Origin of the sequence: Ferrovibrio sp. (genome assembly GCF_035304305.1) — a bacterium.
In the GTDB taxonomy this organism is placed as follows: domain Bacteria; phylum Pseudomonadota; class Alphaproteobacteria; order Ferrovibrionales; family Ferrovibrionaceae; genus Ferrovibrio.
Genome location: NZ_DATGQG010000149.1, coordinates 1 through 45,104 on the forward strand (window position 1 = coordinate 1; position 45,104 = coordinate 45,104).

The following is a 45,104-nucleotide window of genomic DNA, read 5'->3' on the forward strand; positions in this document are numbered from 1 at the left end:
AAACCGAAGCGTCGAGACAGACCTGACGCGTTTTCCCGCATGACAGTGCGCGCAGGCGATGGAGTCGGCCATGATCTCGTCACGGGCGATCTCGTCAGATCTGTGCGGGAGAGCCGTTCGGAAGTGGCGACCCCTACGGGATTCGAACCCGTGTTCCCACCGTGAAAGGGTGGTGTCCTAGGCCTCTAGACGAAGGGGTCGGCCTGGCGGCGTCGGCAGCGGGCCGGCGCGGCGGAGGCTGTGTATAGGTTTCCCCCCAACAAATCAAGCGCCGCAGGCCGGCTCAACACAACATTCGCCTGTTAACTCAAAGTCATGCCAGGGCTTGGCCCGACCATGACATCATGAGGCTGAAGCGATCACCCGCCGCTGGGCTGCGCCGCGTCCTCGACCACGAATTGCACACGCTTCTCGCCGCGCCAGTGATCGGCGCGCAGATGGCCGCCGAGATGCAGCACGGCACCGGTCTGGCGCGCCTGCAGCAGGGCCGGACCGAGCTCGCCCTCGATGCTGCGAAAAGCCATGGCACGCAGGCGCGGCCCCTGCCCGTCGCCGGACGCCACGAGACAGCGCACATGCTTCTCGCCCACCACATCGGCCTGAATGACGCGGGCAGCGGTGAGCGCGAAACGCGGTTCGGGATTACCCGAACCATAGGGACCGAGCTGCTCCAGGCGGTCGCAGAGATCGGTGTTGCAGCCGCCGATGCCAAGCGCGCCGTCGAAGCCCAGGCTGGCCGAGGCGCCGGCCTTGATCACCGCCGGCTTCAGGCGCTCGTTGAGGAAGGCCTTAAGATCGTTCAGTTTCGCTGCTTCCACCGTCAGCCCCGCAGCCATGGCATGGCCGCCGCCATTGACCAGCAGGCCGGCCTGTCCGGCAGCCACCACCGCCGCGCCGAGATCGACGCCGGGGATCGAGCGGCCGGAGCCCTTGCCGATGCCGTTCCCGTCCAGCGCGATGACGAAGCTGGGCCGCCCCGCCGCCTCGCGGATACGGGCGGCCACGATGCCGATCACGCCGGGATGCCAGCCCTGCCGGGCGACCAGAGCCAGCGCGGCATCATCGGGCACCGTACCGAGTTCCTTCATCGCCTCGTCCAGCACCGCGGCCTCGATCTCCTGCCGCTCGCGGTTGTACTGGTTGAGCTGCTGCGCGATGGCCTGCGCCTCGCGCGGATCATCGGTGGAGAGCAGCCGCGCGCCGAGATCGGCCTGGCCGACGCGCCCGCCCGCATTGACGCGCGGGCCGAGCAGGAAGCCGAGATGATAGGCGGTCGGCGGCTCGGCGATGCCGGCAACATCGGCCAGCGCCGCCAGTCCCGGATTCTGCCGCGCGCGCAGAACCTTGAGGCCCTGGGTCACCAGCGCGCGGTTGAGGCCCGACAGCGGCACCACGTCGCAGACCGTGCCGAGCGCCACGAGATCGAGCCAGCGCAGCAGATCCGGCTCCGGCCGCGTGTCCCTGCTGTAGAAACCCTGCGCGCGCAGGCGGCGGTTTACCGCGACGACGAACAGGAAAGCGACGCCGACGGCCGCCAGCTGGCCGAAGCCGGGTATCTCGTCGAGACGGTTCGGGTTGACGACAGCGATGGCCCGGGGCAGTTCCGGCTCGGCCAGATGGTGATCGATCACGATCACCTCGATGCCCTGCGCGGCGGCATCTTCCAGCGGCGCGAAGGCGAGCGTGCCGCAATCGACCGTGATGACGACCTTCACGCCTTCGGCCGCGAGTCTGCGGAGCGCCGGCGCATTGGGGCCGTAGCCCTCCTTCAGGCGATCGGGAATGTAGACGCGTAACGTCTGCCCGATGGCGGCGAAGAAACGCGTCAGCAGCGCGCTGGAGGTAGCGCCGTCCACATCGTAGTCGCCGAAGACTGCGACCTTCTCGCCGCGGATGATGGCATCGGCCAGGCGTTCGGCGGCAGCATCCATGTCGCGAAAGCGCGATGGATCGGGCAGCAGGCGACGCAGCGAGGGATTGAGGTGATCCTCCAGCTCCTCGATGGTGATGCCGCGACCGGCCAGCACGCGGCCGAGGATTTCGGGCAGCCCGGCCTGCTGCGCGAGCGCCAGCGCCATGCGATCGTCGAGGCTGCGCAGGCGCCAGCGGCGACCCAGCACGGAGCGCGTGACGTTCAGGAAAGCCGGTGCGGGATCGATGGCGCCCATCGCGGCGCCCTCAGACCGCAGGCGGGCGGACCACCGCCTCGATGCGGCGGATGGTGCCGGTCTGCGACCGCATCACGATGGAACTGACCTTCACGCCGCCGCCCGGCAGGCGCTTCACACCCGCCAGCATCGAACCGTCGGTGACGCCGGTGGCGGCAAAGACGACATCGCCAGAGGCGAGATCGGCCAGAGCGTATTTCCGGTCGAGCTTCTCGATGCCAAGCCGGCGCGCGCGGCTGCGCTCGTCCTCGTTGCGGAACAGCAGCCGCCCCTGCATCTGGCCGCCGATGCAGCGCAGGGCCGCCGCGGCCAGCACGCCTTCCGGCGCGCCGCCCGAGCCCATGTAGATATCGATGCCGGTGGCGGGATCGGTGGTTTCGATGATGCCGGCAACGTCGCCGTCGGCGATCAGGGTGATGCGGGCGCCCGTGGCGCGCACCTGGCTGATCAGTTCGGCATGGCGCGGCCGGTCAAGGATGCAGACGGTCAGGTCGGCGACCTTCACGCCCTTGGCCTCGGCCAGACGGCTGAGATTCTCCGCCGGCGTGTAGTCGAGATCGACCACGCCTTCGGGCAGGCCGCCGCCGACCGCGATCTTCTCCATGTAGATGTCGGGCGCGTTAAGGAAGCAGCCGGAATTGGCGAAGGCGATGACGCAGAGCGCGTTGCTGCCGCCCTTGGCGGTGATCGAGGTGCCTTCCAGCGGATCCAGCGCAATGTCGATCCGCGGACCCTTCCCGGTGCCGACCTTCTCGCCGATATAGAGCATCGGCGCCTCGTCGCGCTCGCCCTCGCCGATCACGATAGTGCCGTCGATGTTGAGCGTATTGAGCGCGTTGCGCATGGCGTCGACCGCGGCCTGATCGGCCGCCATCTCGTCACCCAGACCGACCAGACGGGCCGCCGCAATCGCCGCAGCCTCGGTCACGCGCACGGCCTCGAGCGTCAGGTTGCGCTCGACCGCCATGGTTGCCGCTGCCGGAGTCTGTGCCGCTTCCCTGCTCTTCGCTGCCGCTTTCCGTGCCGCCATCTTCCGCTCCGCTCAGGGCGTCTCAATCCGGATCGGCGCCGGCGGCTGCAGCACGGGGCGCAGCTTCGCGATGCGCTTGAGCGCCCGCGCCATGTCCGCCTCGCGCGCTTCATGGGTGATGAAGACGACGGCGACAGGCTGGTTCTCGGCTTCCGAGCGGCCGCGCTGCACCAGGCTTTCGATCGAGATCTTATGGTCGCGCAGCACAGCCGAGACATCGGCCAGCACGCCGGGCTGGTCGCGCACGATCAGCCGGATGTAGTAGCGGCCGATATAGTCGGCCATGGCGGCCGCCTTGAGCGGCTGCAGCTTCACGGCAGGCACGCCGAAGGCCGGCGCACGGCGGCCGGCCGCCAGATCGGCGAGATCGGCAACCACGGCCGAGGCGGTGGGATTGCTGCCGGCGCCGCGGCCTTCGAACATCACGCGGCCGACGTAATCGCCGACGGCGGAAACCGCATTGAACACGCCATCGACATGGGCGATCGGCGTATCGGCCGGCACCATGCAGGGATGTACGCGCTGCTCGATCCCGCGCGGCGTGCGGCGTGCAATCGCCAGCAGCTTGATGCGGTAGCCGAATTCGCGGGCAAAGGCGATGTCGACCGCCGAGACATGGCGGATGCCCTCGACATGCACGGCCCTGAAATCGACCCTGGTGTTGAAGGCGAGCGAGGTCAGCACCGCCAGCTTGTGTGCGGCATCGACGCCGTCGATGTCGAAGCTGGGATCGGCCTCGGCATAACCGAGCTGCTGCGCTTCCTTCAGCACCTCGCCGAAATCGCGCCCGGTGTTGCGCATTTCGGTGAGGATATAGTTGCAGGTGCCGTTGAGGATGCCGGTGATCTGGTCGATGCGGTTGCCGATCAGGCCCTCGCGCAGCGCCTTCACGATCGGGATGCCGCCGGCGACCGCCGCCTCGAAAGCGAGCGGCGCGTCATGGGCTTCGGCCAGGGCTGCGATCTTCGCACCATGCACGGCCAGCATCGCCTTGTTAGCCGTGACCACGCCCTTGCCGGCCCTGAGCGCGGCCTCGACCAGCGCGCGCGCCTTGCCGTCGGCGCCGCCGATCAGTTCGACGACGACATCGACATCCGGATCACCGGCGAGATCGGCCGCATCGCCGTACCAGCGCCAGCTGCCCTTCGGCATGTCGCGCTTCTTGCGCCGGTCGCGCGCCGAGACCGCCACCACCTTGATCGGCCGGCCGGCCCGCGCGGCCAGCGTACCGGCATGCTGATCCAGCAGGCGCACGACGCCCGCGCCGACCACGCCCAGGCCCGCGATGCCGACTTTCAGCGGCGCGGGCGAATTCACGACGGCCTTAACCATTCGCCGCAGCCTTCACGCCCTCTGCGGGCAGGTTGGAGGGCGACGAGAGCAGCCGCTTGATGTTCTTCACCGCCTGGCGGGTGCGGTGCTCGTTCTCGACGAAAGCGAGGCGCACGAAATTGTCGCCGTGCTCGCCGAAGCCGATGCCCGGCGCGACGGCTACCTCGGCCTCGCGCAGCAGCAGCTTGGCGAATTCCACCGAGCCCAGATGCGCGTAGCGCTCCGGGATCGGCGCCCAGCAGAACATCGAGGCATTCGGCATCGGGATGTTCCAGCCGGCCGCCTGCAGTCCCTTCACCAGCACGTCGCGGCGCGACTTGTACATGGCGCGGATCTCGGCGACGCAGTCCTGCGGACCGTTCAGCGCCGCAGTCGCCGCCACCTGGATCGGGGTGAAGGCGCCGTAATCGAGATACGACTTCATCCGCGCCAGCGCGCTGACCAGGGTCGGGTTGCCGGCGCCGAAGCCGATGCGCCAGCCCGGCATGTTGTAGGTCTTCGACAGCGAGGTGAATTCGATGGCGACATCCTTCGCACCCTTCACCTGCAGGATCGAGGGCGGCGGATTGCCATCGAAATAGATCTCCGAATAGGCAAGGTCGGAGATCACCCACATGTCGCGCTTCTTCGCGTAGTCGACGATCGCCTCGTAGAAATCGAGGTCGACCGTCATCGCGGTGGGATTGGCCGGAAAGCTGACGATCAGGGCGATCGGCTTCGGGATGCTGTGCTGGTAAGCGCGCTCCAGCCCGGCGAAGAAGTCGATGCCCGGCCCGATCTGCACCGACCGCACATTGGCGCCGGCGATGATGAAGCCGAAGGCATGCATCGGATAGCTCGGGTTCGGCACCAGCACGGTGTCGCCCGGCGCCGAGATCGCCATGGCCAGATTGGCCAGACCTTCCTTGGAGCCCAGGGTGACGATCGCCTCCCGCTCGGGATCGAGCTCCACGCCGAAGCGTCGGCCGTAGTAATTGGCCAGTGCCTTGCGCAGGCCGGGCACGCCGCGACTGGAGGAATAGCGGTGCGCCCGCGGGTTCTGCGCCGCTTCCACCAGCTTGGCGACGATATGCGGCGGGGTCGGATTGTCCGGGTTGCCCATGCCGAAATCGATGATGTCCTCGCCGCGAGCTCGAGCGGCGGCCTTCATACGGTTCACTTCCTCGAACACGTAGGGCGGCAGTCGCTTGATGCGGTAGAACTCGGTATCCATGAGCCTCTGGTCCAGTACGGCAACAACTATGCTTCAGTTACGCGAAGGCGCGGCGGCTTTTCAGCCCCGCGCCCCCGCCGTTCTCTAGCCGAAATCCCGTCAGTTTACGAGGTAGATCTCAACCCGGCGGTTATAATCCTCGGCTCGGGGCATGGCCTCGTAGTAGACCGGAGCCGCGTCGGCCCGCGCCTCGGTCCGGATCCGGTCGGCGGCCACGCCGCGGCGGCGCAGTTCGGCGGCCACGGCTTCGGCCCGCTTCTGCGACAGGCTGTAATTCAGCTGGCGATGCGCGCTGGGCTCCATGTCGGAGGTGCGGCTGGAGGCAAAGCCCAGGACGGCAATGCTGCCCTTCCCGACGCCCTTGTAATACTCAGCCACCCGCCGGATCAGGTTGCGGTCGTCGCTGCCGAGGCTGGTTTCGCCGTTGCCGAAGCGCACGACGGCCAGCAGGGTGCGCTCGCCGGGCAGGCCCGCGGCTGCCATGCCACCGGGAGCTGTGGCCGCGCTGCTCGGCTGCATGGTGACCTGCGCGAGGTTGGGCGGCAGCGTCCTGGCCGAGGATTGCGCCAACGACTGCGAATAGGTGTCCACGACACCGGCCGAGGCGGCCGGCGCCCGGTTCTGGGCCGGCGCGGTCGGCGCCGGAGGCTGCAGGGTCACGGGCTGCTGGGCACCCGTCGGCTGGCCGTTGGCCGATTGCTGCGCCATCTGGACCGGCTGCGGCGCGGCGGGCGCCGGGGTCAGCTGCTGCCGGGTTTGCGCCGGCTGCGGTCCCGGATCGGCGGACGGCCCCGGCATCGGGGTCACCGGCGGACGCGGTGCCGGCGGCGGCGTGTTGCTGTCGGCCGGACGGGCACGCAGTTCCTGGTCGGTGTGGCGGGCGTTCTCGCGGTCGGCCGCCAGATTATCCAATGCCTTACGGCGCTCACCCTCGCTGGTGATCTCGACCGGGCGCGGCGGGACACGGCCCAGATTGGGGAAACGGTCGCTGGTCGCGGCCGGCGTATTGGCGCTGCCCGCCGGCGTCGGCGGCGGCAGCGGCTCGTCGTCGTCGAACCAGTTCAGCGGATTGACCGAGGAACAGGCGCCCAGGCTCAGGCCGGAAACCAGCAGCAATGCCAAGGCGGTCGTCCGGGCGCCCCTATGGACCCGCCCTGCGCCGCCGGCGCGCGCCGCGCTGTTGTCTGCCATAACCAACTTCCCCCTGAACTCTCTGCCCCTTGGAACCCGCAATACCGCCCCGGAACCGGCCCGAATCCATCGGCCTTGCAGGGCGATTCCCTATCCCGTAACCTCATTTTGCGGCAAGAAAATCCGGCCAGTAACCGGATTCGGACCACAAGGAAACGGGCCCCGAGAATAAGGACTGTCGGATGGCGAAGCAACCGGACAGTGGCACCCCCAAGAGCCCCTCCCCGGGCGACGCGGAGGCCTGGGCAAAGAACTGGGCGGCGATCGCCGAACAGAGCCAGAAACTGCTCGCCGAATTCGCCAAGCGCCAGGGCACGGCTCCCGGACAGGCGCTCTTCGATCCGCTGAACCTGAGCGGCGCCTTCATGGCCCATATGAGCAAGTTGCTGTCGGAGCCGGAAAAGCTGGCCGAGGCGCAGGTGAAGCTGTGGCAGGACTACGCCCGGCTCTGGGCCAATACGGCAGACCGCTTTCTCGGCCGCGAGACCCAGCCGCTGGTGCAGCCCGAGAAGGGCGACAAGCGCTTCAAGGATCCCGCCTGGCAGGAAAACGCGATCTTCGACTTCCTGAAACAGTCCTATCTGCTGACGGCCCGCTGGATGCAGAACACCGTGCAGGATGTCGAGGGGGTCGATCCGAAGGTGGCGAAAAAGGTCGACTTCTATACCCGCCAGTTCATCGACGCGCTCTCGCCGTCCAACTTCCTGCTGACCAATCCCGAAGTGCTGCGCGCCACTGTGGAGAGCAAGGGCGAAAACCTCGTGAAGGGCCTGCAGAACCTGCTGGAGGACCTCGAGCGCGGAAAGGGCAAGCTGAATATCCGGATGGTGGACGACAAGGCCTTTACGGTCGGCGGCAACATCGCCGTGACGCCGGGCAAGGTCATCTACCAGAACGACCTGATGCAGCTGATCCAGTACGAGCCGGCGACGAAGGAAGTCTACAAGCGGCCGCTCTACATCGTGCCGCCCTGGATCAACAAATACTACATCCTCGACCTGAAGCCGGAGAACTCGTTCATCAAATGGATGACCGAGAAAGGCTACACGGTCTTCGTCGTGTCATGGAACCAACCCGACGAGACGCTGGCCGACAAGACCTTCGAAGACTACATGCAGGAAGGCATCTACGACGGCCTCGATGCGGTGAAGCAGGCGACCGGCGAGGACGAGGTCACGGCGATCGGCTACTGCATCGGCGGCACCCTGATGGCGGCGACGCTGGCCCGCATGGCGGCGCAGAAGGACAACCGCATCAAGGCCGTGACCTTCTTCGCGGCGCAGGTGGATTTCTCCGAGGCCGGCGAGCTCACCGTCTTCACCGACGAAGACACGCTGAAATATCTCGACAGCCTGATGGAGGAGAAGGGCTATCTCGACGGTGGCGAGATGGCGACCACCTTCAACATGCTGCGCGCCAACGACCTGATCTGGTCGTTCGTCGTCAACAACTACCTGCTGGGCAAGGAGCCCTTCCCCTTCGACCTGCTCTACTGGAATTCCGACTGCACGCGCATGCCGGCGAAGATGCACGGCTTCTACCTGCGCAATATGTACCAGAAGAACCTGCTGTCGAAGCCGGGCGCGCTGGAGCTCGGAGGCGTCAAGCTGGACCTGGGCAAGATCAAGATCCCGGTCTACCTGCAGGCCAGCCGCGAGGACCATATCGCGCCGTACAGGTCGGTCTACAAGGCGACGCAACTGTTCGGCGGACCGGTGCGCTTCGTCATGGCGGGATCCGGCCATATCGCCGGCGTGATCAATCACCCGAACGCGAAGAAATACCAGCACTGGCTCAACGAGACGAAGACCAATCCGCCCGACGTGGAGGACTGGATCAAAGGCGCAAAGGAATATCCCGGCTCGTGGTGGAACGACTGGGACAAGTGGCTGTCGGAGAAATCGGGCCCCAAGGTTCCGGCGCGCAAGCCCGGCGACGGCAAGCTGAAACCGATCGAGGATGCACCCGGCTCCTACGTGAAGAAGCGGGTCGTGGAGTGATCCGCGCCAATCCAGCCCCCCCAAGCGTCATGGCCGGGCTTGTCCCGGCCATCCACGTCTTGGGTTCGCATTGGCCATTCAGGTATGATTAAAAAACGTGGATGCCCGGGCCAAGCCCGGGCACGACAAATTAGGGAATGAGAAAATGCTCTTCCTGATCGACGTCACGTTCAATTTCACGACGCTGGGCGACAAGGCGCAGCAACTGGTCCGCGCGGAGTGGGATGAGGAAGAGCGCCTGCTCGCCCAGGGCCAGTTCGTCGGCATCTGGCGCAAGGCCAACAGCATGGGGACGATGTTCATCCTCGACATGCCGAACCACGAAGCGCTGGCGAGCCAGCTGCGCGCCATGCCGCTCTATCCCTATTTCACCCGGATCGAGGCGACGCCGCTGATCGCGCATCCGAATTTCCCGCAATTCGCCCGCGGCGCGACTTTCCACGAAAAGCCGGATTCGAAGCCGAAGCCCGACAGCAACCTGTTCCTGCTGGATGTGCGGATCGAATATCTGCGCGCCGGCGACAAAATGAACGACTGGGTGAAGGCCGAATGGCGCGTCTCGGAGGAGATGATCGAGAAACGCCAGCTGGTCGGTATCTGGCGCCGCGCCAATGCGCTCGGCACCTTCGTGCTGTGGAACCTGCCTAACGCGGAAGCGGTCGGCAACCAGATCCGCGCCATGCCACTCTATCCCACCTTCACCGATGTGACCGTCACGCCGCTGGTGATGCATCCGAACTTCCCGCAATTCGCGCGGCCGGCCGAGCATCACGAGAAACCGGCAGCGTAAGTTGCCTCCCGCGTTGTGACATCCTGCTCCTGCCAGTCCGGTCTGTCCTTCGGGGATTGCTGCGGCCCGATCCTGGCCGGCCAGCCCGCCCCCACCGCACTGGCACTGATGCGCTCGCGCTACACGGCCTATGCGCGCGGCGACGCAGCGCATCTGGCGCACACGCTTGCAGCTGAACATCGCGCCGGCTTCGATGCGGCCGAGGTCAGCGCCGGCATGCGCGACACGCAATGGCTGGGTCTGGAGATTGTCGACACCAGGGATGGCGGCGCGGAGGACAGCACCGGCATTGTGGAATTCATCGCCCGCTTCCGTTCGCAGGGCCGGATCGGCGCCCTGCATGAGCGTTCGCGCTTCCGCCGCGACGAAGCGGATGGCCGCTGGGTCTATGTCGATGGCGAGACGCGCGTGCAGCCGGTGAAGAAACCCGGCCGCAACGATCCCTGCTCCTGCGGCTCAGGGAAGAAGTTCAAGCAATGCTGCGGACGGGCGTGAAACCGTCATGCCGAGCTTGCCTCGGCACCCCGTCTCCGGAATGGCCATTTACAATATCCGCTCAGCTGTTCCGCCGCTGCCCACGCAGGGTCGGCAACCCGATGCCGGTTGAGTCGAACCCGCCATCGACGCAGAGCACCTGTCCGGTGATGTAGTCGGCCTGCTCGCCGCACAGGAAGAAGATCGCGTTGGCGAGCTCGCTTTCCAGCCCGTAGCGGTTGAGCGGGATATGGTCGTGATAGTCGGCACGGATCTCGGGCGTATGAACCGCCTTCGCCATCGCAGTATCGACAGGCCCCGGCGCCACAGCGTTGACCCGGATGCCATAATCGCCCAGTTCGGCCGCCTGCTGCTTGGTCAGATGCGCCAGCCCCGCCTTGCTGGTGCCATAGGCAACGCGAAGCGTGGAGGCCCGCAGGCCGGAGATCGAGGTGATGTTGACAATGGCGCCGCCACCCTGGTCGCGCATCAGTGGCGCCACGGCCTGCACCATGAGGAAGGGCCCCGTCAGGTTCACCGCCATGACGCGCTGCCATTCTTCCAGGCTCACCTCAAGAATGGGCTTGAAGATGGCAATGCCGGCATTGTTGACCAGCGCATGGATGCGGCCGAAACGGGCATGGGCCTTCTGAACCGCTGCCTGCACGGCAGCCGGATCGGAAACATCAGCCTCCAGCGCCAGCGTGGCATCCGGCCTGTCCAGTTCCCTCACGGCTTCCAGCAGCGTGTCGCTCAGGACGTCGAGCATCGCCACGCGCCAGCCTTCGGCAAGAAACTTCCGCGCCGCCGCGAGCCCGATCCCGCGGGCCGCTCCTGTGATCAGTGCCGTTTTGCCGGTCATCGCTTCCTCCCCCTGCATGTCGTCCGCGGGCATTGTGCCGGAGCAGCGGCCTCCTCCGCCATCCATTGGCGGAAGGCGGCTATGGCGGATTCATCCGCTCTCGCCGGCGCGCAGACCAGCCAGTAGCCAACAGTGCTGGTCACCGCCGGCGGCCAGATCTCTTCCAGCCGTCCAGCCTCGATATCGGGATTGACCAGCGGCCGGCGGCCGATGGCGACGCCAAGCCCCTGGCAGGCCGCATCAAAAGCCATCTGGATGGTGTCGAAACGCAGGCCGCGCGCGGCTGCCGGAATTGCGCGGCCGGCGGCCTGCGCCCAGTAGGCCCAGTCTTCGCTGACCGTGGTAACATGGATCAGCATGACATCATCGATCGTGCCTGCCTTGCGCAGCCGGGCTGCGAGCGCCGGGGCGCAGACAGGCACGAGTTCTTCCGGAAACAGCCGGTCGGCCGTCAGGCCGTCCCAGTCGCCACGGCCCATCCGGATGGCGAGATCGGCCGCCGTGCCGGACAGATCGATCCTCTCCTGCGCGGTATCGATCATGACGTCGATATCCGGATGGCGCTCGCGGAAACGCGGCAGCCGTGGCAGCAGCCAGCGTGCGGCGAATGTCGGTGCGGTCGAGATCGCGAGCCTGCGGTTCCCGCGGCGCGCGGATGCCCGCTCGCTCGCCGATGCCAGTGCGGCCAGCGCATCGCGCACCACGGGGAAATACGCCTGCCCCGTGGGTGTGAGGACCAGGCCGCGCGAGGTCCGCTCGAACAGCGTCGTGCCGAGCCAGTCCTCGAGCGACTGGATGCCATGGCTCACCGCGCTGGGCGTCAGCAGGAGTTCATTCGCCGCGGCCTTGAAACTCAGCAGGCGTGCGGCGGCTTCGAAGAGGCGGAGGGAGTTGAGGGGCGGCAGACGGTAGCGCATGGAGGCAGAAGCTAGCAGAAATTCCGGCCGCTCCACATCCGGGTGAAACGAATTCACCGCCCGGTGAGAATTAGTCGTTTGCGCAGTTACCGCCCCCGGAGACAGCCTGTCCGCACACCCGACACGGAGGACAGCATGCTTGATACGGACAACCGGAACGAACGCCCGCTCCTGCAGGTCGAGGACGGGATTGCCACCATCACCCTGAACCGGCCGCACCAGCTCAATGCTCTGGACTATCCCACTATCGACGCGCTGATGCAGTATCTCGACCTGATCGAGGCCGAGGCGGATATCCGCTCGGTGATCCTGACCGGCGCCGGCGACCGCGCCTTCAGCGCCGGCGCCGACATCAAGGGCTTTGCGGCGTCCGTTCGCGCCGGCGTGGATGTTGCGCTGCGCGATTTCGTCTGCCGCGGCCAGGGCCTGACCAAGCGCATCGAAGCCTTCCCGAAGCCCGTCATCGCGGCCGTGAACGGACTGGCTTTCGGCGGCGGCTGCGAGGTCGTCGAGGCTTGCCCTCTTGCCGTCGCCGCCGAGACGGCGCGCTTCGCCAAGCCGGAGATCAACCTGGGCTTTCCGCCGCCCTTCGGCGGCACACAGCGTCTGCCGAGACTGGTCGGCCGCAAGCGCGCGCTGCATATGATCCTCACCGGCGAGAGCATTTCGGCGGCAGAGGCGCAGCAGATCGGGCTGATCAACCAGGTCGTGCCCCGCGACCAGCTGATGTCCGCAGCCCGGCAGCTCGCATCGACGATCGCCCGCAAGCCAGCAGTTGCTGTCACCGCCTGCCTCGCCAGCGTGACCCGCGGCATCAATCTGAGCATCGATGAAGGGCTCGCAGTTGAAGCAGGCCAGTTTGCCCGTACAGTACCGACCGAGGATATCCGCGAAGGCATCACCGCCTTCATCGAGCATCGGCCTGCCTGCTTCGTCGGCCGCTGAGAGGACCGCGATGACCAGGACCCATTCCTACGAAGCCGAGGTGATCTGGACCGGCAACCAGGGCTCCGGAACCTCCGGTTACAAGGCCTATTCGCGAGACCATGTCATCCGCGCCGGATCGAAGCCGGAGATTCCCGGCTCCTCCGATCCGGCCTTCCGCGGCGATCCGGCGCGCTACAACCCGGAAGACATGCTGGTCGCCTCGCTCTCGGCCTGTCACATGCTGTGGTACCTGCATCTGTGCGCCACCAATAAGATCGTGGTGGAAGATTACCGCGACCATGCGCAGGGCGTGATGGTCGAGACGGCCGATGGCGGCGGGCATTTCGAGAGCGTCACGCTGCGGCCCCGGGTGATCATTGCAGCGGGCGGCGACCTGGCGCTGGCGGAACGGCTGCATGCCGAGGCCCATGCCAAGTGCTTCATCGCCAATTCGGTGAATTTCCCCGTCCGGCATGAAGCTCTGGTCAGCTATTCCGCGGCGTCGTAAGCAGTCACAGCTTTGTTCAATACCCGGCGCTGACAATTCCTTTATTTTGCGTTAATGTGTGGCGAAACACACCGGATGTTGAGACGCATCCGGATTAATCGTCGGGAGTGATCGCGCGCAAATGGGCCGGATGCTGGAAGGAACGCCACAACTGACGCTGGAGACGCTGCAGGCGCTCTATGCCTACTGGGCGTCCAAGCGGCAGGGCCGGTCCATGCCCGACCGGGCCGACATCGACCCGATCGAAATGAAACCCTGGCTGGGCAACCTGATGCTGGTCGAGCGCCGCGACGACGGCGACTATGTCTACCGGCTCTACGGCTCGACCTTCGTCAACCAGTTCAAGGTCGACATGACGGGCAAGCGGGTCTCCGAACTGCCGCCGCAGCAGGCCGAGCTGCTGCGGACTGAATACGACGCGGTGATCCACAGCCGCATGCCGATGTCGCGGCGCTATACGGCAACCTTCGATTACACCTCACGCGACCGCCGCTCCTCCTGGCAGGTGGAGCGCAGCTGGGAGCGGCTGTCCTTGCCCCTGACCGCCGGCGGCGACGAGGTCCGCATGCTTCTGGTCGCAGCCTTCCCGCTGGAGCCGGCGCCGGAAGACCGGCTTTCCTGAGACGGGATTTTCCCCGGAAATCAGCCACTTTTAGGTGAGATCATTCCCCCCGGATTTGACAAGGGGGCATGAAACGCCCATGTTCGCCCCGCCGCGTCGGCAGCGTCGCCGCTGGATTTTTTCGCAATTTTTGTTGGAAAACCGCCCCGTATGAAAGTTGTTGTCGTCGAAAGCCCGGCGAAGGCCAAGACCATCGAGAAATATCTCGGTCCGGGCCACAAGGTGCTGGCCTCCTTCGGCCATGTGCGCGACCTGCCGGCCAAGGACGGTTCGGTGGAGCCCGACAAGGACTTCCGGATGCACTACGAGATGTCCGGGCGCGGTTCGGAATCGGTCCGGGCCATCGCCGGGGCCCTCAAGGACGCCGACACCTTAATTCTGGCAACCGACCCCGACCGCGAGGGTGAGGCCATCTCCTGGCATGTGCTCGAGGCCCTGAACAACCGCAAGGCCATCAAGGGCAAGACGGTCAAGCGCGTGGTGTTCAACGAAATCACCAAGTCGGCCGTGCTGGACGCCATGGCGCAGCCGCGCGACATCGACATGGATCTGGTGAATGCCCAGCAGGCGCGCCGCGCCCTGGACTACCTGGTCGGCTTCACCCTCTCCCCCGTGCTCTGGCGCAAGCTGCCCTCGGCCAAGTCGGCCGGGCGCGTGCAGTCGGTGGCCCTGCGGCTGATCTGCGAGCGCGAAACCGAAATTGAGGCGTTCAGGCCGCGCGAATACTGGACCATCGGCGCCGAGTTCCTGAACAGCGCCGGCCAGAAGGTCGTCGCCCGGCTGGCCGAACTGGGCGGGCGCAAGCTCGACAAGTTCGACATCGCCGACGAGGCCGCCGCGAGGGCCGCCGTGGCGAAGCTGCAGGACCTGCGTTACGCCGTCACTGACGTCCAGATCAAGCCGGCCAAGCGTCACCCCGCGCCGCCCTTCACCACTTCGACCCTGCAGCAGGAAGCCGCCCGCAAGCTCGGCTTCTCGGCGCAGATGACCATGCAGATCGCCCAGCGCCTTTATGAAGGCGTCAATATCGGCGGCGAGACCACAGGCCTGATCAGCTACATGCGTACCGACGGCGTCAGCATGGCGAACGAGGCCATCCGCGCCGCCCGCGACGTGATCGCCGAGGATTTCGGCCGCGAGGCGCTGCCGGAAAGCTGGCGCGTCTACAAGACGAAGCAGAAGAACGCCCAGGAAGCCCACGAGGCGATCCGCCCGACCGATTTCCGCCGCCGCCCGAAGGCGGTCGCCCGCTACCTCGACGACGCGCAGCTCAAGCTCTACGAGTTGATCTGGACCCGCGCGCTGGCCAGCCAGATGGAATCGGCCGAGCTGGAGCGCACCACCATCGACATCGCCGATCCGGCCGGTACCGGTACCTTCCGCGCCACCGGCACGGTCGTCCTCTCGCCCGGCTTCCTCAAGCTTTACGAGGAAGGCATCGACGACAAGACCGGCGACGAGGAGAGCGACAACCGCCTGCCGAAGCTGAAGGTCGGCGATCCGCTGAACAAGGACAGGATCACGCCGGAGCAGCATTTCACGGAGCCGCCGCCGCGCTATTCGGAAGCAAGCCTGGTGCGCAAGCTGGAAGAGCTCGGCATCGGCCGGCCGTCCACCTATGCCGCCATCCTCGAGGTGCTGAAGGCGCGCAACTACGTGAAGCTGGAGAACAAGCGGTTCCAGCCGGAAGACGCCGGCTGGCTCGCCTATGCCTTCCTGGTCTGCTTCTTCGAACAGTATTTCGCCTACGGCTTCACGGCCGCGCTGGAAGAGAAGCTCGACGAAATCGCCGAGCACAAGCTCGACTGGAAGCAGGTGCTGCAGGATTTCTGGCAGGACTTCAGCCTCGGCTCCTCCGACCTGCTGTCGGTGAAGGACGCCGTTGCCCGCATCGACGAGAAGATGGGCCGCCGCGGCGAGGTGCTGGACGCCATCAACGCGCTGCTCGAGAACCACTTCTTCCCGCCGCGCGAGGACGGCAAGCCCGCCCGCCTCTGCCCGGCCTGCAACAAGGGCCAGCTGGCGATCAAGGCCGGCCGCACCGGCGCCTTCATCGGCTGCTCGGATTATCCCGACTGCAGCTATACTCGCCCCCTGAGTGCCGGTGGCGGCCATGGCGATATCGCCATTTCCGGTCCGCAGGAGATCGGTACGGATCCCGCCACCGGACAGATGGTCACGCTGCGCCAGGGTCCCTTCGGCCCCTACGTCCAGCTCGGCGAGCCCGAGGGCAAGGAGAAGCCGCGTCGCGCCTCGCTGCCGCGCGGCGTCACGGTCGAGGATGTCACGCTTGAGCTGGCGCTGAAGCTGCTGTCGCTGCCGCGCGTCGTCGGCCTGCATCCGGATACGGGCAAGGAGATCGTCGCCGGCCTCGGCCGTTTCGGCCCCTACCTGCTGCATGACGGCGCCTACACGAAACTGAAAGATCCCATGGAGGCGATCGAGATCGGCATCAACCATGCCGTCGAGAAGATCGCCGAGGCGGACAGCCGCCGCAAAGGCCCGCGCCAGCGCGCCGAGCTGAAGGTGCTGCGCGAAGTCGGCAAACACCCCGATGACGGCGAGCCGATCAACGTCATCGAGGGCCGCTACGGTCCCTACCTGAAGCATAACGGCACCAACGCGCCCCTGCCGCGCGGTATCGAGCTGGACGACGTGACCCTGGAGCAGGCGATCAACGCCATTGCCGCGCGGGCCGGATCGGGCAAAGGCAAAGGCCGGAAGGTTGCGAAGAAGGCTGCGGCGCCGAAGGCGGCCAGGAAGAAGGCCGAGGCAACGGACGAACAGCCCAAGGCAAAGCCAAAGGCCAAGGCAAAGAAAAAAGCCGCCCCGAAGAAGAAGGCCGCGGCCAAGAAAGCCGCCGCGGCGTAACCGTGGCGAAGAAGAAGCAGCCGGCCGCGCTTCCGTCCAGACAGGACATCCTGAATTACATTGCCGAAAACCCGGGCAAGGTCGGCAAGCGGGAAATCGCGCGCGCCTTCAACGTCGGCGCCGAGCATCGCGTGGCGCTGAAGGGCCTGTTGCGGGAACTCAAGGCAGCCGGCGACATCAGTCAGACCCATGGCCGCAAGGTCACGCCGAAAGACCAGCTGCCCGAGGTGACTCTGGTCGACCTTGTGAAACTGGACCGCCATGGCGACCTGGTCGGTCGCCCCGTGGAATGGAAAGGCAGCGGCGAGTCGCCGCGCATCCTCTTCGAGGGCAGGCGGAAGAGCCGGCGCGAGACGAGCGAGGTCGGCGTTGGCGATCGCGTGCTGGCACGGCTGGAACGCGCCGGGCGCAACCGCTATCGCGGCCGCATCATCAAGAAGCTGGAGCAGGACGAACAGCCGGTGCTCGGACTGCTGTCGGTGACCGGGGATGGCGAAGCGCGCCTGCTGCCGACCGACAAGAAGGTCCGCCATGAATACGTGATCTCGCCGGAGCATCTCGGCGGCGCCGAGCCCGGGCAGTTCGTGGTGGCGCAGCCCCTGCCCGGCCGCCGCTTCGGCCTCCGTCCGGCAAGGATTACGGAAGTCATCGGCAACGCCACAGACCCGAAGGCGCTGAGCCTGATCCCGATCCATACGTTCGGCATTCCGACGCGTTTCACCGAAGCGGCCATCCGCGAGGCGGAGAACGCCAAACCCGTCAGCCTCGGCTCACGTGAGGACCTGCGCGGGATTCCGCTGGTCACCATCGATCCGGAAGATGCCCGGGATCACGACGACGCCGTCTTCGCCGAGCCGGACGACGACCCGAACAACAAGGGCGGCTGGCATGCCATCGTGGCCATCGCCGATGTCGCCCATTACGTGCGGCCAAACAGCGCGCTCGACCATGATGCGCGCCTGCGCGGCAACTCGACCTATTTCCCCGACCGGGTCGTACCCATGCTGCCCGAGGCGCTGTCAGCGGACCTCTGCTCGCTGGTGGAAGGCAAGGACCGCGCCTGCCTCGCCGTGCATCTGTGGTTCGACAGGGACGGCAACAAGAGGCGGCACAAATTCGTCCGCGGCCTGATGCGCTGCGCGGCCGGCCTGAATTACCGCCAGGTTCAGGCCGCCATCGACGGCATGCCGGACAGGACGGCGGAAAAGTTTCTCGAGCCGGTACTGAAGCCGCTCTATGCCTGCCACGCCGCCCTCGATGCGGCCCGCACCGCCCGCCAGCCCCTGGCCGTGACCGCCACCGAACGCCGCGTGATCATGGGCAAGGACGGTCATATCGCCGCCATCAAGCCGCGCGAGCATCTGCACAGCCATCAGGTGATCGAGGATTTCATGATCGCGGCCAATGTTGCGGCGGCGGAAGAACTGGAGAAGCGGCGACAACCCTGCATGTACCGCGTGCACGAACAGCCTTCCGACGAGAAGATCGACAGCTTGCGGAAATTTCTCGCCACACTGGATTACCGGCTGGCGAAGGGCCAGGGTCTGCGGCCGATGCATTTCAACGCCGTGCTGGAGGCCGTGCGCGGCAGCGAGCATGAGCGGCTGGTGAACGAAGTCGTCCTGCGCACCCAGATGCAGGCCTATTACTCACCCGACAACCAGGGACATTTCGGGCTGAACCTCCCGCGCTACGCCCATTTCACCTCGCCGATCCGTCGCTATGCCGATGTGCTGGTGCATCGCGCACTGATCAGCGGATGCAGGCTGGGTGATGACGGCCTGCCGCAGGAGGATGTCGAGCAGTTCGAGCAGATCGCCGAACATATCTCGCTGACCGAGCGCCGCTCGATGCAGGCGGAGCGCGACGCCATGGACCGCTTCGTCGCTGCCTTCATGATGGAGCATGTCGGGGCCACCTTCAGCGGCCGCATCACCGGCGTGACACGGTTCGGCCTGTTCGTCGAGCTGGACGAAACCGGCGCCGATGGATTCGTGCCGATCTCCACGCTGTCGGACGATTTCTACGCCCATGACGAAGCGCATCGTGCCCTGGTCGGCCGGCGCACGCGCAGGCGCTACCGTCTCGGCGACGGCGTGACGGTGCGGCTGGAGGAAGCAACACCCGTCACGGGTGGCATGCGGTTCGAGATCGTCGGCAGCGCGGATGCCGCGCCACGCAGAGCACTTGGCCACAAGGGTCGCGTCGTGCCCAAAAAGCCGACCAACCGTCCGAGTTGGGCCAAGCACCGCAGCAGAAAGAGAAAACAGTGAAACGCCTCGTAGTCGCCGCCTCTCTTGTCCTCGCCGCCGGCACGGCATCCGCCATCGAGATCCAGGGCCATCGTGGCGCCCGCGGCCTGGCGCCGGAGAATACCCTGCCGGCTTTCGCCATCGCGCTGACCCACGGCGTCGACAATCTCGAGATCGACCTGCAGATGACGAAGGACGGTCACCTCATCATCGCCCATGATCCGGTACTGAAATCCTATATCGCCCGCGGTCCCGACGGGAACTGGGTCAGCGATCCCGGCCCGGTGATCCTGCAGATGACCCTGGACGAGACGCGCCGCTACGATGTCGGCCGGCTGAATCCGAAATCCAAATACGGGCAGACCTATCCCGAGCAGAAACCGGTCGACGGGACGCGCATGCCGACCTTCGACGAGTTCATGGCGCTGGTGCGTAAATCCGGAGCCGGTGACCGGATGCGCTTCAACATTGAGATCAAGCTCGATCCGCGCATGCCGGAACTGTCGGCGACCGCGGAGCAGTATGCCGAAGCGACGGTCAGGGCGATCCGGGATGCCGAAATCGCCGGCCGCAGCACAGTGATTTCCTTCAACTGGGCGACGACCGCGGCGGTCTCGAAACTGGCACCCGATATCGCCACCGGCCTGATCACCTTCGAGGCCAGTTCGCCCAACGAGAACATGCAGCGCGGCCAGCCCGGCGCCAGTCCCTGGCTCAATGGCCACGATGTCGACGCCTATGCCTCGGTCCCACAGATGGTGAAGGCGGCCGGCGGCAAGGTCTGGGTCCCCTTCTGGCGCAACGTCACCCCGGAGCTGGTGAAGGAAGCCCACGATCTGGGCCTGAAGGTCAATGTCTGGACCGTCAACGACAAGCCGACCATGGAAAAGATGATCGATTTCGGCGTCGACGGCATCACCACCGATTATCCCGACCGGCTGCGGGCGGTGATGCAGGCGCGCGGCCTTCCTCTGCCGCCACCCGCTCCGGTGGAGCCCTGACAGGGGTCGGCGACTCGGAGCAGGCCCGGATAGGGCTTCCATCCCCCGGTTTCCGGGGTTAAAACGGCGCCGCGCCGCCCCGCTGCGACCGGCGCCGAAACCCCAGGGACGGCCAGCATGATCACTGCCTATCTTCCGCAAGGCGGCCAGCTGCACCGCATCGAACTGACACCGGACTCCGTCCTGCCGGAGGGAACCGTCTGGGTGGATCTGCTCGAGCCGACTCCAGAGGAAGAGAAGGCCATCGAGCGCCTGCTCGAGATCGAGATGCCGACCCGCGAAGAGATGCAGGAGATCGAGATCTCCAGCCGTCTCTACCGCGAGGGCGATGCCAGCTACATGACGGCGAACATCCTCTATCACGCCGAGACGCCGGTGCCGCAGACCACGGCCGTCACCTTCATGCGCACGCCGCGCGCGGTCGTCACCCTGCGATTCGCCGACCCGCTCTCGTTCCGGCAGTTCGTCGCCCGCGCCCAGCGTCAGCCCAGCCTGTGCGCCACGGCCGACGCCGCCCTGTGCGGCATCCTCGATTCGATCATCGACCGCGCCGCGGACGTGCTGGAGGTCGCCGGCAAGGATCTCGACGGCGTGTCGCGCGCCATCTTCGGTTATGGCCGCAGGGAAGATTACGAATCCGCTGATGAAACCGATCTGGAAGACGCCGTCCGCAAACTGGGCCGTGTCGAGGACCTGACGTCCCGCATTCGCGACAGCCTCGTGTCGCTGACGCGTCTGACGGCCTTCCTCAACCTGACCATGGCCGAGCAGCGCGGCACCAAGGAGGCGCGGATCTGGCTCAAGACCCTGTCGCGCGACGTGCAGTCGCTGAGCGAACAGGCCGCCTTCCTGGCGCACAAGGGCAACTTCCTGCTCGATGCCACGCTCGGCCTGATCAACATCCAGCAGACCAAGATCATCAAGATCTTCTCGGTCGCGGCGACCGTTTTCCTGCCGCCGACGCTGATCGCCAGCATCTACGGCATGAATTTCGAGGTCATGCCGGAACTCAGCTGGTCCTTCGGCTATCCGCTGGCCATCCTGCTTATGATCGGTTCGGCCGTGCTGCCCTACTGGTGGTTCAAGCGGAAGGGCTGGCTGTAACATGATCGACGATCTGGCAGAGCGCCCCACCGACACCGCTATGCTGCGCGGCCTGCGCCGCCGCTGCCCGCGCTGCGGCGAGGGCCGCATCTACGGGCGCTACCTGAAGGTGGAACCGCACTGCGCGAGCTGCGGGCTCGAACTCTCCGGCCATCGCGCCGATGACGCCCCGCCCTATTTCACCATTCTGATCGTCGGCCATATCATCGTGCCGCTGATGCTGATGCTGGAACAGCATTTCCATCCCGCGGAATGGGTCCATATGGCGCTCTGGCTGCCGCTTACATTGCTGCTCTGCCTCTGGCTGCTGCCGCATATCAAGGGCGCGCTGATCGGGCTGCAATGGTCGCGGCGCATGCATGGCTTCGGCAGCGAACCGCACTGAGCGATGGCCGACGACCAGCCAAAGTCTCCGCCCCAGCCCGTCCGAGATGCCGCAACGCTGATCCTCTGGCGCCGCAGTGGCAGCCGGCTGGAAGTACTGATGGGCGAGCGCCACGGGGCCAGCGCCTTCATGCCGAACCGCTATGTCTTCCCGGGCGGTCGGCTTGACGCCGCCGATTACCGCATCCGCCCCGCCGCGCCGCTGAACCCGGTCAGCGCCCACCGGCTCGCCCGGTCTCGCGGCACCGGGCCGCGCAAGGCGGTCGCTCTGGCCCTGGCAGCCATCCGCGAGACCTTCGAGGAAACGGGACTGCGTCTGGCCGAAGCCGGACCGCCCCTCGCTTGCCCCTCGCCGAGCTGGCAGGCCTTCTTCGGCTCCGGATTCGCCCCGGCGCCCTCGACGCTGCTCTATCTCTGCCGGGCAATCACCCCGCCGGGCCGGCCGCGCCGCTTCGATGCCCGTTTCTTTGCCGCCCCGGCCGAGGCAGCCCAGGGAGTGTTGCGCCCCTCGGCGGAACTGGACAAGCTGAGCTGGATGACCCCAGAGGAAACCCGGGACCTGCTCCTGCCCAACATCACCCAGTATGTGCTGGCCAATCTGGAAGCCTGGCTGGAGCCGGCGGCCGCGGCCGATCCGGCCCGGCAGGTCCCCTTCCACCATTCACGCCACGGCAAGCGCCAGTTGGACTGGGAATGACCCGCCCGGTCACCCCCAAGCACGCCGCCAGCCTCATTCTCGTCCGCCGCGCCGCCGACGGGCCGGAGGTTCTGCTGGGCCGCCGCGCCGGCAGGCACCGATTCCTGCCGGATATGTATGCCTTCCCGGGCGGCCGGGTCGATGCGACTGATAGATCAGAGATTACTCTTAAGCCATTAACATTAAATAACAATATTTTTTCAGTTGATCCAATAGATGAGCATGATCTTCAGGCTCTCGCGGTCGCAGCCGTCCGCGAAACCTGGGAGGAAACCGGGATTGCTCTCGGCCCGGTGGAAAACGGCCGGCTGCGGCCGGACCTTTCGGGCCTGCGCTATTTCTGCCGGGCGATCACCCCGGCCGAGAGCCCGATCCGCTTCGACGCCCGCTTCTTCCTGCAGGATCTGACCGGCCGGGAGGTGGAACTGCGCGGCTCGGGTGAACTGCTGGACCTCGCCTTCCGGCCCGTGGAACAGGCCCTGCGCCTGCCACTGGCGGACATCACGGAATTCGTGCTGGGCCAGATCGCGCAGCTCGGACCGGACCTGACGCCGAAGCGGCTCGCCTTCTGGCGCTATCGCCGCGGTAAACCCATGATCCGCTGGGAAAACCCGGCTTAGTTGACATCCCGGTGCGAATCCCTATGCTGCGCCGCCAATCCGTTGCCGACCGAACCCGTGGATGTGAGTTATGGCCAAGCCGACCACCCTGAAGATCAAGCTGGTGAGCACTGCCGACACCGGCTACTACTACGTCACCAAGAAGAACCCGCGCACCAAGACCGAGAAGCTGTCGCTGAAGAAGTACGATCCGGTCGCGCGCAAGCATGTCGAATTCAAGGAAGCCAAGATCAAGTAAGGCCTGATTGGCGCCCCGCGCCGTCTTCGCCTTCGATGAAAGCCCCGCCCCTGGCGGGGCTTTTCATTTGGCCGGCACCGTTGTGGGCTACACCCGCCGGTAGATGATCCGGTTGCGGCCGCCGTTCTTCGCCTCGTACAAGGCGTCGTCCGCCCGCTTGAGGAGACTTTCCGCCGTGTCGCCGGGGGCGGAGGCGGTGCAGCCGATCGAGCAGGTCACCGTCAGTTCCCCCGCATCGCGGACCGGTACGGGTTTGCCGCCGATGGCCTGCAGCAGGCGATTGGCGACCACCTCGGCCGAATCGATATCCGTGTCGGGCATCAGCACCACGAATTCCTCGCCGCCATAGCGGCAGGCCATGTCGATTCCGCGGATGTTGCGGACGATGCGGTTGCCGATCTCGCGCAGCACTTCGTCGCCGGCCTGGTGACCATGGGTATCGTTGACCTGCTTGAAGTAATCCAGGTCGAGGATCAGCACGGCCGTGCCGCGCTGGCTGGCGCGGTCCAGCAGCGTCGCCAGATGCGACGCCATGTAACGGCGGTTATACAGGCCGGTCAGGGAATCCGTGACCGCCATCTCGATGCTCTGCTGGTAGTGCAGCCGCAGCCGGTCCTGATAGCGCTTGCGCCGCACCTGGGCGCGCAGCCGGGCGATGAACTCGTTGCGATCGATCGGCCGCACGACGTAATCGGTGACGCCGATCTCCAGCCCCTTCACCAGCTGCCGCTGGTCATCCGGACCCACCAGCAGCAGGATTGGCACGTTGCGCGTTTCTTCCGTGGTGCGGAACTGCGAGCACAGCCGCAAGCCGTCGGGGTTCTGCAGCGCCAGACTGATCACCACGGAATCGTATTCGGCGTTGCGGGCACGGACCAGCGCCTCGGCGCCGTCCGCAGTCATCTCGATCTGGAACTGCCCCTCGATCATGCGCTGCAGCCGCACCTGATCGCGCGGATTGTCCTCCACCACCAGCAGCCGGGCCGAGGCATAATCCTCATGCACGTTCGGCACCGGGGGCGAGATCACGCCGAGCGTGGCGGAGGTGCGCTCGCGCATGCGCAGCTCGTCCAGCATCAGCTTGACCCGCAGCAGCGAACGCACGCGGGCGAACATCGCGACATCGTCGACCGGCTTGGTCAGGAAATCGTCGGCGCCGGCGCTCAGGCCCTGCACCCGGTCTTCCGGGTCGCCGAGCGCGGTGACCATGATCACCGGGATATGGGCGGTTTCGGAATCTGCCTTGAGCCGCCGGCAGACTTCGAAACCGTCCATGCCCGGCATCATCACGTCGAGCAGGATGAGGTCGGGCTTCTGCGTGACAGCAGCCTCGAGCGCCTCCGGCCCGCTGCCGGCGGTGATCACCTCGTAGTATTCGCTGGTCAGTTTGGCTTCGAGCACCTTGATGTTGGTGCTGATGTCATCGACGACCAGAATGCGCGCGGTCATCGGGAAGCTTGTTCAGGCTTTGGCATCCAGGAACTGCTTCACCGTTTCGATGAACTTGCCGACCGAGATCGGCTTGGCGATATAGGCATCGCAGCCGCCCTCGCGCATCTTCTCCTCGTCGCCCTTCATGGCGAAAGCGGTGACCGCAACGACCGGAATGGAGCGCAGGTTGTCGTCTTCCTTGATCCACTTGATGACTTCAAGGCCCGAGACTTCCGGCAGCTGGATGTCCATCAGGATCAGGTCGGGCCGGTGCTGGCGCACCATCGCCAGGGCTTCCATGCCGTCCTTCGTCTGCAGGGTCCGGTAGCCATGGGCATCCAGCAGGTCGTGGAACAACTTCATGTTGAGTTCGTTGTCCTCGACGATCAAAACGGTCTTGCTCATCAGCTGCCTTCCCCGGATAGTCTAACCGTCGCCCTGCGCCGTGATTTTGCAGATTATCCAGCATCTTGTAACATCCCAGCCCGGCCCGGCCAAGCCGTATAAGAACACCTTCCCGAGCAGGATCATGTTGAAAACCAAGGAACCCGACGCCCTCCCCGCTGCGGTAGCCGACCAGATCGCCGCCCTGGCGCTCACCCCCGGCCGGCCGCTGCTGATCGTCGATGCCGACGAGGTGCTGTTCTACTTCATGCGGGGCCTGGAGCGATTCCTGGAGAGCCGGAAGCTCTACTTTGACTGGCAGTCCTATGCCCTGCACGGCAACATCCGACGGCGGCTGGATGACAGCGTGGTTCTGGCCGAGGAACTGCACCTTCTGCTGCAGCGCTTCTTCGCCGATGCCACGGAAGATATGGAACCGGTGGACGGTGCTGCCGCAGCCCTGGAGCGGCTGCGGGATCGTATGCAGGTGGTGGTGCTGAGCAACGTACCGGCACTGGCGCGCCAGGCGCGAGAGCGCGCCCTGGCCCGGCATGGCATGCCCTACCCGCTGATAGCTAATAGCGGGTCGAAAGGGCCGGCAGTGTCCGCCCTGCTCAGACGGGTTCCCGGGCCAGCCATCTTCATCGACGATATCCCCCACAACCATACCTCCGTCGCCAGGCTGGCGCCGGAGGTGCATCGCCTGCATTTTGTGGCCGATCACCGGCTTGCCGCCCTGCTAGGGCCGGCGCCGGACTGCCATCATCGGGTCGCGTCATGGGCTGAAATCCATGACCATGTGTCGGCATTGCTGGTCGGCACATAGGCAGCGGCATGCGTATCGGAGTTGACCTCGGCGGGACCAAGATTGAGGCCATCGCGCTGGCCGACGACGGCACGATCCGGGCGCGGCGCCGCATTCCCGCGCCGCGCGGCGACTACCGTGCCACGGTGACGGCGATCCGCGACCTCGTCCAGGCTACGGAGGCGGAGGCCGGCGAGGCCGGGCCGGTCGGCGTCGGCATTCCCGGCACGATCTCGCCGGCAACCGGCCTGATCAAGAATGCCAACTCGGTCTGGCTGATCGGTCATGCGATGGACCGCGACCTGACGGCGGCGACCGGCCGGCGCGTGCGGCTGGCCAACGATGCCAACTGCTTCGCGCTGTCGGAAGCCAGCGACGGCGCCGGACGTGGCTATCCGGTGGTGTTCGGCGCCATTCTGGGCACCGGCTGCGGCTCCGGGATCGTGGTCGACGGTCGCGTGCTTGTCGGGCCGAATGCCATCGCCGGCGAATGGGGCCATATCCCCCTGCCCTGGCGCGAGCCGTCGGAACTGCCCGGGCCGCTTTGCTACTGCGGCAAATACGGTTGCCAGGAAACCTTTCTGTCGGGAACCGGGCTGGAACTGGATTTCCGCCAGGCAACCGGCCGGGAGCTGGATGGCAGCGCCATCGTCGCCGCGGCCGGGGCCGGCGATCAGGCCGCCGAGCTGGCGCTGCAACGCTACGAACATCGTCTGGCCCGCGGGCTTGCGGCCATCCTCAATGTGCTGGATCCGGATGTCGTCGTGCTCGGCGGCGGGCTGTCGAACCTGGACCGGCTCTATGCCAACGTGCCCAGGCTCTGGGCCGCTTTTGCCTTCTCCGACACGGTCACGACGCCGCTGGTGAAAAACCAGCATGGCGACAGTTCCGGCGTGCGCGGCGCGGCCTGGCTCTGGCCGCCGGGTACGCCGCCGGCGCCGATCTGATCAGCAGCCGTCCTTCGGCCTGATCTCGAGCTGCCGCAGGCTGGCGCGGATGGCGTAATCGCCGTAATCGAACACGATGTCCTCGGCCACGCCGTTCTCGAAGAGGCGGTAGCCGATCTCGTAATCCGGTGTGTCCTGCGATTTTTCGGAGGTGAAATAGGCCAGCCGGATACGCCACGAGCGCTGGCCCTTCATGTCCTTCAGCAACGGCTCCTCACTGGTCTCGGGCGGCAGCTCGCTGCCGATGAAGGCGCCGACCTCGGCATAGGAATCTGGCGAAGAGCCGTCATAGACGGGCGCCTGGAACCAATTCACCCCTTTCCGTGCCAGCAGCAACAGCCGGATCGTATGCTCGGTCGGGAACATCGTGCCGGGCGGCAGTTCCAGTTCGGTGTCGGGCGGCAGCGTGAAAGTCACCCTTCCGGGCTCCCCGTCTTCGCCCAGCGCGGCATCGCCGTCGAGCTGCTGGTCGAGGTCGTTATTGACCTCGTCGCGCAGCTTGAAGCGGAAACGCTTCCCGTTCAGCGATTCCCATGAATTCAGCACCATGTCGTTCAGCACCGGGCCATCCTCTGTGCTGATCTCGATCAGTAAACGCTGGTTCAGGACATAGCCGTCGCAGGCATTGACGAACTCGAGGCTCAGACCGCCGGTTACCCCCTGCCGGTAATTCCGCGGGTCAAGCCGGGCGACGGAGAGTGAATAGAACGCCCGGTGCGAGACGAGGCTCTGGCCGAAAGCCTCGACTTCGGCGGCATCTGCAGCCGGAAGGGAACGGGGCACCAGCAGGCCCACGCAGAACAGCAGCAGAATACACAACCGTAGGATGGGCACGCTCGTCCCTCGCAACGAAAACTCTTGCGCGAGAATACCGTTACTCGGAAAAGAAGGGAACACGCACCGCGCGGTGAAGCGGCAGGGAGAGGATCGCATGAGCAAGCCAACCGTCCTGGTGACCCGGCGAATGCCGGCAGCCGTTGAAGAGCGGCTGCGCCGCGACTATGACGCCCGGCTCAATCCCGATGACCGCATTTACAGCGAGGCCGAGCTGGCGGAAAAGGCCGCCGATGCCGATGCCATGCTGATCTGCACGTCTGAGAAGATCACGCCGGCCCTGCTTGAGAGACTGCCCGCACGGCTGAAAGTGATCGCGACCTTCTCCGTGGGCTACGAGCATATCGATGTGGCGGCCTGCAAGGCGCGCGGCATCATGGCAACCAACACGCCGGGGGCGATGACGGAAGCCACGGCCGATATCGCGCTACTCCTGATACTGGGCGCGGCACGGCGGGCCTATGAAGCGCAGCAGCTGGTCCGGCAGGGCCAGTGGAAGGGCTGGCATGCCACCATGCTGCTCGGCATCGATCTTGGCGGAAAACGCCTCGGGATCTACGGCATGGGCCGGATCGGCCAGGCCGTGGCGCGGCGGGCCCGCGGCTTCGGGATGGTGATCCACTATCACAACCGGAAGCGGCTGCCGGCAGACCAGGAGGAAGGCGCGGTGTATCATCCCTCGCTGGAAAGCCTGCTCAGGGTCAGCGATGTCCTGTCGATCAACGCGCCCTCCACGCCGGAAACGCGTGGCATCCTGGATGCGGAACGCATTGCGCTGATGCCCGAAGGGGCCGTCGTCGTGAATACCGCGCGCGGCGACATGATCGACGATGCCGCCCTCATCGCGGCGCTGAAATCCGGCCGGCTGCGCGCTGCGGGGCTGGATGTCTTTGCCGGCGAACCGGCCCTGAACCCCGCCTATCTGAACCTGCCGAACGCCTACCTGCTGCCGCATATCGGCAGCGCGACGATCGAGACCCGCGACCGGATGGGCTTCATGGCCCTGGACAACATCGATGCCGTGCTGCAGGGCCGCCCGGCACCCCACGCGCTCTGGTGAGGTTGATGGACCCGGCAAAAACTGCCCGGTCGCACGGATAGTATCTGCGGATTTCCGCCAAATTCCTGTGGCATGCGGCTTGCTACTCTGTCCCTGAGAGACAGACTGCATCGCCCGCTTCGCCATGACCCTTGCGAGACCTGCCAACGATATCCTGACCGCCAGCTGGACCCAGCCGGCACCCCACGCGGCTGCCCCGGGCTTTGCCAGTCTGGTGCTGCGCCTCCGCCTGTCGCTGCGCCGCGACCCGGATCCGCGCAAGCATGAACTGGTCGAGCAGATTCTCACGGCGGCGGCCGAGAGTGAACAGCAGCTTCTCGATCTCAGCCGGCGCGTGGCCGAGCTGGAAGCCGTCTCCACCACCGACGAACTCACCGGCCTGCCCAACCGCCGCGCCTTCGAACAATACATGCAACTCGAACTCGCGCGCGCCCGCCGGGAAAACCGGGGCGGCACGCTGGCCTTCATCGACGTCGACCGTTTCAAAGCCATCAACGACCGGCTGGGCCATGCCGCCGGCGATGCGGTGCTCTGCCAGCTCGCCATGCGGCTGCGGCCCGCCGGCAGGGCAACCGACTTCGTGGCCCGCCTCCACGGTGATGAATTCGTGCTCGTGCTCCCGGGCGCCGCGCCGGAACAGGCCGAACACCGGCTGTCCGATCTCGCCGCCCGGATCGAACGCCGGCCGCTGCGCTTCGGGGACCATCTCATTCCGCTCGCCGTCAGCTGCGGCTGGGCGGCGTATGACGGCGACAGCGAGCTGCAGGCGCTGCTGCGTGCCAGCGACCGTGCCATGTATGCGAGTAAGCAGACCAAGCGCCCCGGAAACGCCTGAGCGCGTTGCGGCCCTGCCGCTTCCGGGCTAGAACCGACAGAGAATGTCGATCAGCCGGGAAACTGCAAAATGAGCCATGACGCCCGCCTCGCCAGCCTGAAAATCGAACTGCCGCAGCCGGCCGCGCCGGCCGCGAATTATGTGCCCTATGTGGTGAGCGGAAATCTGGTCTTCGTTGCCGGTCAGATCACCATCTGGAATGGTGAGGTGCGCTACATCGGCCGTGTCGGCGACACCCTCTCGCTGGAAGACGGCGTGGCGGCGGCCCGCCTCTGCGGCCTGAACATCATCGCGCAGGTCCGCGCCGCCTGCGGCGGCAGCCTCGACCGTGTGAAGCGCTGCGTGAAGCTCGGTGGCTTCGTCAACTGCACGCCCGATTTCACCAACCAGCCGCAGGTGATCAACGGCGCTTCCGACCTGATGGTCGAGGTGTTCGGCGAGGCCGGCAAGCATGCCCGTTTCGCCGTTGGCGCCAATGTGCTGCCGCGCGGCGTCGCCGTCGAAGTGGACGCCATTTTCGAGATCGCCTGACCACGCATGTCTGGCCGCATCGAGGCCCGCCTGAAGGAACTCGGGCTGGAACTGCCGCCGGCGCACCAGCCGGTCGCCAACTATGTCGGCTTCGTCACGGTCGGGCGTCAGATCCATGTCTCCGGCGTCGGCCCGACCTGGGGTCAGACGGTGCGCCACAAGGGCAAGCTTGGACGCGAACTGAAACTGGAGGACGGCTACGCTGCCGCCCGGCTGACCGCGCTGAATCTGCTCGCCCATGTGAAAGTGGCCTGCGGCGGCGATCTCGACCGGATCGAAGGCTGCGTGAAGCTGCTCTGCCTGGTCAACGCCGTGCCGGAATTTCTGGAGGCACACAAGGTCGCCGATGGCGCCACCGACCTGCTGACCGAACTGTTCGGCGCGGAGAAGCGCCCGGCACGCTCGGCCACCACGGCGCCGTCCCTGCCCTTCGACATCGCCTTCGAGGCCGATGGCATTTTCCTCATCCGCTGAGTGTCCATGAGCAAACCCGACCTTCCAAAATGGCTGACCAGGACGCCGATAGCCCATCGCGGCCTGCATGACATCGCGAGGGGCATTCCGGAAAATTCGCGACTGGCCTTCCAGAAGGCGATGGACGCCGGATATGCCATCGAGCTGGACGTGCGGATCACGGGAGACCAGCAGGTCGTCGTCTTCCATGATGCCGATCTGAAGCGTCTCTGCGGCCGTGACGGCAGGGTGGATCGCACTCCGCTTGCCGAACTCAAGACCATGAAGCTGCTTGGCACGGAGGAAACGGTGCCGAGTTTTCGCGACGTCCTCGACCAGGTCCGCGGACAGGTGCCGCTACTGGTGGAGATCAAGAAGGACAAGGGTGAACCGGCCGGCATCCTCGAAGCCAGCGTCGCCCGCATGCTGCAGCATTATCCAGGCCCCTTTGCCGTGCAGTCCTTCAGCCCGCGCACGGTGAAGTGGTTCCAGAAGAACGCGCCGCAGATCCTGCGCGGCCAGATTTCGACCGACCTTGCCAATATGACCAAGGACCTTAGCTGGTTTACCAGACTGCAGCTGAAGCGGGCCCTCATGACTGGTTACGGCGATCCGGACTTCCTTGCCTATGACGTGCGCGACCTGCCCTCCGAGATCACGGCCGCGGCACGCCGCCGCAGGCTGCCCATTCTGAGCTGGACCGTGCGCAGCCCGACCGAGCGGGCCCGCGCCGCGGCCCATGCCGACAACATCATTTTCGAGGATCTCTCGGCATCCTGATGAGCAAGGCGGCAAAGGCGGCCGAGATCTCCATCCGCACGCTGGACAGGGTCGCCGACCTTCCGGCCGATGCCTGGGACCGCTGTGCCGGCGACGACAATCCCTTTGTCGCCCATGCCTTTCTGAATGCCCTCGAGCAATCGGGCTGCGTCTCGCCGCGCACCGGCTGGCAGCCGATCCATCTGGTCGCCGAGGATGCGAGCAGCCGGCTGCTCGGCATCCTGCCGCTCTATGTCAAAGGCCACAGCCAGGGCGAATACATCTTCGATCATGCCTGGGCGGATGCCTATGCCCGCAGCGGGATGCCCTATTATCCGAAGCTACTGTCGGCGGTGCCCTTCACTCCGGTCACGGGACCGCGCTTCCTGCTGCCGCCCGAATCTGATCCGAAGACAATCATCCCGGCCCTGCTGGAAGGCGGCCGCGAACTGGCGCGGCGGTATGAATTGTCATCCCTGCACGTGAATTTCCTGCCGGAGGACCAGAGCGCCCTTGCGATCGAGGACGGCATGCTGCTGAGGATCGGCGAACAGTTCCACTGGATGAACGAGGATTATGCCGATTTCGACGACTTCCTCGCCCGGCTGGCCTCGCGCAAGCGCAAGGCGATCCGCAAGGAGCGCCGAGAGGCGGTGGAGTCGGGCCTTGAGATCGTCACGCTGTCGGGCAGCGAACTGACCGACGAGCACTGGGATGCCTTCTTCACTTTCTACATGGATACGGGCAGCCGCAAATGGGGCCGCCCGTACCTGAACCGCGACTTCTTCCGCCGGCTGCATGCCTCGATGGCGGACCGCGTCGTGCTGGTGTTGGCGCGCCGCGCCGGCCGCTGGATCGCCGGTGCCTGGAACATGCGGGGCAAAGATACCCTCTATGGCCGCAACTGGGGCTGCATTGAGTATCATCCCTTCCTGCATTTCGAATGCTGCTACTACCAGGCAATCGAATACGCGATCCGGCACCGGCTGAAACGGGTCGAGGCTGGTGCCCAGGGTGAGCACAAGCTGGCCCGCGGCTATCTTCCCGTGCCGATCCATTCCGTGCACTGGATGGCCGACCGGCGCTTCCACGATGCCATCGGCCGCTATCTCCAGCAGGAACGCGCCCATATGGCGGGGCTGATCGAGGCGCTGGACCAGCACTCCCCTTTCCGCCAGACCGGGCCGGTGCCCGAAAGCGAATAGCGCCGCTTCTCCTGCCGGTCTAAACTCGGGAAAAATCCGGGAGGAAACCATGGCCGAACTGCCGCATGACGCAGGCTGCATCTTCTGCAAGATCGTCAGGGGCGAGGCTCCGAGCTTCAGGCTCTGCGAGGATGCCGCCACCTTCGCCATCATGGACATCAACCCGTTCAACCACGGCCATGCCCTGGTGCTGAGCAAGGGCCACTATGCCAATGTCCACGAGGCCAGCGACGACGCCGTTGCGGCAGTCGCCCGGATGGCCAAGAAGGTGGCCGCCGCCGTGGCCGAGACGGTGCCGAATGACGGCATCAATATCGTGCAGGCGAACGGTCGGGGCGCTGCGCAGTCGGTACTGCATTACCATGTCCATGTGCTACCGCGACGGCTGGGCGACAATGCCAAGCTGAACTGGAGCCTCACGCCGGGCAATCACGAGGAAATCTCCAGGCTGGCAGCCGATATCCGGGCGCGCCTGGAATGAGATTCTTCCCCGGCGCAGCGCCGGGGAAGAAGGTGACGGAATAACGCCTGGTAAACCTGGCTAGTTCGCGAATTCCGGGACTTTGCCGGCGCCGTCGGTTTCACCGCCTTTCGCCGCGCTGCCCTTCTCGGCGGTGAACTCGAAGGCAAGTCTGCCGTCGACGACTTTCACAAGAACGTGACCGCCCTTCACCAGCTGGCCGAACAGCAATTCGTCCGCAAGCGGCTTTTTGATGTGCTCCTGGATGATGCGGCCGAGCGGCCGCGCCCCGTAGAGCTTGTCGTAGCCGCGGTCCGCCAGCCAGGCACGTGCCTCGTCGGTCAGCGAGATCGTCACGTTGCGATCTGCCAGCTGGCCCTCAAGCTGCGCGACGAACTTGTCCACCACGCGATTGATGACTTCCAGCGGCAGCGGCGCGAACGGAATTACCGCATCCAGACGGTTGCGGAATTCCGGCGTGAAGAGCTTCTTGATCGCCTCTTCGTCCTCGCCTTCCTTCATGTCGCGGCCGAAGCCGATCGCCTGTTTCGACATCTCGCTGGCGCCGGCATTCGTCGTCATGATCAGCACGACGTTGCGGAAGTCGACATGCTTGCCGTTGTTGTCGGTCAGCTTGCCGTGGTCCATGACCTGCAGAAGGATGTTGAACAGGTCGCCATGGGCCTTTTCGATCTCGTCCAGCAGCAGCACGCAATGCGGATGCTGGTCGACCGCGTCGGTCAGCAGGCCGCCCTGGTCGAAGCCGACATAGCCCGGAGGAGCGCCGATCAGGCGCGACACGCTGTGCCGCTCCATGTATTCCGACATGTCGAAGCGGGTCAGCTCCACACCCATGATGTTGGCAAGCTGACGCGCCACCTCGGTCTTGCCGACACCCGTCGGGCCCGAGAAGAGATAGCAGCCGATCGGCTTTTCCGGCTCGCGCAGGCCGGCCCGCGCCAGCTTGATCGCACTCGCCAGCGCCTCGATCGCCTGATCCTGTCCGTAGACCACGCGCTTCAGTTCGGCCTCCAGATTGCGCAGGCTTTCCTTGTCCTCGCGCGAGACCGACTTCGCCGGGATGCGGGCGATCTTGGCAACGATCGCCTCGATCTCCTTCACGCCGATGGTCTTGCGCCGGCGGCTCTCCGGCTTCAGCAGTTCGGCCGCACCGACTTCGTCGATGACGTCGATCGCCTTGTCGGGCAGCTTGCGGTCATTGATGTATTTCGACGACAGCTCCACGGCCGCCTTGATGGCGTCTTCCGTGTACCGGACGTTGTGATGCTGCTCGTAATAGGTCTTGATGCCGCGCAGTATCTTCACCGCATCGGAGACCGACGGTTCGTTCACGTCGATCTTCTGGAACCGGCGCAGCAGCGCACGGTCCTTTTCGATGTAGGACCGGAATTCCTTGTACGTCGTCGAGCCGATGCAGCGCAGCGCGCCGGATGCCAGGGCGGGCTTCAGCAGGTTCGACGCATCCATGGCCCCGCCGGAGGTCGCACCGGCGCCGATGACAGTGTGCATCTCGTCGATGAACAGAATCGAGCCGGGCTGCGACTCCAGTTCCTGCATGACCTGCTTCAGGCGTTCCTCGAAATCGCCGCGATAGCGTGTGCCGGCCAGCAGGCTGCCCATGTCGAGCGCATAGATCGTGGCATCGCGCAGCACCTCCGGTACTTCGCCGCGCACGATGCGGCGGGCCAGACCCTCGGCGATCGCCGTCTTGCCCACGCCGGGATCGCCGACATAGAGCGGATTGTTCTTGGTGCGCCGGCAGAGGATCTGGATGGTGCGCTCGATCTCGGGTTCGCGCCCGATCAGCGCATCGATCTTGCCGGACTTCGCCTTCTCATTGAGATTGACGCAGTAGGCGCTCAGCGCCTCCTTGTCTTTGCTGCTGGCGCGCTCGCGCTCGCTGCGGTCGGCCCGCTCGGCCCGCTGCTCGACATCGCTGTCGGCGCCGCGCACCGGGCGACGCTCGCCCCGCCCCGGCGCCTTGGCGACCCCGTGGCTGATATAGCTGACGGCATCCAGACGGGTCATGTCCTGCTCCTGCAGGAAATGAACCGCATGGCTTTCCCGCTCCGAGAAGATCGCCACCAGCACATTGGCGCCTGTGACTTCCTCGCGGCCGGAGGACTGGACATGGAAAAGCGCCCGCTGGACGGCGCGCTGGAAGCTCAGCGTCGGTTTCGCATCCTGGGGGATGGCAACCACCAGGCCGCGCAGTTCCTCATCGATGAACGCGCCCAGACGCTGCCGCAGCTTCTCGACATCCACATTGCAGGCGCGCAGGACGGCGACCGCATCCTGATCTTCCGTCAGTGCGAAAAGCAGATGCTCGAGGGTCGCAAACTCGTGTTTCTTGGCGCCGGCGAGCGAAAGAGCCCGATGCAGTGTCTGCTCCAGCGTGCGCGAAAATGATGCCATGCGCCTTACGCCTCCATTCAGGGGCTAGCCCTGCTGACTATACTCTACCCACTTAATCCCGTTCCATCGTACATTGGAGGGGGTGCTGGTGTTGCCGTGCAAAATCCGTGACCTGAGTCACCTTGGTCTCGGCAATTTCGTAAGTGAACACGCCGCAGATTCCCACACCCTTCTGATGGACATGCAGCATGATGCGCGTGGCCTCCTCGCGCGGCTTGTTGAAAAACCGCTCGAGCACATGGACCACAAATTCCATCGGGGTGTAGTCATCGTTCAGCAGAAGCACCTTGTACATCGGTGGCTTCTGCGTCTTCGGACGAGTCTTGGTGACTACGCCAACCTCGGTCCGCCCGCGCCCTTCGCGCCCATCCCGTTCGCTCATGCCTCGAACCCAACTACAGCGGCGCTCCGGACCGGAAGCGCCTGGGAATGAATATGGCTTCGGCGTTAAGAAATACCAGCACTGCCGGAACAAAAAAAGGGGGCCCGGCAAGCCGGGCCCCATACACTATCACGCTACTTGGGGAGGAAATCCTGGCAGCGACCGATCAGGCCGCGAGCGGCTTCACCATCTTCTCAACGGCAGCCTGCAGCTGCGTGTTGATCGGGGCGAAAGCCTCCTGGGCGGTCTTGGCGGCAACTTCGCTCAGCTTGGTGGTGTGAGCGGTGTAGGCCTCGAACGCGTTCTTGGCGAAATCATTCTGCAGTTCGATCAGTTCCTGCAGGGTCTTGGCGCCCATCATCGCCTTGGTGGCGGAGATCTGGTCTTCGATCTGATGCTTGGTGAAGGCCATGACCTCGGCATTGATCGTCTCGATGCCCTTGGCCGCGACATTGCTGGCCGAAACGAGAGCGTCGACCTGCTCCTTGCCCAGCTTGGCGGCGTCATCGACACTCTTGGTAAGCACGTCGAAGCGGTCCTTGCTCATCGAAAAGGCCTTCTCGAAAGCCTCGGCGGAGGCCTTCATCGCCTTCTCCAGCTGCTCCTTGGAGGAGAACAGGATTGCTTCATAGGGCTGACCATTCAGGCCGTTGAAGGCGCCGGTCTTGGCCTCGGTGGTCTTGGTCTTGGTAGCCATGTCTGTCGTCCTTGCTCGTCCGGGGTGACGTGTGCCGGGCCCGTACGGACGGGATCGGCGTAAATGCTGCGGTGCAACAACGCAGAAGATAAGGACGCACCGCCCCAGTGTCAATGGGAATTTTGTGCAGCGCACAAAATTCTCGCTGGCCTAAACTTTCCCAGTTAAAACAGTTAGTTAATAGGAGATTGGGAGTATTTAAGCCCGTTCTTCGCCACGATGAAGCGGGATGGCACCTTCGGCGGTGCAACAGGATCCCTGGTCTGGAAGTAGCTGCTGTACGGCGGCAGCGGAACGGCGTAGGGCCGCTGGGCCTCGACCCCGGTACGGTCGAAGGCCAGCATGGTTTCCAGCAGCGGCACGGCCATGCGGTCGAACTCGGCCGAGGGCCAACCCCAGGCATGGAAATGGAACTGGCCGTTGCGACAGGCGCTGACCGTCCAGAAGAAGCTGTCGCCGCGCAGTTCCAGCCCCTCGGGAGCCGGCTGCTCGAAGCCTGCCGCCTGCAGGCTGGCCACCACCCTGCCCAGTTCTTCCGCATTGAGGCGGTACAGGGCACCCTCGCCGCGCCAGGGCCGTATCGGGTCGGCGACACTGATGCCGCGCCGCGGGTCGTTGAGGACGGCAGGCCCGATCACCTGGGCTTCCAGCATGGCCCCGCCTTCCGGCAGCGCCGTCAGGTCGTAGTTGCGGCGCTGGCGATCCTCGATGGCATTGTAGACCAGACGGTAGCGATCCGGCTGGCCGGGAGCGCAGGCCCTCGCGATGTCATCGCCCCCCACATACCGGTCCCAGGTAAAGCTCCGGATGATCGGGTTGTCGGTTTGCCCAATGGAAGCGCATCCGGGAATTGCCGCAGCCAATGCGAAAAGCAGGGCAAGGGACAAGGGCTTTGTTAACCAATAGCGCATAATCTTTCCGATTGGTTCGCGGGGCTCTCGCAGACTACTGCATGAATCCATGGAGATTCAACTTGTTAGCACTCAATCCGCTGGACAAGAGGCTGCGTGGTTAATATCCTGAGAGCGAGTCGCGGCTGGGGGGAGACCCGGGCGCACCGGGTTCGGCAGAGCCGTTTTGGGGGATTGATGGCGGGGTTCCGTGGGGTTCAGGGGCAGAGTCTGCTCCGTTTTGTTACAATTTGTTTCCTGATGCTCGCGGCCCTGGTCTGGTCCGCCACGGACGTTCGCGCAGGTGGCTATTCTGCCATTGTCCTCGACGCCGATACAGGCCGTGTTCTGCACGCCCACGAAGCCGATACCCTGCGCTACCCCGCTTCGCTGACCAAGATGATGACCCTCTACATGGCGTTCGACGCCCTCAAGGAAGGTCGCCTGAAGCTCGACCAGCGCATCCCGGTCTCGGCCCACGCCGCCGGCCAGGCGCCTTCGGTGATCGGCCTCCGCGCCGGCGGAACGCTGACTGTGCGTGACGCCATCCTTGCCGCCGTCACCAAGTCGGCCAACGACGCGACCGTTGCGCTGGGGGAAGCCATCGGCGGCACGGAGTCGCGCTTCGCCACGATGATGACCCAGCGCGCCCGCCAGCTCGGCATGAAGAACACCACCTTCCGCAACGCCTCCGGCCTGCCCAATCCGAGGCAGAAGAGCACCGCCCGCGACATGGCGACACTGGCGCTGGCGCTGCTGCAGAAGCACAAGGATTACTACACGTATTTCTCGACCCCCGAGTTCGAGTGGAACGACCGGGTGTTCAGCAACCACAATCACCTGCTGAAGCGTTATGACGGCGTCGACGGCATCAAGACCGGTTACATCCGCGCCTCCGGCTTCAACCTGGTCGCTTCCGCCAAGCGCGACGGCCGCCGCGTCATCGGCGTGGTCTTCGGCGGCACCAGCGTCAAGGCCCGCGACGACCGGATGATCCAGCTGCTCGATGCCGCCTTCCGGAAGCTCGACGATTCCGACGACAACGCTCCCGTCATGGCGCAGAAGGATGATCGCAGCAATCCCGCTTTCGGCCTGATTTCCAATGCCGAAGCCGCGCCAACCACATCGCCGAAGGCGGGGAAGGTGAAGAAGGCCGACGAGACCGCGGGCGAATGGGCGGTGCAGCTCGGCGCCTTCAAGAAGGCTGCCTCTGCGGAGCGCGTGCTGAACCGGGTCAAGGCCAAGCTTCCGGCCGCCGAGCCGCTGGTCGACACCGTCGATTCCGGCAGGAAGACGCTCTACCGCGCCCGCTTCACGGGCCTGAGCGAAACCGATGCCCGCAGCGCGTGCCAGCGCCTGAAGCGTGAGAAGATGTCCTGCTCGGTCATAGCGCCGGACGCCGGCTGACCGCCGTTTTTCCGAACCAGGGGCCTGCGGTGACCGCAATCACCGCAGGCCCCTTCATTTTTGCTCTGACCTCCGGACTGGACTAGATTGGCAGGACCGCCGAGCCACCCCATGATGATCCGCACCGTGCAGAAATCAGCCTCTCAGGACCGCACCCAGCTGCGGCGCCGCGGCCTGCGCATGTGGTTCATGCTGGTGGCGACCGCGATGGTGGTCGGTGCCATTTACGGCGCGACCGTCACCGAGATTCTCGACCTGCCCTCGCCCCGCCAGGGTGCCGTGCGGGGCGCCTTCACCGGCCTTGTGATCGGCGGCCTGATCGGCTGGTTCGAGATCTTCCTCGTGAACGGCGCCCGCATGCCCCTGCGGCAACTGCCCTTCCTGCAGTTGCTGCTGGTGAAGGAAATCGCCTACGTCTCGTTCATCCTCGGCGGCGACTGGCTCGGGGGTACCCTTTTCGCGATGGAGGGAGCGCCCGGCTTCGGTCTGAACACTGTCACCGTGGTCACCTTCATCTTCTCCCTGGTCTTCGCGCTGATCGTCAACTTCGTGATGGAAGTGTCGATGCTGCTGGGGCCGGGCGTGCTGCAGAATTTCCTGCGCGGCTATTACCACCGGCCAAGGCGGGAGAACCGCCTGCTGGTCTTTTTCGATATGCGCGGCTCGACGGCGATCGCCGAGAAGATCGGCGATCTCGCCTTCCACAAACTGCTCAACCGCTTTTTCAACGATCTCGCCGAGCCGGTCCTCGCCTGGCGGGGCAGCATCCACAAATATGTCGGCGACGAGATGATCGTCACCTGGCCGCTCGACGACCGCCGCCGCCGGCCGGAGGGCGCCTACAAGGCCGTCATGGCGGCCCGTGAACGGCTCGCCCGGCTGGGCGAGAGCTATCTGCGCGAATTCGGCGTCGCGCCGGATTTCCGCGCCGTGCTGCATGCCGGCCCGGTAGTAGCCGGCGAGATGGGCATCGTCAAACGCGAGATCGGCCTGCTCGGCGACACGATGAACACGACGGCCAAGATCGAAACCGCGACCAAGAAACTGAACCACGGCGTCATCGCATCGGACGAAGCGCTGGCTGCCGCGCCCCTGCCCGAAGACCTTCATGCCAATCCTCTGGGCAGCTTCCCGCTGCCCGGCAAATCCGCCCCCGTCTCACTCCACAGCATCACCCCCGCATAAACATGACCAATCCGACCATGGCCTTCATCGCAGGCCGCGTCCTGCTGCCTTTTGCCTGCGGCTATTTCATGTCCTACCTGTTCCGCAGCGTGAACGCGGTGATCGCGCCCAACCTGCAGCGCGATCTGGGGATCGGCGCCGGCGACCTCGGCACCCTGACCGCGACCTATTTCGTCGCCTTTGCGGCTTTCCAGCTCCCCCTCGGCATCCTGCTCGACCGCTTCGGTCCGCGCCGGGTACAGGCCTGCCTGCTGCTCTCTGCCGCCGCCGGCGCCGCAATCTTCGCCCTCGGCAGCAATCTCGGCCATCTCGTGATCGGCCGCGCCCTGATCGGCTTCGGCGTGGCCGGCGGCCTGATGTCGGCGATGAAGGCGATTGCGCTGTGGCTGCCCAAGGAACGCTGGGCGCTGGCCAACGGCGTCTTCATGACGGCCGGCGGCCTGGGCGCGCTGGCGGCGACGCTGCCGGTGGAACTCGCCATCGAACATGCCCACTGGACCGTGCTGTTCTGGGCTCTCGCGGGCATGACGGTATTCGCCGCCGCGATGATCTTCTTCGTCGTCCCCGAACGGCCGAACGAGACGCGGCAGACCGACAGCCTGGGCAAGCAGTTCCGTGAATGCGTCGCTTTTCTCAGGGATGCCCGTTTCTGGCGCATCGCACCGGTCTCGATCATCGGCATGGGCAGTGGCATGTCGATCCAGGGCCTCTGGGCGGGCCCCTATCTGCGCGATGTCGGCGGGCTGGATCGCGCCAGTGCCGCGGAACTGCTGTTCGTCCTGGCCGCCGCGCTGACGGCGGGCTTCACGCTGACCGGCATCGCCGCCGATCGCCTGCAGCGCCGCGGTTTTCCGCTCAGCCGCACCATGGTCTGGGGCGTTGTCCTCTATGCCGTGGTTCTGGCCGTCATGGCCAGCGCCGTGGATCCGACCACCCCGCTGCTCTGGATCGCCTTCGGCATCATGTGCAACACGACCGTCCTGGCCTACCCGATCCTGAGCGGGCAGTTTCTGCCGGAACAGGCCGGGCGGGTGAATACGTTGCTGAACGGCGTGGTGTTCGGATTCACCTTCGTCGCACAGGCCGGGATGGGCTGGCTGATCGATCTCTGGCCGCGCAATGCGCAGGGCAGCTACCCGCCCGAGGCCTACCAGTGGACCTTCGGGCTGGCGCTGCTGCTGCTGCTGCTGACGTTGGGCTGGTACCTGCTGCCCCGGCGGACGGACGCCCGCTAGGCCGATACGCCGGCGGGCATCACAGGCGGCCGTCCCACTGAATAGTAGGTGAACCCCGCCTGCTCCATTTCAGCCGGCTTGTAGATATTGCGCAGGTCGACCATGACCGGCTGCTTCAGCAGTTCCTTGAGCCGGGCAAGATCCATGGCGCGGAACTGGTTCCACTCGGTCAGGATCGCCAGTACGTCGGCGCCTTCGGCGGCTTCGTAGCCGTCCTGGCACCAGACGACGTCGTTCAGCAGCTTCTTCGCCTCATGCATGCCTTCGGGGTCGTAGGCGCGGACCACGGCACCCGCCTTCTGCAGGGCGGGAATGATGTCGAGGCTCGGACTGTCGCGCATGTCGTCGGTCCCGGGCTTGAAGGTCAGGCCCAGCACCGCAACCGTCTTGCCCTTCACCGAGCCGCCGCAGGCAGCGATGATCTTCTCGGCCATGCGGCGCTTGCGCGTGTCGTTGATCGCCACCACCGTCTCGATGATCTGCAGCGGCGAGCTGAATTTCCGGCCGGTGGCGACCAGCGCCTGGGTGTCCTTCGGGAAACAGGAGCCGCCATAGCCCGGGCCGGCATGCAGGAACTTGCTGCCGATGCGGCCATCCAGGCCGATGCCGCGCGACACGTCCTGCACGTTGACGTTCACCTTCTCGCAGAGATCGGCAATCTCGTTGATGAAGGTGATCTTCATGGCGAGGAAGGCATTGGCGGCGTACTTGATCAGCTCGGCCGTTTCCAGCGCGGTAAACAGGATCGGCGTCTCGTTCAGATAGAGCGGCCGGTACAGGTTGCGCAGGATTTCCCGCGCCCGGTCGCTCTCGGCCCCGCAGACCACGCGGTCGGGCCGCATGAAATCCTCGATCGCGGCGCCCTCACGCAGGAATTCGGGGTTGGAGGCGACCTCGAAATCGGCGTCGGGCCGGGTCTGGCGGATGATGCGCTCCACCTCGCGGCCGGTGCCCACCGGCACGGTGGATTTCGTAACCACGAGCGTGAAATGCGACATCGCCTCGGCGATTTCCTTGGCGGCGGCGTAGACGTAGGACAGATCCGCCTCGCCATCACCGCGCCGCGACGGTGTGCCCACCGCGATGAACACCGCTTCGGCACCCTGAACGGCGGCCTTGATGTCCTGCGTGAACGACAGACGGCCGGCCTTCACGTTACGCATGACGAGATCATCGAGGCCCGGCTCGAAGATCGGAATCTCGCCGCGCTGCAAGGCGCCGATGCGATCCGGATTCTTGTCGACACATACGACCGTATGGCCGAATTCCGAGAAGCAGGTCCCGGAAACCAGGCCGACATAACCGGTGCCGATCATGGCTACGCGCATCGTCTATTCCCCAGATGGGTTGGAATGGCAGGAGGCAGGATCACAGGGTCCTGGCGATGTCCCGGAGGAAATCCTGGACTTCGGACTTGAGGTCCGGGTGTTCGAGGGCAAACGCGATGTTGGCCTGCAGGAAGCCGACCTTGTCGCCGCAATCATAGCGCGTTCCGCTGAAGCGCAGGCCGTGGAACGGCACCTCTCCGATCATGCGCGCCATCGCGTCGGTGAGCTGGATTTCGCCGCCCGCACCGCGCTCGACCCTGTCGAGATGGTCGAAGATCTGGGGCTGCAGGATGTAGCGGCCGATCACCGCGGTCCGGCTCGGCGCCTCGGAAGGCTTGGGCTTTTCCACCAAACCCTTCACCTCGACCAGCGGGCCATCATCCTTGCCCGGCTTCACGATGCCGTAGCGCCTGGTATGCTCCTGCGGCACATCCATGGCGGCGATCAGGTTGCCGCCGACCCTGTTGTAGGCCTCGACCATTTCGGCGAGGCAGCCCTTCTGCGACAGGATCAGGTCGTCCGCCAGCAGCACGGCAAACGGTTCGTCGCCGACCAGCGCCTTGGCGCAGCGCACGGCATGGCCGAGGCCCAGCGGCTCCATCTGGCGGGTATAGGAGACCTGGCCGGATTTCGGCATCCAGCTGTTGATCGCATCGAGCAGGTCGTTCTTGCCGCGCTCGCGCAGCACGTCCTCAAGCTCGTAGGACCGGTCGAAATGATCCTCGATGGACTGCTTGCCGCGGCCGGTGACGAAGACGAACTCCTCGATCCCGGCGGCGCGTGCCTCTTCCACCGCATACTGGATCAGGGGCTTGTCGACGACCGGCAGCATCTCTTTCGGCATCGCCTTGGTGGCGGGCAGAAACCGGGTACCAAGACCACCCACGGGAAAAACGGCTGTGCGGATCGGACGAATCATATCTGCTAAGCTTTCTTCGTTTTTCGGGATTTGAGCCGATTCGGCCAAGGCCTCGCGGGGTTTTACGCTGCGTTCGCGGCAGGTGCAACCGGCGGTCCTGTGACCGTTCCGGTTCCCCTCCCCCGGCACCCGATGAACATATTCCGGGGGCCCCCAGCCGGAAAATACCGGGGTCGCGCCGGCCATTCTTTCCCCGGCACAGCGACCGCCCTATCATGCCCGCCAATTGTCATCAGTTGCCAGCCACGGAGACGAGATGTCCGCCGCGCCACAGCAGCCGAACGAGGCCGAGGCGCCGGTCCTGCGGGACCGGCCCGACCCGGCCATCCTGCGCCTCACCCTCAACCGGCCGAGAGCCTATAACAGCCTGTCCACCGGCCTGATGACCGCCCTGCAGGCCGAACTGGACGCCATCAGGGCCGACCGCTCGATCAAGGTGGTGATCATCGGCGGCAGCGGCCCCGGCTTCTGCGCCGGCCATGACCTCAAGGAAATCCGCGCCAACCCCGGGCGCCACAAATACGAGGCACTGTTCCGGCAATGCTCGGTGCTGATGCAGTCGGTGATCGCCCTGCCCCAGCCGGTGATCGCCCGCGTCCACGGGACAGCTTCGGCTGCCGGCTGCCAGCTGGTTGCGAGCTGCGACCTCGCCATCGCCGCCGACACCGCCCGTTTCTCGACGCCCGGCGTCAATATTGGCCTGTTCTGCTCGACCCCCATGGTGGCGCTTTCGCGCAACCTGTCCCGCAAGCATGCCATGGAAATGCTGCTGACCGGCGACATGGTCCCGGCCGATCGCGCGGCCCAGCTCGGACTGGTCAATCGCGTGGTGCCCGAGGCCGAACTGGACGATGCGGTGCTCGCGCTGGCCCGGCAGATCGCCTCGAAGTCGCCGCTGACCGTGAAGATCGGCAAGGAGGCCTTCTATCGCCAGCTCGAACTGCCGCTGGCCCAGGCCTATGATTATGCGAGCCGCGTCATGACGGAGAACATGCTGGCCCGCGACGCCGAGGAAGGCATCGACGCCTTTCTGCAGAAACGCACCCCAACCTGGCAAGGCTGCTGAGCAACATGAGTGCCGTTCTCGATAAGATCGACCACGATCACTATGACGACGATTACATCCGCGGCATCCTGCGCCAGGTGAACGTGATCGCCATGGTGGGCGCCAGTGCAAACTGGAACCGTCCGTCCTATTTCGCAATGAAATACCTGCAGCAGAAGGGCTATCGGGTCATTCCGGTCAATCCGAAGGAAGCCGGCAACGAGATTCTCGGTGAAAAGGCCTATGCCTCGCTGTCGGAGATTCCGGTCAAGATCGACATGGTCGATTGCTTCCGCGCCTCCGACGCGATCCCGCCGATCGCCGACGAAGCGATCAGGATCGGCGCCAAGGTGCTGTGGATGCAGCTCGGTGTCCGCCACGACGAAGCGGCGAAGAAGGCCGAGGCTGCCGGCCTGAAGGTGGTGATGAACCGCTGCCCCAAGATCGAGTTCGGGCGCCTGAGCCGGGAAATCGGCTGGATGGGCGTCAACACCCGCGTCATCAACTCCAGAAAGCAGAACAGGATCTGAGCGTGGAACCGAAGAACAAGGCGGCTGCGGCATCTTCCCGCGCGGCGGAGAATACCTCTCCCTACGGCTTCGATACCCTGCAGGTCCATGCCGGCACCGCGCCCGATCCGGTCACCGGCGCGCGTTCGACGCCGATCTACCAGAC

44 protein-coding genes and 1 tRNA gene are annotated in these 45,104 nt (G+C 65.4%); 28 read left to right on the plus strand and 17 right to left on the minus strand.

Annotation, left to right across the window (positions count from 1 at the left end):
* Window positions 1-124: 124 nt before the first annotated feature.
* The 6 genes from VKZ87_RS16060 to VKZ87_RS16085 form a co-directional block, all read right to left on the minus strand.
* Window positions 125-200, minus strand: a tRNA-Glu gene (locus VKZ87_RS16060).
* 159 nt (window positions 201-359) lie between these two features.
* Window positions 360-2,168, minus strand: coding sequence for a single-stranded-DNA-specific exonuclease RecJ (gene recJ, locus VKZ87_RS16065; RefSeq protein ID WP_324222277.1), 1,809 nt, complete (start codon window positions 2,166-2,168; stop codon window positions 360-362).
* A 10-nt stretch (window positions 2,169-2,178) separates the two neighbouring features.
* Entirely contained in the window at window positions 2,179-3,135 is a 957-nt protein-coding gene (glpX, locus tag VKZ87_RS16070; protein WP_324222320.1) for a class II fructose-bisphosphatase, read from the minus strand.
* 75 nt (window positions 3,136-3,210) lie between these two features.
* The gene (locus tag VKZ87_RS16075; protein ID WP_324222278.1) at window positions 3,211-4,530 is read right to left on the minus strand and encodes a homoserine dehydrogenase; all 1,320 of its coding nucleotides are present in this window, start codon (window positions 4,528-4,530) and stop codon (window positions 3,211-3,213) included.
* The gene (locus VKZ87_RS16080) at window positions 4,523-5,743 is read right to left on the minus strand and encodes an LL-diaminopimelate aminotransferase (protein WP_324222279.1); all 1,221 of its coding nucleotides are present in this window, start codon (window positions 5,741-5,743) and stop codon (window positions 4,523-4,525) included. Before VKZ87_RS16080 ends, VKZ87_RS16075 begins: the two co-directional genes overlap by 8 nt.
* Before the next feature lie 99 nt (window positions 5,744-5,842).
* Window positions 5,843-6,934 (minus strand): OmpA family protein, encoded by a 1,092-nt coding sequence (locus tag VKZ87_RS16085; RefSeq protein WP_324222280.1) that lies wholly within the window; start codon window positions 6,932-6,934, stop codon window positions 5,843-5,845.
* A gap of 182 nt (window positions 6,935-7,116) precedes the next feature.
* Between VKZ87_RS16085 and VKZ87_RS16090 the strand changes: the two genes are divergently transcribed.
* The 3 genes from VKZ87_RS16090 to VKZ87_RS16100 all read left to right on the plus strand — a co-directional run bounded on the left by VKZ87_RS16090 (window position 7,117) and on the right by VKZ87_RS16100 (window position 10,219).
* Entirely contained in the window at window positions 7,117-8,934 is a 1,818-nt protein-coding gene (locus VKZ87_RS16090) for a class I poly(R)-hydroxyalkanoic acid synthase (protein WP_324222281.1), read from the plus strand.
* A gap of 145 nt (window positions 8,935-9,079) precedes the next feature.
* Window positions 9,080-9,724, plus strand: a complete 645-nt coding sequence (locus VKZ87_RS16095; RefSeq protein WP_324222282.1) for a muconolactone Delta-isomerase family protein — start codon at window positions 9,080-9,082, stop codon at window positions 9,722-9,724.
* A gap of 15 nt (window positions 9,725-9,739) precedes the next feature.
* Window positions 9,740-10,219, plus strand: coding sequence for a YchJ family protein (locus tag VKZ87_RS16100; RefSeq protein WP_324222283.1), 480 nt, complete (start codon window positions 9,740-9,742; stop codon window positions 10,217-10,219).
* Window positions 10,220-10,280: 61 nt separating this feature from the next.
* On the opposite strand, the gene VKZ87_RS16105 is transcribed toward VKZ87_RS16100, so the two are convergent.
* Together VKZ87_RS16105 and gcvA are read right to left on the minus strand one after the other, a co-directional pair.
* Window positions 10,281-11,060: an SDR family oxidoreductase gene (locus VKZ87_RS16105; protein WP_324222284.1), complete on the minus strand. Its 780-nt coding sequence runs from the start codon at window positions 11,058-11,060 to the stop codon at window positions 10,281-10,283.
* On the minus strand, window positions 11,057-11,977 hold the full coding sequence (gcvA, locus tag VKZ87_RS16110) for a transcriptional regulator GcvA (RefSeq protein WP_324222285.1): 921 nt from the start codon (window positions 11,975-11,977) through the stop codon (window positions 11,057-11,059). The genes VKZ87_RS16105 and gcvA overlap by 4 nt, the downstream gene beginning before the upstream one ends.
* Window positions 11,978-12,112: 135 nt before the next feature.
* On the opposite strand from gcvA, the gene VKZ87_RS16115 reads away from it, so the two are divergent.
* The 11 genes from VKZ87_RS16115 to rpmG all read left to right on the plus strand — a co-directional run bounded on the left by VKZ87_RS16115 (window position 12,113) and on the right by rpmG (window position 23,201).
* Window positions 12,113-12,922, plus strand: coding sequence for a crotonase/enoyl-CoA hydratase family protein (locus tag VKZ87_RS16115; RefSeq protein WP_324222286.1), 810 nt, complete (start codon window positions 12,113-12,115; stop codon window positions 12,920-12,922).
* A 10-nt stretch (window positions 12,923-12,932) separates the two neighbouring features.
* Window positions 12,933-13,412, plus strand: coding sequence for an OsmC family protein (locus tag VKZ87_RS16120; protein WP_324222287.1), 480 nt, complete (start codon window positions 12,933-12,935; stop codon window positions 13,410-13,412).
* 130 nt (window positions 13,413-13,542) lie between these two features.
* Window positions 13,543-14,034, plus strand: a complete 492-nt coding sequence (locus VKZ87_RS16125; RefSeq protein WP_324222288.1) for a PAS domain-containing protein — start codon at window positions 13,543-13,545, stop codon at window positions 14,032-14,034.
* A gap of 150 nt (window positions 14,035-14,184) precedes the next feature.
* On the plus strand, window positions 14,185-16,905 hold the full coding sequence (gene topA / locus VKZ87_RS16130; protein ID WP_324222289.1) for a type I DNA topoisomerase: 2,721 nt from the start codon (window positions 14,185-14,187) through the stop codon (window positions 16,903-16,905).
* Window positions 16,906-16,907: 2 nt separating this feature from the next.
* A complete protein-coding gene (rnr, locus tag VKZ87_RS16135; RefSeq protein ID WP_324222290.1) occupies window positions 16,908-19,178 on the plus strand; it encodes a ribonuclease R in 2,271 nt (756 codons plus the stop codon).
* Window positions 19,175-20,158 carry a glycerophosphodiester phosphodiesterase gene (locus tag VKZ87_RS16140; protein ID WP_324222291.1) on the plus strand — a complete coding sequence of 328 codons (984 nt, stop codon included), beginning with the start codon at window positions 19,175-19,177 and terminating at the stop codon, window positions 20,156-20,158. The genes rnr and VKZ87_RS16140 overlap by 4 nt, the downstream gene beginning before the upstream one ends.
* Before the next feature lie 117 nt (window positions 20,159-20,275).
* Window positions 20,276-21,262: a magnesium transporter CorA family protein gene (locus VKZ87_RS16145; RefSeq protein ID WP_324222292.1), complete on the plus strand. Its 987-nt coding sequence runs from the start codon at window positions 20,276-20,278 to the stop codon at window positions 21,260-21,262.
* Window position 21,263: 1 nt separating this feature from the next.
* A complete protein-coding gene (locus tag VKZ87_RS16150) occupies window positions 21,264-21,647 on the plus strand; it encodes a DUF983 domain-containing protein (protein ID WP_324222293.1) in 384 nt (127 codons plus the stop codon).
* 3 nt (window positions 21,648-21,650) lie between these two features.
* Entirely contained in the window at window positions 21,651-22,343 is a 693-nt protein-coding gene (locus tag VKZ87_RS16155) for an NUDIX hydrolase (protein ID WP_324222294.1), read from the plus strand.
* Window positions 22,340-22,963, plus strand: coding sequence for an NUDIX hydrolase (locus VKZ87_RS16160; protein WP_324222295.1), 624 nt, complete (start codon window positions 22,340-22,342; stop codon window positions 22,961-22,963). Before VKZ87_RS16155 ends, VKZ87_RS16160 begins: the two co-directional genes overlap by 4 nt.
* 70 nt (window positions 22,964-23,033) lie before the next feature.
* Window positions 23,034-23,201 carry a 50S ribosomal protein L33 gene (gene rpmG, locus VKZ87_RS16165; RefSeq protein WP_324222296.1) on the plus strand — a complete coding sequence of 56 codons (168 nt, stop codon included), beginning with the start codon at window positions 23,034-23,036 and terminating at the stop codon, window positions 23,199-23,201.
* An 87-nt stretch (window positions 23,202-23,288) separates the two neighbouring features.
* Here the strand turns inward: rpmG and VKZ87_RS16170 are convergent, their stop codons facing one another.
* Window positions 23,289-24,650 carry a PleD family two-component system response regulator gene (locus VKZ87_RS16170; RefSeq protein ID WP_324222297.1) on the minus strand — a complete coding sequence of 454 codons (1,362 nt, stop codon included), beginning with the start codon at window positions 24,648-24,650 and terminating at the stop codon, window positions 23,289-23,291.
* 12 nt (window positions 24,651-24,662) lie between these two features.
* Window positions 24,663-25,037, minus strand: coding sequence for a response regulator (locus VKZ87_RS16175; protein ID WP_324222298.1), 375 nt, complete (start codon window positions 25,035-25,037; stop codon window positions 24,663-24,665).
* A 124-nt stretch (window positions 25,038-25,161) separates the two neighbouring features.
* On the opposite strand from VKZ87_RS16175, the gene VKZ87_RS16180 reads away from it, so the two are divergent.
* Window positions 25,162-25,842: a hypothetical protein gene (locus VKZ87_RS16180; RefSeq protein ID WP_324222299.1), complete on the plus strand. Its 681-nt coding sequence runs from the start codon at window positions 25,162-25,164 to the stop codon at window positions 25,840-25,842.
* Between the two features lie 8 nt (window positions 25,843-25,850).
* Window positions 25,851-26,768 (plus strand): ROK family protein, encoded by a 918-nt coding sequence (locus VKZ87_RS16185; RefSeq protein ID WP_324222300.1) that lies wholly within the window; start codon window positions 25,851-25,853, stop codon window positions 26,766-26,768.
* Here VKZ87_RS16185 and VKZ87_RS16190 read toward each other — a convergent pair whose 3' ends face one another.
* The gene (locus VKZ87_RS16190; protein WP_324222301.1) at window positions 26,769-27,602 is read right to left on the minus strand and encodes an EipB family protein; all 834 of its coding nucleotides are present in this window, start codon (window positions 27,600-27,602) and stop codon (window positions 26,769-26,771) included. It lies immediately after the preceding gene.
* Window positions 27,603-27,699: 97 nt separating this feature from the next.
* Here VKZ87_RS16190 and VKZ87_RS16195 point away from each other — a divergent pair, with 97 nt between their 5' ends.
* The 7 genes from VKZ87_RS16195 (at window position 27,700) to VKZ87_RS16225 (ending at window position 32,926) form a co-directional block, all read left to right on the plus strand.
* Entirely contained in the window at window positions 27,700-28,662 is a 963-nt protein-coding gene (locus VKZ87_RS16195) for a D-glycerate dehydrogenase (RefSeq protein ID WP_324222302.1), read from the plus strand.
* Window positions 28,663-28,786: 124 nt separating this feature from the next.
* A complete protein-coding gene (locus tag VKZ87_RS16200; RefSeq protein ID WP_324222303.1) occupies window positions 28,787-29,497 on the plus strand; it encodes a GGDEF domain-containing protein in 711 nt (236 codons plus the stop codon).
* 69 nt (window positions 29,498-29,566) lie between these two features.
* Window positions 29,567-30,028, plus strand: a complete 462-nt coding sequence (locus tag VKZ87_RS16205; RefSeq protein ID WP_324222304.1) for a RidA family protein — start codon at window positions 29,567-29,569, stop codon at window positions 30,026-30,028.
* Between the two features lie 6 nt (window positions 30,029-30,034).
* Complete coding sequence (locus VKZ87_RS16210) at window positions 30,035-30,502, plus strand: RidA family protein (RefSeq protein WP_324222305.1); 468 nt, start codon at window positions 30,035-30,037, stop codon at window positions 30,500-30,502.
* A 6-nt stretch (window positions 30,503-30,508) separates the two neighbouring features.
* Window positions 30,509-31,261, plus strand: a complete 753-nt coding sequence (locus VKZ87_RS16215) for a glycerophosphodiester phosphodiesterase (RefSeq protein WP_324222306.1) — start codon at window positions 30,509-30,511, stop codon at window positions 31,259-31,261.
* The gene (locus VKZ87_RS16220) at window positions 31,261-32,445 is read left to right on the plus strand and encodes a GNAT family N-acetyltransferase (RefSeq protein ID WP_324222307.1); all 1,185 of its coding nucleotides are present in this window, start codon (window positions 31,261-31,263) and stop codon (window positions 32,443-32,445) included. The genes VKZ87_RS16215 and VKZ87_RS16220 overlap by 1 nt, the downstream gene beginning before the upstream one ends.
* Before the next feature lie 49 nt (window positions 32,446-32,494).
* Complete coding sequence (locus tag VKZ87_RS16225; protein WP_324222308.1) at window positions 32,495-32,926, plus strand: HIT domain-containing protein; 432 nt, start codon at window positions 32,495-32,497, stop codon at window positions 32,924-32,926.
* 60 nt (window positions 32,927-32,986) lie between these two features.
* On the opposite strand, the gene clpA is transcribed toward VKZ87_RS16225, so the two are convergent.
* The 4 genes from clpA to VKZ87_RS16245 all read right to left on the minus strand — a co-directional run bounded on the left by clpA (window position 32,987) and on the right by VKZ87_RS16245 (window position 37,202).
* Window positions 32,987-35,341, minus strand: a complete 2,355-nt coding sequence (gene clpA / locus VKZ87_RS16230; protein WP_324222309.1) for an ATP-dependent Clp protease ATP-binding subunit ClpA — start codon at window positions 35,339-35,341, stop codon at window positions 32,987-32,989.
* A 52-nt stretch (window positions 35,342-35,393) separates the two neighbouring features.
* Window positions 35,394-35,723 carry an ATP-dependent Clp protease adapter ClpS gene (clpS, locus tag VKZ87_RS16235; RefSeq protein ID WP_324222310.1) on the minus strand — a complete coding sequence of 110 codons (330 nt, stop codon included), beginning with the start codon at window positions 35,721-35,723 and terminating at the stop codon, window positions 35,394-35,396.
* A 166-nt stretch (window positions 35,724-35,889) separates the two neighbouring features.
* Complete coding sequence (locus tag VKZ87_RS16240; protein ID WP_324222311.1) at window positions 35,890-36,420, minus strand: phasin family protein; 531 nt, start codon at window positions 36,418-36,420, stop codon at window positions 35,890-35,892.
* A 173-nt stretch (window positions 36,421-36,593) separates the two neighbouring features.
* Entirely contained in the window at window positions 36,594-37,202 is a 609-nt protein-coding gene (locus VKZ87_RS16245; RefSeq protein WP_324222312.1) for a hypothetical protein, read from the minus strand.
* Between the two features lie 369 nt (window positions 37,203-37,571).
* On the opposite strand from VKZ87_RS16245, the gene VKZ87_RS16250 reads away from it, so the two are divergent.
* The 3 genes from VKZ87_RS16250 to VKZ87_RS16260 all read left to right on the plus strand — a co-directional run bounded on the left by VKZ87_RS16250 (window position 37,572) and on the right by VKZ87_RS16260 (window position 41,137).
* Window positions 37,572-38,717 carry a serine hydrolase gene (locus VKZ87_RS16250; protein WP_324222313.1) on the plus strand — a complete coding sequence of 382 codons (1,146 nt, stop codon included), beginning with the start codon at window positions 37,572-37,574 and terminating at the stop codon, window positions 38,715-38,717.
* 111 nt (window positions 38,718-38,828) lie between these two features.
* Window positions 38,829-39,902 (plus strand): adenylate/guanylate cyclase domain-containing protein, encoded by a 1,074-nt coding sequence (locus VKZ87_RS16255; RefSeq protein WP_324222314.1) that lies wholly within the window; start codon window positions 38,829-38,831, stop codon window positions 39,900-39,902.
* A 2-nt stretch (window positions 39,903-39,904) separates the two neighbouring features.
* Window positions 39,905-41,137, plus strand: coding sequence for an MFS transporter (locus VKZ87_RS16260; protein WP_324222315.1), 1,233 nt, complete (start codon window positions 39,905-39,907; stop codon window positions 41,135-41,137).
* Here the strand turns inward: VKZ87_RS16260 and VKZ87_RS16265 are convergent.
* Window positions 41,134-42,465, minus strand: coding sequence for a UDP-glucose/GDP-mannose dehydrogenase family protein (locus tag VKZ87_RS16265; protein WP_324222316.1), 1,332 nt, complete (start codon window positions 42,463-42,465; stop codon window positions 41,134-41,136). The two genes, VKZ87_RS16260 and VKZ87_RS16265, sit on opposite strands and share 4 nt — an antisense overlap.
* A gap of 40 nt (window positions 42,466-42,505) precedes the next feature.
* Window positions 42,506-43,384 carry a UTP--glucose-1-phosphate uridylyltransferase GalU gene (gene galU / locus VKZ87_RS16270; protein WP_324222317.1) on the minus strand — a complete coding sequence of 293 codons (879 nt, stop codon included), beginning with the start codon at window positions 43,382-43,384 and terminating at the stop codon, window positions 42,506-42,508.
* A gap of 256 nt (window positions 43,385-43,640) precedes the next feature.
* On the opposite strand from galU, the gene VKZ87_RS16275 reads away from it, so the two are divergent.
* Entirely contained in the window at window positions 43,641-44,450 is an 810-nt protein-coding gene (locus VKZ87_RS16275) for an enoyl-CoA hydratase (protein WP_324222318.1), read from the plus strand.
* A gap of 5 nt (window positions 44,451-44,455) precedes the next feature.
* Window positions 44,456-44,959, plus strand: coding sequence for a CoA-binding protein (locus VKZ87_RS16280; protein ID WP_324222319.1), 504 nt, complete (start codon window positions 44,456-44,458; stop codon window positions 44,957-44,959).
* Window positions 44,960-45,104 lie beyond the last annotated feature (145 nt).

What these genes read in the sequence shown, in the direction of transcription:
- clpA (WP_324222309.1), bottom strand. Translation starts at nt 35,341, where the DNA reads ATGGCATCATTTTCGCGCACGCTGGAGCAGACACTGCATCGGGCTCTT.
- VKZ87_RS16115 (WP_324222286.1), top strand. Translation starts at nt 12,113, where the DNA reads ATGCTTGATACGGACAACCGGAACGAACGCCCGCTCCTGCAGGTCGAG.
- VKZ87_RS16195 (WP_324222302.1), top strand. Translation starts at nt 27,700, where the DNA reads ATGAGCAAGCCAACCGTCCTGGTGACCCGGCGAATGCCGGCAGCCGTT.
- VKZ87_RS16220 (WP_324222307.1), top strand. Translation starts at nt 31,261, where the DNA reads ATGAGCAAGGCGGCAAAGGCGGCCGAGATCTCCATCCGCACGCTGGAC.
- VKZ87_RS16150 (WP_324222293.1), top strand. Translation starts at nt 21,264, where the DNA reads ATGATCGACGATCTGGCAGAGCGCCCCACCGACACCGCTATGCTGCGC.
- VKZ87_RS16265 (WP_324222316.1), bottom strand. Translation starts at nt 42,465, where the DNA reads ATGCGCGTAGCCATGATCGGCACCGGTTATGTCGGCCTGGTTTCCGGG.
- gcvA (WP_324222285.1), bottom strand. Translation starts at nt 11,977, where the DNA reads ATGCGCTACCGTCTGCCGCCCCTCAACTCCCTCCGCCTCTTCGAAGCC.
- VKZ87_RS16085 (WP_324222280.1), bottom strand. Translation starts at nt 6,934, where the DNA reads ATGGCAGACAACAGCGCGGCGCGCGCCGGCGGCGCAGGGCGGGTCCAT.
- VKZ87_RS16090 (WP_324222281.1), top strand. Translation starts at nt 7,117, where the DNA reads ATGGCGAAGCAACCGGACAGTGGCACCCCCAAGAGCCCCTCCCCGGGC.
- VKZ87_RS16225 (WP_324222308.1), top strand. Translation starts at nt 32,495, where the DNA reads ATGGCCGAACTGCCGCATGACGCAGGCTGCATCTTCTGCAAGATCGTC.
- VKZ87_RS16240 (WP_324222311.1), bottom strand. Translation starts at nt 36,420, where the DNA reads ATGGCTACCAAGACCAAGACCACCGAGGCCAAGACCGGCGCCTTCAAC.
- VKZ87_RS16120 (WP_324222287.1), top strand. Translation starts at nt 12,933, where the DNA reads ATGACCAGGACCCATTCCTACGAAGCCGAGGTGATCTGGACCGGCAAC.
- galU (WP_324222317.1), bottom strand. Translation starts at nt 43,384, where the DNA reads ATGATTCGTCCGATCCGCACAGCCGTTTTTCCCGTGGGTGGTCTTGGT.
- rpmG (WP_324222296.1), top strand. Translation starts at nt 23,034, where the DNA reads ATGGCCAAGCCGACCACCCTGAAGATCAAGCTGGTGAGCACTGCCGAC.
- VKZ87_RS16175 (WP_324222298.1), bottom strand. Translation starts at nt 25,037, where the DNA reads ATGAGCAAGACCGTTTTGATCGTCGAGGACAACGAACTCAACATGAAG.
- VKZ87_RS16080 (WP_324222279.1), bottom strand. Translation starts at nt 5,743, where the DNA reads ATGGATACCGAGTTCTACCGCATCAAGCGACTGCCGCCCTACGTGTTC.
- VKZ87_RS16275 (WP_324222318.1), top strand. Translation starts at nt 43,641, where the DNA reads ATGTCCGCCGCGCCACAGCAGCCGAACGAGGCCGAGGCGCCGGTCCTG.
- VKZ87_RS16205 (WP_324222304.1), top strand. Translation starts at nt 29,567, where the DNA reads ATGAGCCATGACGCCCGCCTCGCCAGCCTGAAAATCGAACTGCCGCAG.
- VKZ87_RS16260 (WP_324222315.1), top strand. Translation starts at nt 39,905, where the DNA reads ATGACCAATCCGACCATGGCCTTCATCGCAGGCCGCGTCCTGCTGCCT.
- recJ (WP_324222277.1), bottom strand. Translation starts at nt 2,168, where the DNA reads ATGGGCGCCATCGATCCCGCACCGGCTTTCCTGAACGTCACGCGCTCC.
- VKZ87_RS16160 (WP_324222295.1), top strand. Translation starts at nt 22,340, where the DNA reads ATGACCCGCCCGGTCACCCCCAAGCACGCCGCCAGCCTCATTCTCGTC.
- VKZ87_RS16185 (WP_324222300.1), top strand. Translation starts at nt 25,851, where the DNA reads ATGCGTATCGGAGTTGACCTCGGCGGGACCAAGATTGAGGCCATCGCG.
- VKZ87_RS16250 (WP_324222313.1), top strand. Translation starts at nt 37,572, where the DNA reads ATGCTCGCGGCCCTGGTCTGGTCCGCCACGGACGTTCGCGCAGGTGGC.
- VKZ87_RS16280 (WP_324222319.1), top strand. Translation starts at nt 44,456, where the DNA reads ATGAGTGCCGTTCTCGATAAGATCGACCACGATCACTATGACGACGAT.
- VKZ87_RS16145 (WP_324222292.1), top strand. Translation starts at nt 20,276, where the DNA reads ATGATCACTGCCTATCTTCCGCAAGGCGGCCAGCTGCACCGCATCGAA.
- VKZ87_RS16155 (WP_324222294.1), top strand. Translation starts at nt 21,651, where the DNA reads ATGGCCGACGACCAGCCAAAGTCTCCGCCCCAGCCCGTCCGAGATGCC.
- VKZ87_RS16170 (WP_324222297.1), bottom strand. Translation starts at nt 24,650, where the DNA reads ATGACCGCGCGCATTCTGGTCGTCGATGACATCAGCACCAACATCAAG.
- VKZ87_RS16125 (WP_324222288.1), top strand. Translation starts at nt 13,543, where the DNA reads ATGCTGGAAGGAACGCCACAACTGACGCTGGAGACGCTGCAGGCGCTC.
- VKZ87_RS16200 (WP_324222303.1), top strand. Translation starts at nt 28,787, where the DNA reads ATGACCCTTGCGAGACCTGCCAACGATATCCTGACCGCCAGCTGGACC.
- VKZ87_RS16215 (WP_324222306.1), top strand. Translation starts at nt 30,509, where the DNA reads ATGAGCAAACCCGACCTTCCAAAATGGCTGACCAGGACGCCGATAGCC.
- glpX (WP_324222320.1), bottom strand. Translation starts at nt 3,135, where the DNA reads ATGGCGGTCGAGCGCAACCTGACGCTCGAGGCCGTGCGCGTGACCGAG.
- VKZ87_RS16075 (WP_324222278.1), bottom strand. Translation starts at nt 4,530, where the DNA reads ATGGTTAAGGCCGTCGTGAATTCGCCCGCGCCGCTGAAAGTCGGCATC.
- VKZ87_RS16105 (WP_324222284.1), bottom strand. Translation starts at nt 11,060, where the DNA reads ATGACCGGCAAAACGGCACTGATCACAGGAGCGGCCCGCGGGATCGGG.
- topA (WP_324222289.1), top strand. Translation starts at nt 14,185, where the DNA reads ATGAAAGTTGTTGTCGTCGAAAGCCCGGCGAAGGCCAAGACCATCGAG.
- VKZ87_RS16095 (WP_324222282.1), top strand. Translation starts at nt 9,080, where the DNA reads ATGCTCTTCCTGATCGACGTCACGTTCAATTTCACGACGCTGGGCGAC.
- VKZ87_RS16255 (WP_324222314.1), top strand. Translation starts at nt 38,829, where the DNA reads ATGATGATCCGCACCGTGCAGAAATCAGCCTCTCAGGACCGCACCCAG.
- VKZ87_RS16180 (WP_324222299.1), top strand. Translation starts at nt 25,162, where the DNA reads ATGTTGAAAACCAAGGAACCCGACGCCCTCCCCGCTGCGGTAGCCGAC.
- clpS (WP_324222310.1), bottom strand. Translation starts at nt 35,723, where the DNA reads ATGAGCGAACGGGATGGGCGCGAAGGGCGCGGGCGGACCGAGGTTGGC.
- VKZ87_RS16210 (WP_324222305.1), top strand. Translation starts at nt 30,035, where the DNA reads ATGTCTGGCCGCATCGAGGCCCGCCTGAAGGAACTCGGGCTGGAACTG.